This is a genomic window from Pseudomonas sp. BF-R-19 (genome assembly GCF_019956445.1).
GTDB classification, from domain to species: Bacteria; Pseudomonadota; Gammaproteobacteria; order Pseudomonadales; family Pseudomonadaceae; genus Aquipseudomonas; species Aquipseudomonas fluorescens_BH.
Genome location: NZ_JAHBDN010000040.1, coordinates 1 through 55,784, shown reverse-complemented (window position 1 = coordinate 55,784; position 55,784 = coordinate 1). Strand labels below are relative to the sequence as shown.

The following is a 55,784-nucleotide window of genomic DNA, read 5'->3' as shown; positions in this document are numbered from 1 at the left end:
CAGGTTTTGTGATCGACTCAGAACCGTGTGGGAGCGAGCGTGCTCGCGATGACCGCGCAGCGGTCCCTTAATCAGTTCACAGGAGCTAGACATGGAAAGCCCAACCCACAACCTTCCCTCCCTGTTCAAGCAACTCGGCCTGCCGGACGACGCCGAAAGCATCGATAAATTCATTGCCACCCATTCACCGCTCAAACCGGAGCTGCACCTTGCGGATGCATTTTTCTGGAACCCGAGTCAGGCGGAGCTTCTGCGTGAGGAGATACTCGATGACGCGGATTGGGCGGAAGTGGTGGATCAGCTGGATGTGCTGCTGAGGAAGGGGCGGGGGGTGTGAATCGTCATCGTCCGGGCGGCCACTGTCGGGAGGTATGGACCAGCGCGAGTATCCAGATGGCGTCCAGTCCCTGTTCGTAGACAATGCGGTAACTCTGATGTGGAATCAGCTCGCGAGTGCCTGAAATGATCCCGGCAGGGCCGCTTTGCGGGTATTGGGCAAGCCGGGATAGCGCATCGCTGAACCGGTTGTCCATGTCGATGGCTGCTTTCGGGTTAACGGCATGCAGGTAATCCCAAATGTCTGCACGGTCCTGTGCTGCTTCTTTCGTCCATATTATTTTCATTCCTGTAGCTCGGCCCGCCTGCGCCTGACAGCGAACTCTGCCTCGATTTCATCATTTGTCAGCCCGTCGCCGGCGCGCATCGAAGCGCGTGCGGTGTCCACTTTGCGCTGCAGGAACTCTTCGTATTCGCGAGCTTGCTGCTGGGTTTGAACGAACTGACGCATCATTTCCCGAACGATTTGTGAGGCAGGACGATGAGCGGCTTCTGCCTCTGCCATGAACTGTTCACGCAATTCAGACTCAAGTTTCATTGTAAAAACGGCTTGTTTCGACATGGCTGCCTTCTCAGTTGTAGTGCTGACAAAGTATATACATTTTCAGTACGGTAGCTGGTTCACCCCGTATGGCTTCGCGACGGATGGAAGCCAATGTGTTTCAAAACTTGACGGAAAATCCCCTCCAATGCAATATTGATAGTTAGCAAACTAACAGTGTGTATTTTCCCTCGTGCCGAATAACCTCGACGTTCTCCAGATGAACATCAGCAGTGCCATGGTGGTGGCCGCCAGGCATTGGCGCAAAATCTGCCAGACCACGCTGGCCAACTATGGAATCTCCGAAGCCTGCGCCGTTCCGCTGTTGATGATCGGGCGTCTGGGCGAGGGTGTGCGGCAGGTGACGGTGGCCCAGGCAGCCGGGATGGAGAGCCCGTCGCTGGTGCGCTTGCTCGATCAGTTGTGCCATGGCGGCTACGTCTGCCGCACCGAAGATGTACAGGACCGTCGTGCCAAATGCCTGAGCCTGACCGAAACCGGTCGGGAGCTGGTGCAGGCGGTCGAAGTGGAACTGGTGCGCTTGCGCCACGAAGTCCTTGAAGGCATCGACCAGAGTGATCTGGAGGCTACGCTGCGGGTACTGAGAGCTTTTGAAGCGGCCACGCCGCCATCGGTGGCCAACTCTTGAACGGATTTTTCTCTGGCATGCCCCCGGCGCGGGACTGGTTCTACGGAGTCCGAACCTTCGCCGCATCGATGATCGCGCTGTACATCGCCCTGCTCATGCAAATGCCGCGTCCGTACTGGGCGATGGCCACGGTGTACATCGTTTCCAGCCCGTTTCTCGGCCCTACCAGTTCCAAGGCGCTGTACCGGGCGGTCGGCACCTTTATCGGCGCTGCGGCGGCGGTTCTGTTCGTGCCGATGTTCGTGCAGAGCCCTTACGTGCTGGTGGTGGTTATTGCGCTGTGGACCGGGACGCTGCTGTTTCTGTCCCTGCATTTGCGCACGGCCAACAACTACGCCTTGATGCTCGCCGGATACACCTTGCCGTTGATTGCCCTGCCTGTGGTGAACAACCCGTTGGGGGTATGGGACGTGGCCGAGGCACGGACCGAAGAAATCTTTCTCGGCATCGCCGTGGCGGCGGTGGTCGGTGCCATGTTCTGGCCCCGGCGCCTGGCGCCGGTGTTCAATGATTCGGTGAGCAAGTGGTTTACCGATGCATCGACCTACAGCCTGCGCTTCCTGGGCCGCAACGTGCAGCCTGAAGAAGTCAGCGCGTTGCGCGCATCGATGGTCGCCACGTTCAACTCCCTGGAGTTGATGATCGGTCAGTTGCCCCACGAAGGCTCGCGTCCGCAGACAGTGCGCAATACCAAGGAATTGCGCGGACGGATGATTCACCTGTTGCCAGTGATCGATGCCCTCGACGACGCGCTTTACGCCCTGGAACGGCGCACCCCGGAGCTTGTGGACAAGTTTGCACCCTTGCTGGCCGCCACCACCGAATGGCTCGAGCACAAGGATGCCGATCTCGTCCGCTGGCAAGCCCTGAAGGATCAACTCGAGGCCCTGCAACCAGCTCCCGAAGCGCTGGACGACCGCAAGCAACTGCTGTTCTCCAACGCCATTTACCGTCTCGGCGAGTGGATCGATTTGTGGCAGGACTGCCGCAGCCTGCAATACGCCATCCAGTGCGAAAGCCAGGACAGCTGGCGCGCGGTGTATCGTCACTGGCGACTGGGACGACTATCGCCGTTCCTGGATCGCGGCCTGATGTTTTACTCCGCAGCATCGACCGTTACGGCAATCATTGTCGCCTCGGTATTGTGGATTCTGCTCGGCTGGACCGATGGTGGCAGCGCAGTGATCCTGGCGGCGGTGGCGTGCAGTTTCTTTGCCTCGATGGACGACCCGGCGCCGCAGATTTACCGGTTCTTTTTCTGGACAGCGATGTCGGTGGTGTTCGCCAGCCTTTATCTGTTTCTGGTGTTGCCCAACCTGCATGACTTTCCGATGCTGGTGCTGGCGTTTGCCGTGCCGTTCATTTGCGTCGGAACCCTGACGGTCAAGCCGCAGTTTTACCTGGGCATGTTGCTGACCCTGGTCAACACTTCGTCCTTCATCAGCATTCAGGGCGCTTACGACGCGGACTTCCTCAGTTTCGCCAACTCCAACCTGGCCGGTCCCATGGGGTTGCTGTTCGCGTTCATCTGGACCCTGATTGCCCGGCCGTTCGGTGCCGAGCTGGCGGCCAAGCGCCTGACCCGTTTCAGCTGGCGTGACATCGTCAGCCTCTCCGAGCCGGCCACGTTGTCTGAGCATCGGCTTCTGGGCATACGGATGCTCGATCGGCTGATGCAGCATCTGCCGCGCCTGGCCATGACCGGCCAGGACTCCGGCGTGGCGCTGCGGGAAGTGCGGGTGGCGCTGAATCTGTTGGACCTGCTCGCTTATACGCCGCGGGTCCTTGGTGTACCGCAGGTGCTACTGCGCCAGGTGGTGACCGAGGTGGGCGAGTACTTCAAGGCCTGTCTCAAGGCCGGTGAGCGCTTGCAGGCACCGAGCCCGTTGCTGATGACCCTCGACCGCACGCGTCGCGCCCTCAGCGGTGCCGGCGATGATGAAACCCGTCGGCACTTGCTGCACGCCCTGAGCGGCCTGCGCCTGGCACTGTTGCCCGGCGTCGAATTCGTCGGTTCCGCCGAGCCCGAAGAACCGCTTCCCCATGGCATTGATGGAGCGCCTTTATGATCGGTGACCTGGATCTGAGCGGGGTGTTCCTGCCCACGCTACTGGTGCTGATGGGCATTACGTATGTGTTGTACCTGTTGGTGCACGGGGTGCTGACGCGCCTGCACTTTTACCGTCTGGTCTGGCACCGGGCATTGTTCAACGTGGCTCTCTACGCCTTGCTGCTTGGCGCCGTGGACTCACTCAGTCGATACCTGATGACATGAAAAAACCGTTTCTAACCCTCGGTCGCGTGGTGTTGACCCTGCTGATCGTGTGCTTCGCCGTTGTCGTGGTCTGGCGCATGGTGATGTATTACATGTTCGCGCCCTGGACCCGCGATGGGCACATCCGTGCCGACATCGTGCAAATCGCGCCGGATGTCTCCGGGCTGATCCAGCAAGTGGAGGTGCGCGACAACCAGTTGGTCAAGCGCGGCCAGGTGCTGTTCAGCATCGATCCGGACCGCTTCAGGCTGGCCCTGCGCCAGGCGAAAGCGGCCGTCGCCGACCGCGAAGAAACCCTGGCCCAGGCCCAGCGCGAGGCCAGGCGGAACAAGGGTCTTGGCAACCTGGTGCCGGGTGAGCAACTGGAAGAAAGCCAGTCGAAAGTGGCCCGCGCCCAAGTGGCCTTGATGGAAGCCCAGGTGGCGGTGGACAGCGCGCAGCTCAACCTCGACCGCTCGGTGATCCGCAGCCCGGTGGACGGCTACGTCAACGACCGCGCGCCACGGGCCCAGGAGTTCGTCAGCGCCGGGCGTCCGGTGTTGTCGGTGGTCGACAGCAACTCGTTCCATATCGATGGCTATTTCGAAGAAACCAAACTGAACGGCATCCATATCGGGCAAAGCGTCGACATCCGGGTGATCGGCGACAATGCGCGCCTGCGCGGGCATGTGGAGAGCATCGTCGCCGGTATCGAAGACCGCGACCGCACCAGCGGCAACAACCTGCTGCCCAACGTCAATCCGGCGTTCAGCTGGGTGCGGCTGGCCCAGCGGATTCCGGTGCGCATCGCTTTCGATGACGTGCCGGAAGATTTCCGCATGATCGCCGGGCGCACCGCCACGGTATCGATCATCGACGATCAGAAGCGGGAGCCGGCGCAATGAGCAAGGCCTCGGGTTTGGCGGTCGCCGGGTTAGGCTTGCTGCTGTCGGCGTGTCAGATGGTCGGGCCGGATTATCATTTGCCTGAAGAGGCGGCTGTTCATCGTCCAGACTTGCAGGGCGATCTGGCGGTCGACGGTAAAACGGTGGTGTCCGCACCGGTGCCGGCCGATTGGTGGCGTTTGTACAAGGACCCGCGACTCGACCAGTTGGTACAACAGGCCATGGCTTCCAACACCGATTTGCGGGTGGCGGCGGCCAGTCTGTCGCGGTCTCGCGCTCAGGTCGAAGAGGCACAAGCGGCGGGCGGCTGGAGCGGCGGCGTGCAGATGGGCGCCCAGCGCTTGCAGGAGTCCGGCCAGGCCTTCCTGCTGCCGGAAAAAGTGCCGGTGGCCAACATCGGCGATATCGGCATCAGCGCGTCGTACCAGTTCGACCTGTTCGGCACCTTGCAACGCGGTATCGAAGCGGCCAAGGCCAATGCCGATGCGACGCAGGCAGCCGCCGATACTGCACGCATCACCGTGGTGGCCGATGTGGTTCGCGCCTACACCCAAGTGTGTGCGGCCAATGAGGAGCGGGAAATCGCCCAGCATTCCCTCGACCTGCAAGCCCAGAGCACCACGCTGATCCAGCGCCTGCGCGATGCCGGACGTGGTGACGAAACCCAGGTCACCCGTTCGCAAACCCAATTCAAATCCCTGCGCGCCGACATGCCGCGCTATGAAGCCGCGCGTCAGGCCGGGCTGTACCGCTTGTCGATGTTGCTGGCCAAACCGGTGGATCAACTGCCGGCCGGCACCGCCACCTGCGACGAGCTGCCAAAAATCGCGCAATTGATTCCGGTGGGCGATGGCGCCGCATTGCTCAAGCGTCGTCCTGATGTACGGCAGGCCGAGCGTCGGCTGGCGGCCGCGACGGCCGGTATTGGCGTCGCCACGGGCGAGCTGTACCCGAATATCAGCATCGGCGCGACCATCGGTACCGTCGGTATCCTCGACGATCTCGGCGATCCGTCCACCAACCGCTGGGGCTTCGGCCCGTCGCTGACCTGGAACGTGCCGACCAACGGCGCCCGGGCGCGCATCCGCGAAGCCGAAGCGGTGACCCAGGCGACCCTGGCGCATTTCGATGGGGTGGTACTCAACGCCATTCGCGAGACCCAGACTGGCCTGGCCCAGTACACGGCATTGCTGCAGCGCCGCGACGCACTGGCCGATGCCGAGCAATCGGCAAAACTGGCGGCCGACCAGACGCACCGCTTCTTCCAGGCCGGCCGCGCCTCGTTCCTGGCGGACCTGCAAGCCACCCGCACCTACATCGACGTCACGGCGCAACTGGCGGCCGCGAACACCCAGGTTGCCGCCAGTCAGATCGATTTGTTCCTCGCCTTGGGCGGCGGTTGGGAAAGCGGACGAACGCAAGCGTCGAACTCCGGCAAACCCTGAGGCCGTTGCTATGCTTTGAAGTGTTGGAGGGCGCCCTGTGCAAAGCGCCCTTTCTTCGCACAAGGCTCGCGCAGGTCAGGGGGAAACCAATAATGAAAAACCCTTACGCTCTCGGCTTCTGGTGCGCCATCGTGGCGTTGGTGCTGCTGTCGGCCACCTATTTCTACGGCATCATGCTGGCCCACCAGATCGACAAGGCTCTGGTGTTCCTCGACAGTGCCGCCGCGCTGATTGCCGTGATGTCCATTGCGGTGGTGGCTTGGGCCTCGGTCCAGAACCAACGCATCAAGAAAAGACAACTCGAACAAGGCAAGACCCTGGTCCTGATCTGGGACACCAAGGTGGCATTGCGTCGTGTCGAAACGGTGTTCGACCGCTATTTCTGGGGCAGTTACTGGCAACCGGGGCGCACCTTTCAGGAAGTCATGGGCGAATTGACCGGCACGCCGCTGGAAAAAAGCCTCGAGACCCTGAAAAAACAATGCCTGGCGCTGGACCGGCAAGTGGCTGACGACGGTCGGCACTGGCTCAGCAATGCCCGGGAACTGGCCGATGTCGCCACGGCCATGGCCCGCGAACGCTATCAACTGGACTTCTGCGACCCGCGCGAGGAAGTGACGGGCGGGGCGGTGATCAACCGCGACTTCGAAGTGCTGGTATACACCTGGACTGCGCGGCTCAAAAGTTTTGATCATCAACTGGATGAGATCGAGGTCCAGTATTCCTGATTCGATGTTGGCAAGGCTGACGCCTTCGCGAGCAAGCCCGCTCCCACAGGAATACGCATTCCAATGTGGGAGCGGGCTTGCTCGCGAAGGCGATTGTATAGGCGCAAAGAATCCCCAGCCCAGCGAACACCCCCCCAAGACACTCTTTCACCTTTAATCATTGAGCCGTTCGTCGCACCCGGTGCTAATCTGCAATTCACTTTCAGTACAGTCGAGCCGCAACCCTTCATGGGTTCAGGGAAGACGACCTCACTTTCTACAACGGACATGAACGGGGCATACATGAATAAATCAGCAGGCGTGCTACTGGGAATTGTTGTCGCAATCGGTGCCATCAGCGCAGGCGGAGCCTGGTTCACCGGCACCAAGATCGAAGGTGTGTTGAACACCTCGATTGCCGATACCAATAAGGAATTGCAGGCGGCGATGGTCGGTTCCAACGGGACAGCGTCGCTGGAACTGGTGTCGCTGGAGCGTCATGTATTCAGCAGCACCGCGCACTACCGCCTCAAGGGCGAAGGCGAAATGTTCGGCGAAGCGCCGGTCGAGTTGCTGTTTGTCGATCACATCGAACACGGCCCGTTGCCGTTCTCGCGCCTGATGTCGCTGAAGTGGCTGCCGGTCCTGGCGACCAGTCACTACGAACTGGAAAAGACCCCGTCCACCGAGAAGTGGTTTGCCGCCGCCAAGGACAAATCCCCGCTGACCGGCGTGGTCAACATCGGTTATGACAACTCTACCAATGGCACCCTCGAGTTGCAGCCGCTGGAAATGGCCCTGGATGACAAGTCGAGCTTGAAGTTCTCCGGCCTGAGCATGGACGTCGACGCCAGCGCCAAGGCGCAGAAGGTCAAGGCCAGCGGCTACATGGACAGCCTGAAGGTGACCACCGTGTCCGAGGATCAGGCACCGGTGCAGGTTGAATTGAACGGCCTGACCCTGGCCAGCAACCTGACAAAAAGTACCTACGGTTTCTACACCGGCGAAAACGTTCTTGAGCTGGCCAGCGGCAAATCGACTTTTGGCGTCACGCAGTCGGTGCTGGACTTCAAGAAATTCGAAATGAAAAACCTGACTGAAGAAAAGGGTAGCAACGTCTCCGGGCGTGCCGACTACAAGGTCGGCGACGTGTCCCTGAACGGCAAGACCATCGGTTCCGGGGCGCTGGCCATGAGCCTGAAGAACCTCGACATTCCGGCCACCCTGTCATTGATGCAGGTTTACCAGAGCAAACTGCAGCCGTATGAAAGGGCGGCGGCCGAAGCAGCGGCGGCCGGCCTGCCGGCGCCAGAGCTGAAACTGACCGAAGCCGAAGAAGCACTGCTCAAGTCCAGCCTGGAAAAACTGCTGGCGGCCGGTCCGCAGGTGGCCCTGGAAAACCTGTCGTTCAACACCGCCAACGGTGAGAGCCGCGCCAACATGGTGCTCGACCTGACCAAGCCACAGGCCATCGATCTGCCGACCGATCAGTTGGTCAGACAGCTGATCGCGCTGCTGGACTTCAAACTGCAAGTGTCCAAACCGATGCTGGTCGATGTGCTCACCGTGCAATCGCAAATCGACGGTCAGACCGACGCCAAGCTGATTGCCGACCAGGCCACCGCCACCGCGGACATGTTCAGCAGCATGGCGGTCGGCAGCCAACTGGCAAAACTGGACGGCAATAACATCGTCACCAACTTGCGTTACGCCAACAATCAGGTGGACTTCAACGGCCAGAAAATGACCGTCGAAGAGTTTGCCAGTTTTGTGATGAGCAAGTTCGCAGATGCTGGTGCCACCGAGTAACGGCGGCTGTTAACTCTGCAACGCCCGGCCTCTGCATCGCGCAGGCGTCGGGCGTTTTGCTGTCCGCCCCCTAGGGGACGTCACGGATCAGGCGCCATGCCTCTTCCCATGGCAGCGGTTGTTTCATCCGCTCGGCGAGCATCGCCATTGTCCGATCCATCTCGCAGGCTACCGCCGCCGACACCACACCGTTTTTGCCGAACAGGCCAATGAAAGGCGGATCGTAGGGGTCGCCCTTGAACTCGACTTCGTCCCAGGCCTCGGCGTGGCCGAGGTAGTCGTAGGTTTTACCGAAATGCCAGGTCCAGAAAAACGGCACGTCGAGGTAATGCTCGTCACCGCCCAGCATATTGGCCGCGGCGATCCGCGCCTGCTGTTGGGCCAGTCGCCAGTGTTCGATGCGCAGGTGTTGCTTGTTCAGCGGGAACGTTGCGATATCGCCAGCTGCCCAGAGGCCGTCGGCCACGCGCATTGCGCCATCGACACGCAGCGAGCGGTCCTGCTCCTTCGGCAAGCCGGTAAAGGCCGCAGTGGCTGGCGTGACGCCAATGCCGACCAGCACCAGATTGGCCGCCAGGCGTTGGCCGTTGTCCAGGCGCACGGCTTCGACCTTGTCCGTCCCTTCGATCTGTACCGCATTGCCCTGGGTATGAAACACGACGCCATTGGCTTCATGTCGTGCGCGAATGGCCTTGCCGACCGTGTCGCCGAACTGTTTGGCAAACGGCACTTCGTGGCGGGCCAGCACGGTCACGTGCAGGCCAAGCTGGCGCAGGGACGAGGCGGACTCCATGGCAATGAAACTGTCACCGATGATCACCACCCGCTGGCCGGCGCTGGCGCTGTCCAGAATCTGTTGCGCATGGGCTTTGGAGCGTAAGACGAACACTTGCGGCAGGTCGGCGCCCGGCAGCGTCAGCGGGTTGGGCACGCCGCCGGTGGCCAACAGCGCGGCGTCGTATGTCAGTGTTTGGCCGTCCGTCAGCCGCAGCGTCCGGTTTGACGCATCCAGGCTTGCCACTTCGCCCTGCAGGCGCTCGATCCGCTGCTCGCGGTAAAAGTCCTCGTCACGCAGCGGCGGGACTTCGTCCAGCGGCATCTCTCCGGCGATCACGTACTTGCTCAGCGCGGTGCGGTCGTATCCGGCATCGGCTTCGCAGTCGATCAACAGTAACCGGCCGCCGAAACCTTTCTCGCGCAAACACGCTGCCGCCGCCGTGCCTGCCGCGCCAGCGCCGACAATGATGAAGGTTCGTGGATCGTCGGCCGGTGGCGTGTGGGCACCCGGCATCGGCTGGTCGCCGACCCAGATGTCGCCGTCACGCACTTCAAGGGGATAGCGCTTGAGGCTGTCCAGGGCTGGCGGCTCACACAGCCCGCCATCCTCGATCCGAAACTGCGCCTTGTGCCACGGACAGGTCAGGCGCCCGTTGCATACCGCACCGTCAGCCAGCGGGGCTCCGGCGTGCGGGCATTCGGCCTGATAAGCGCGCAGTTGTTCGCCGGCCCGCAACAGCAGAATCTTGCTGTCCTGGACCTGCACTTCCAGACCCCGGTCTTCGGGCACATTGGCGACACGCGCAACGCGATGCAGAGTCATGATCGCTCTCCAGACAGACGTTTCACTTATGAGTCTGGTACTTATCGCGAGGTTCAGCCAATTGCCCCTGCCACGGCGTGAACGGTCCGGATATAGTTTGCACGCCGACGACGGCCCAACACGCACAAGGTGCTCCGGTATGCCCCGATTGACCTCAATGAACCCTTGGCTCGCGGCCTTGGCAGTCGCCCTTTGCGTGCAGTTCCCGGCACAGGCCCAGGAACGCTTCACCCTGAATATTCCCGGGGTCTCCGATGACCGTCTGTTCACGTCGGCCGCTGCGAGCGATTCCGCGGGTTGTGGCGGGCATAACATTTCCCCGGCATTGAACTGGAACGCCGGCCCGGAAGCGACCCAAAGCTACGCCATCGTCATGCACGACCCAGACGGCCAGAAAGGCCAGGGCGTCGATAACTGGGTGCATTACGGCATCAAGGCCGCTACCCACCAGATCCCGGCGGGCGCCGGGAGCAAACCCGGCCTCGAGGGTGTTGGCGGTACCAACAGCAAAAACACCACCGGCTACATCGGCCCCTGCCCACCTATTGGCGACAGCGCGCACCACTACATCATCCAGATCTACGCCCTGGACCTGGCCCCGGACGCCTTGCCCGCCGGCCTGACCCGTGCGCAACTGCTGGAAAAAATCAAAGGCCATGTCCTGAAAAACAGCAGCGTAGTGCGGCGCTATCACCGCTGAAGGCTGATCGCCCCAGCGGATTTGCCGAAAACTGAAGTTCGCGGCATTCCGGGGATTTGGCATCCACCCCCGAAAGCGCGCACTATCAGGCTATAGCCGATGCGTTGGAGGATGCCGTGGCAAAAAAAATCGACCGCATCGCCCAAATGCTCAACTGCCCACAAAAGGGCGAGGAACTGCGGCGAGCGATTACCGAGAGTCGCAAGGATTTTCTGCTGAACCAGCCGGAAGAGGATGTTGTTGAAGACGACGACCTTGAAGAGGAGTTTTTCGAGGACGACGAGGACGATGATGAGTACGACGAGTTCGACTGGACGACAGAATGAAAAAAACCGCTTCGGCGGTTTTTTTTTGTGGGCCAGGACAGCACCGGTCGGAGATTCGTTGACCCTCATGCAGGGAATGGAACACTATAAGGTACTTTTTTTCGTACCTTTGAGGCCGTCATGGAACAGCTACTTGCAAGCCGTTCGGTCAGCATCACCGAACTCAAGCGCAGCCCGAGCACTGTCATCGAGCAAGCGGGTTCCGAGCCTGTTGCCGTGCTCAACCACAATCGCCCTGCCGCCTATCTTTTACCGCACGCGGCCTATCAACAGCTGCTGGATCGGCTACACGCTGCCGAACTTCGTGAAGCCATTGCGGCCAGCCGCAACGATCCGCGTCCGGCCATTGCTGCCGATACCGTGTTTGCCGAGCTTGATGCGCTGATAGATGAGGTAGCAGCCGAGCAAAACCGCCCATGAGGCAATTGCTTTTCTCTGCATTGGCACGGGACGATCTGCTGCAAGTCGCTCGTTTTATCGCCCGAGACAACCCTGAACGGGCCCGGACGTTTGTGCGCGAGCTACGCATGCAGTGCACACGATTGATCGATCAACCGAACCTGGGTGTTTCAAGAGACGATTGCGCCAAGGGATTGCGAATGCTTGCCCATGGCAGATATCTGGTTTTCTACTGTTGGGTGGGCGACGAGATCAAGGTCGAACGCGTACTGCACAGTGCGAGAGACATCGCCCGGCTGTTTGAAAAAAACAGCATTGACAATTAGGCGCCAAGCCTTCAAACACCCACAAAAAAGCCCCAGACCCATAAGGCCTGAGGCTTTCTCGTTACAACGTATGGTGCACCAGGCGGGATTCGAACCCACGACCCCTGCCTTCGGAGGGCAGTACTCTATCCAGCTGAGCTACTGGTGCAGCGGGCGCCATGATACTCATATGCACTGCGGGCGTCCATGCTGCTGAATCGCCTGCGTTTTTTTAAAGCTGTAACGGGCGTTTGCTACGTTGATCAGAAAAAATAGGCAAAAGCGTCGTTTTCGTTCTTTTTTTCGAACAGGCTATTGTCCTTTACCCCCTTTGATCCTAGGATTCGTTTGAGATTTCAAACGCTCTTGTCTGGGTGCTGAACCGCACGATTTGAATCAGTGCGCTATTTATGTGCTTCAGCCCGGTGAATGATTTCCCTGACGGCAGCCTATCGAGGCGCCTTTCTACAATCATAATTTGCTCCGCATTCATTGCGGTGCTGTTAAGGAAAGCCGACATGCAGCTTAAAGACACCCAGTTGTTCCGCCAGCAAGCCTTCATCGATGGCGCGTGGGTTGATGCGGACAATGGTCAGACGATCAAGGTCAACAACCCGGCAACGGGCGAAATCCTGGGCACCGTGCCGAAAATGGGCGCTGCCGAAACCCGCCGTGCGATCGAAGCTGCTGACAAAGCGCTGCCGGCCTGGCGTGCACTGACCGCCAAAGAACGTGCGACCAAGCTGCGTCGCTGGTTCGAGCTGATCATCGAGAACCAGGAAGACCTGGCTCGCCTGATGACCCTGGAGCAAGGCAAGCCATTGGCCGAAGCCAAGGGCGAAATCGTCTACGCCGCTTCCTTCATCGAATGGTTCGCCGAAGAAGCCAAGCGCATCTACGGTGACGTGATTCCGGGCCACCAGCCAGACAAGCGCCTGATCGTGATCAAGCAGCCAATCGGCGTGACCGCTGCAATCACCCCGTGGAACTTCCCGGCTGCAATGATCACCCGTAAAGCCGGCCCGGCCCTGGCCGCCGGTTGCACCATGGTGCTCAAGCCTGCTTCGCAAACTCCTTTCTCCGCCTTCGCCCTGGCCGAACTGGCCCAGCGTGCCGGCATCCCGGCTGGCGTGTTCAGCGTGGTTTCCGGCAGCGCCGGCGACATCGGCAGCGAGCTGACCAGCAACCCGATCGTGCGCAAGCTGTCCTTCACCGGTTCGACTGAAATCGGTCGTCAACTGATGTCGGAATGCGCCAAGGACATCAAGAAAGTGTCCCTGGAACTGGGCGGCAACGCTCCGTTCATCGTGTTCGACGACGCGGACCTGGATAAGGCCGTCGAAGGCGCGATCATTTCCAAATACCGCAACAATGGTCAGACCTGCGTCTGCGCCAACCGCCTGTACATTCAGGATTCGGTCTACGACGCATTCGCCGAGAAGCTGAAAGTGGCTGTGGCCAAGCTCAAGATCGGTAACGGTCTGGAAGACGGCACCACCACTGGCCCGCTGATCGACGAAAAAGCCGTGGCCAAGGTGCAAGAGCACATTGCCGACGCCATTTCCAAAGGCGCCACCGTGTTGTCCGGCGGCAAGCCGATGGAAGGCAACTTCTTCGAGCCGACCATCCTGACCAACGTGCCGAACAACGCTGCCGTGGCCAAGGAAGAAACCTTCGGCCCACTGGCGCCACTGTTCCGCTTCAAAGACGAAGCCGATGTGATCGCGATGTCCAACGACACCGAGTTCGGTCTGGCCTCGTACTTCTATGCTCGTGACCTGGGTCGTGTGTTCCGTGTGGCTGAAGCCCTGGAATACGGCATGGTCGGCGTCAACACCGGGTTGATCTCCAACGAAGTCGCGCCGTTCGGCGGCATCAAGGCCTCGGGCCTGGGCCGTGAAGGCTCCAAGTACGGCATCGAAGATTACCTGGAAATCAAATACCTCTGCCTGGGCATCTAAGCTCGAAGGTATAAGCCGGGAAGGTATTGCTTGAAACGCAAAGGGCACGAGAGCGCTGTCCCTTTGCGTGCGTAAAACCGGAATTTTCTCTGTGGCCGGGAACACTGTGGCAGTCGATCATCGCATGCTGCCGCCGTTGCTCCCCGTCGCTTTATCCTTGAACCACGCCGCCCGATGAGCGGTGAATGAGGAATGTATGAGCAAGACTAACGCTTCTTTGATGGCCCGCCGTACCGCTGCTGTACCACGTGGTGTTGGCCAGATTCACCCGATCTTCGCCGATTCTGCGAAGAACGCGACCGTAACCGACGTTGAAGGTCGTGAGTTCATCGACTTCGCCGGCGGTATCGCTGTGCTGAACACCGGCCACGTGCACCCGAAAATCATCGCCGCCGTGACCGAGCAGCTGAACAAGCTGACCCACACCTGCTTCCAGGTTCTGGCCTACGAGCCGTACGTGGAAGTGTGCGAAAAAATCAACGCCAAGGTCCCAGGTGATTTCGACAAGAAAACCCTGCTGGTGACCACCGGCTCCGAAGCTGTGGAAAACTCCATCAAGATCGCCCGTGCCGCCACTGGCCGTGCCGGCGTGATCGCCTTCACCGGCGCCTACCACGGTCGCACCATGATGACCCTGGGCCTGACCGGTAAAGTCGTACCTTACTCGGCCGGCATGGGCCTGATGCCAGGCGGCATCTTCCGCGCGCTGTACCCGAACGAACTGCACGGCGTGAGCATCGACGATTCGATCGCTTCCATCGAACGCATCTTCAAGAACGACGCCGAGCCGAAAGACATCGCCGCGATCATCATCGAACCGGTTCAGGGCGAAGGCGGTTTCTACGTCGCGCCTAAAGAATTCATGAAGCGTCTGCGTGCCCTGTGCGACCAGCACGGCATCCTGCTGATCGCTGACGAAGTACAGACTGGCGCTGGCCGTACCGGTACGTTCTTCGCCATGGAACAGATGGGCGTTGCTGCCGACCTGACCACCTTCGCCAAATCCATCGCTGGCGGCTTCCCGCTGGCCGGTGTGTGCGGCAAGGCCGAATACATGGACGCCATCGCTCCAGGCGGCCTGGGCGGCACCTACGCCGGTAGCCCGATCGCTTGCGCCGCGGCCCTGGCCGTGATGGAAGTGTTCGAAGAAGAACACCTGCTGGATCGTTGCAAGGCTGTTGGCGAGCGTCTGGTAACCGGCCTGAAGGCCATCCAGGCCAAGTACCCGGTGATCGGTGAAGTCCGTGCCCTGGGCGCGATGATCGCGGTCGAGCTGTTCGAAAACGGCGACAGCCACAAGCCGAACGCCGCAGCCGTGGCGTCCGTTGTGGCCAAGGCTCGCGACAAGGGTCTGATCCTGCTGTCCTGCGGCACCTACGGCAACGTTCTGCGCGTCCTGGTACCGCTGACCTCGCCGGACGAGCAACTGGACAAAGGCCTGGCGATCATCGAAGAGTGCTTCTCCGAGCTCTGATCCCCAGTGTGACCTGATCCACAAAAAACCCGCTTCGGCGGGTTTTTTCATGCCCCTTGAAACGCATCCCGCGCATTAGCACTGTATCGAATGGCCAGCATTGGCTAAGGTTCCTGCATTGCCAGGGAGAGCTGTATGACAACTGTCATTTTACCCGCCGTTCCAAGAGTCCTGATCGCCGAGGCCGACCCCTGGTCCCGGGATTTGCTCAAGGAAGTGTTGTTGAACGTACGCTGCGATGCACGGCTGGATTTGTGCGCAGATGGCCAGCAAGCGCTGGAGCTATTGGCCGCCAACCCCTATGACCTGGTGATCGCCGACTGGGAGTTGCCGGGCGTCGATGGCCTGAATGTCCTGCGCAATGTCCGTCAGCGCAAACGCAACCCGCCGCTGCCCTTCATCCTCATGAGCAGTCGCAACGACAGTGCCAGCGTGCGCGAGGCCTTGCCGCTGGTACCGGCTGCCTACCTGACCAAACCCCTGAATATGCAAAGCCTGACCCATCGATTGCAGGGGTTACTGTTGAACGCTGGCGAAGAAGTCGCGTGCGAAGTGCCGTCGCTGGCACCGGGCATGACGTTGTCGGTGTTTCTGGAGCGTCGACGGGAATTGGCCGACGGCGCGCCGCTGATGACCGACGTGCAAGTGGCGGTCAAACGCAGCCTCAATCCCAATGGCCTCGACCTGACGGTGCTGGAAGGTGAAATCCGCACCGATCCGCAGGTCACGGCCGTGCTGATCGCCGCTGCCAACAGCGCGGCCCAGCACCACGGCGCCGCTGTGCAAACCCTGTCCCAGGCGCTGCATCGCCTGGGCACCGGGCAGAGCATGAACCTGATTCTCGGGCTGGCGCTCAAGCGCAGTGCCCGGCTCAGCGATCCGCAATTGGCCGACTATGCCGAGCGATACTGGGATCTGTCGCTGCACACCGCCGAATACGCGCGAACCCTGGCGCGCTTGCTCGATCTGGATCAGGAGCGCTGCTATTGCGCTGGCATGTTGCATCGTCTTGGCGATCTGGCGTTGCTGCGCTGTTTGCAGGAATGGAAACAGGCCGGTGGCGAACTGGACGAGCAGGAGGACGTGGGCGAAGCGCTGGTTGAATTTGGCGCGGCCTATGGTTCGGCCCTGCGCACGCGCTGGCGCCTGCCGCTGGAGTTACGGGAGCTGATTGCGGCGGCCTACCAGCTCGGTGGCGGGGTTTACTCCCGCGAAGCGCTGGTGATGAACATGGCGGCGCAAATGGCGCGCCTGACCGAGCATGAGGGCATTGAGGTGCTGGCGAAGAGCCGGACGGCGCGGTTGCTCAAGATCGGCTTGCCGGAGTTGATGCGTTTGCGCAGGAAGTAAAGCCACCACTCAACCCTGTGGGAGCGAGCTTGCTCGCGATAGCGGACTGTCTGCCAACATTGATGTTGAATGAGCCGCCGCCATCGCGAGCAAGCTCGCTCCCACAGGGTTCTATGGTGTTCCTGTCAGGCAGTAACAATCCGGTTCTTGCCCTCGCGCTTGGCCTGATACATCGCGGCATCCGCGCGGGAAAACAGGTTTTCCACGTTTTCGTCCGCGGCGCTCAGGCTGGTCAGGCCCTGGCTGACGGTGATGCCGAACGTCCGGCCTTCATGGGTAAAGCGCAATCGCTGAATCTGCTGTTGCAAGCGTTCAGCCACTTGCAGGGCCATCTGCGGCATACAGCCGGGAAACACCGCTGCGAACTCCTCACCGCCAATGCGCCCGAACAGGTCGCCACGGCGCAACGCTGCGCGGCCGCTATCGGCGATGCGTTGCAACACGTTGTCGCCTTCCTGGTGACCATAGGTGTCGTTGATGATTTTGAAGTTATCGATGTCCAGCATCAGGAACGACAGCGGCTCGCCCTGTTGTCGGGCGTGTTCGAACGCGCGGTGAGCGCATTCGAAGAAATGCCGGCGATTGCTGCTCTGGGTCAGCGCGTCGGTGGTGGCCAAGCGATGCAGCTCGCTTTCCATCTGCTTCTTGTCAGTGATGTCTTCGGCGATGCCGACGATAATCACCGGTTGCCCCGGTTCGGCCTGGCGGTCGATGTAGCATTTGTCGCTGAGCCAGCGCACTTGGCCATCGGCGGCAATGATTCGATACTCGCGGTCTTCGACGGCGCCTTTGTCCAGCACTTCGGCCAGGCTGCGTTCGGCGTAGTCCAGGTCGTCAGGGTAAATGCTGTCGCGCCATTGGTTGCAGTCGGCCAGCAGTAGATCGGCCGAACGGCCAAAGATCCGTTCGTAGGCGGGGCTGACGTAAAGCACCTGGCGGGTTTCCCAATCGAATGCCCACAGCACCGCGTTGACGCTCATCAGCAAGGTGTTGAGCAACTGTTCGCGTTTGCTCAGGCGTGCGACTTCACTTTGGGCGTGCATCAGCGCCATCAGGGTCTGCGCGGCCTCGGGCCAATGGGGCGGAGATGAGTCTTGCAGGTTTTTTTCGGCCATCGACAAAAATCTCAAAGGGCATGCCGCGCGCGATCGCGGCCAACATCAAGCCCGCCGGGGATGGCGAAGTGTCTTTGAGATAGGGCTTTTCAGATGAAGTTCCCGCCTTTTGTGGCGAGGGAGCTGGCTCCCGCCGGGCGGTACTGATGGCGCGATATTGCAGTCACGCCGCATAACCAATGTGGGAGCGAGCAAGCCCGCTCCCACAGGTTTTTTTCAGACAGCGGCAGGACGCAGGGAGTAGGTCTTCAGCTGACCGGCGAAGTCGCGCAGGGACTGAATCCCGCTGGCTTCGGCTTCGTGTACCCAGTCCTTGATGGCCGCGAGCATGTCGTGGCCATTTGAGCTGGTCTTGACCCAGATCTGCTGCAGGGCCAGGCGTTTCTCGTAAATTACCTTCAGCGCCTGACTGTGTTCGAGCATGTTCTGGATGCGTACGTGGTGTTTGTCGTCCAGCAGGCTGGTCTCCCGCGAAAGCAGGCGTTTGGCCCGGTGGAACTGGTGACGTACCGAGTGATCGACCTTTTCCAGCTCTTGCTTGACCAGCGGGCCGATCACCAATTTGCGGTACTGGGCCATGATCTGGAAGCGGTTGTTGAGGATCGCCATGGCGGTGTCCATGTCCAGGTTGCCCTTGCCTTCGACGCGATGGGCAATCGGCGCAACCCGCTGGACCTTGGCCAGGCGCAGGAAGCTGAAGACTTGAATCCACGCCCAGCCCAGGTCGAATTCCCACTTCTTCACCGACAGTTTTGCCGAGTTAGGGTAGGTGTGATGGTTGTTATGCAGTTCTTCGCCGCCAATCAGGATGCCCCACGGCACCAGGTTGGTCGCCGCATCGCGGCATTCGAAGTTGCGGTAGCCGATGGCATGGCCCAGGCCATTGACCACGCCGGCGGCCCACACCGGGATCCACATCATCTGGATGGCCCAGATGGTGATGCCGATGGTGCCGAACAGCAGCAGGTCGATAACGCCCATGATCGCGATGCCCAGCAGCGGGTAGCGGCTATAGAGGTTGCGCTCGATCCAGTCTTCGGGGCAGTTCTTGCCGTAGATGCGCAGCGTCTCGGGGTTTTCCGCTTCGGCGCGGTACAACTCGGCGCCTTTGCGCAGCACCGTTGACAAACCCTTGATGACCGGGCTGTGCGGATCATCGACGGTTTCGCATTTGGCGTGATGCTTGCGGTGGATGGCGGTCCACTCGCGGGTGTTCTGCGCCGTGGTCAGCCACAGCCAGAAACGGAAGAAATGTTTAAGGCCCCCATTCAGCTCCAGGGAGCGATGGGCCGAGTAACGATGCAGATAGACCGTGACGGCGATGATCGTGACGTGGGTCATCAGCAGGGTGACTGCTACCAGCGACCAGGGCGACAAGCCAAGAAAACCTTCGTACCACATAGGCTGTAGGGCCCTCGATAAAGAAAAAAACAGCCGTTGCATTATCACTAAGCCCACACAGAAAACCAGTCGCCCTTTCAGATAAGAGTGGCTGGATGTGTCTTTAAACCATCATTCCAACCTTTTTGTAGGGACATGGATCGCCGGATGTCTGCCACCTATCGCGATGCCTTGCGCGCAGCGCTGCTCTATCTGTTGCTTTCTGTGGTTTGGCTGCAGATCAGTGACCATTTATTAAACAGTTTCTTCGATAGCTCTGCCGAGCGACTGCGATGGCAACTGATCAACGGTTATGTTTGGGTGCTGTTCAGCGCCGGGTTGATCTTCATTGCCCGGGCGCGGCTGCTGCGGTGTCTGGGTATCGGCGCCAAGCTGCGTGAGCGCGACGCCGACCGCATGCGCTTGCGCCAGGCAGCAGCCGTGTTCGACTGCACCCGCGAAGGCGTGCTGGTCACCAGTCGGGAAGGCGTGATCGTCCATGTGAACCGGGCCTTTATGGAAATCACCGGTTACGGGGGTGAGGACGTGCTGGGGCAGCGGCCCAATCTGTTCAAGTCCGGGCGACATTCTCCTGAGTTCTATCAGGTGATGTTTGCCGCGCTCGCCAGTGTCGGGGAGTGGAGTGGGGAAATCTGGAACCGGCGCAAAAGCGGCGAGATTTACCCGCAATGGCAAACGATCCGCCTGATCCACGACGACTACGGCCAGCCGAGTCAATATGTGGCGGTGTTTTCCGACATCAGTGCAATCAAGAACTCCGAACACGAGCTGATGCACCTGGCGCACCACGATCCGCTGACCGACCTGCCGAACCGCCTGCTGTTCACCGATCGCGCCGAACAGGCCCTGGCCTCGGCACAGGTGCACAAACGTGGCTGCGCGCTGCTGATGATCGATCTCGATCACTTCAAGATGATCAACGACAGCCTCGGGCATACCATCGGTGATCAGTTGCTCAAGGCTGTGGCCGAGCGCCTGGGCGCCATGTTCGGTCCTGGCTTCACCCTGGCCAGGCTGGGCGGAGATGAATTCGCCGTGCTCGCCGAAAGCTGTCCGCAACTGGTTCAGGCCGCTGCGTTGGCTCAGCGGATCATCGACGGCCTCAAAGCACCATTCTCTATCGATGACCATCAGTTGTTCATCAACACCAGCATCGGCATCAGCCTGTTCCCCAGCGATGCCTTGAGCGTCGAGCAACTGCTGCGCAATGCCGACTCTGCACTGTTCAAGGCCAAGAGCACGGGGCGCAATGATTATGCCCTGTACACCGAAGAGCTGACGGCCCACGCCCAGCAACGGGTGGAGATCGCCTTCGAATTGCGCCGTGCCCTGGACCGGCAAGAGCTGCGGGTCCATTACCAGCCGGTTCACGACCTCAAGACCAGCCGCCTGATCGGCGTCGAGGCGCTGGTGCGTTGGCAGCACCCGCAGCGGGGGCTGGTGTCGCCAGCGGAATTCATTCCGGTCGCCGAACGAACCGGCCTGATTGCTGAAATCGATGCCTGGGTCATGGCGCAGGCGTGCCGGCAGATGTGCCAGTGGCAGCAGGGCGGGGTGGTGCTGTCGTTCGTCGCGGTCAACGTGTCTTCGCGTCTGTTCGCCCGTCGAGAGCTGTATCAGCAGGTGGCGCAGGTCCTGCGCGAAACCGGGCTGGAGCCGGCGTTTCTGGAGCTGGAAGTCACCGAAAGCGCGGTGATGGAGGACCCGGAAGTCGCACTGGAACAAATGCATCGCCTGCGCGAGCTGGGTGTGCGCCTGACCATCGACGACTTCGGTACGGGTTACTCATCGCTGTTGCGGCTCAAGCGCCTGCCGGTGCAAAAGTTGAAAATCGACCAGGGCTTCGTCGCCGGATTGCCGTGGGATGAGGACGATGCGGCGATTTCACGGGTGATCATCGCTCTGGCCCAGAGCATGGGCATGCAGGTGCATGCCGAGGGGATCGAGCAGGTTGAGCAGGCTGCTTTCCTACTCAAACAGGGGTGTGATCTGGGGCAGGGTTACTGGTTCGGGCGGCCAGTGCCGGCGTCGCAGCTGGATTGGAATCATGCGCCGGTGATCGCCTGATTTACAAAACCCCTGTGGGAGCGAGCCTGCTCGCGATAGCGGCATATCAGTCGATATTTCTGGCGACTGACACTCCCTCATCGCGAGCAGGCTCGCTCCCACAGGGTTTTTGGCGTGCTGGAAACACGGTGATTCACCTCAAACCCTTGTCCCTCCAGTTAATCTCTTATGGTTATATAAACATTCTTAAATAGTCTTTTTAAGAATATCTGAGTCTCTCTAGTATTGCTCTCAAGCCGCAAGCAGTGCCGACACTGCGAGGCAACCTCTCAGTTGAAGGAGCAGCAATATGAGCGCATCCCTGCGTAGCGTCGACGGTCAAGACGAAGCCACCATCCTGCGTGAAATCCAGAGTGCCCTGCGCGATCTGCGCTTTGGTGCCGTGGAAATCACCGTGCACAACGCCCAGGTGGTGCAGATCGAGCGCAAGGAAAAATTCCGTTTGCAGCAGCCGGGCAACAAGCCGGGCTGAGGCGAATCAGGCAACGCGATATCCCATAAGAAAAAGCCAACAAACCAAGAATTCCAGGAGCTTTCACCATGTCGTCGATTCGTCATTTCGCTTTGGCCGCCCTGGCCAGCGCCCTTTTTGCCGGTTCCGCCGTTGCCAAGGACTACGAACTGCTCAACGTGTCGTACGACCCGACCCGCGAGCTGTACCAGGACTACAACGCCGAGTTCATCAAGTTCTGGCAGAAGGAGCACGCGGGCGACACCGTGAAGGTCCAGCAATCCCACGGCGGTTCGGGCAAGCAAGGCCGGGCGGTGATCGATGGCCTGCGTGCCGACGTCGTGACCCTGGCCCTGGCCGGTGACATCGACGAAATCGCCAAGCTCGGCAAAACCCTGCCGGCCGATTGGCAAAAACGCTTGCCGGAAGCGAGCACGCCTTACACCTCGACCATCGTGTTCCTGGTGCGCAAGGGCAACCCTAAAGGCATCAAGGACTGGGGCGACCTCGTCAAGAATGACGTCTCGGTGATCACGCCGAACCCGAAAACCTCCGGCGGTGCACGCTGGAACTTCCTCGCGGCGTGGGCCTATGGCCTGAAAGCCAACGGCGGCGACGAAGCCAAGGCCAAGGAGTACGTACAAACCCTGTTCAAGCACGTGCCAGTGCTGGACACCGGCGCTCGCGGCTCGACCATTACCTTCGTCAACAATGGTCAGGGCGACGTATTGCTGGCCTGGGAAAACGAAGCCTTCCTGGCCCTGAAAGAAGAGGGCGGCGCCGACAAGTTCGACATCGTCGTGCCTTCGCTGTCGATTCTCGCCGAGCCACCGGTTGCGGTAGTCGACAAGAACGCCGAGAAAAAGGGCAACGCGCAGATCGCCGAGGCCTACCTCAAGCACCTGTACAGCCCGGCCGGCCAGGAAATCGCAGCGAAGAACTTCTATCGTCCACGTGACAAGGACGTGGCCGCCAAGTACGCCCAGCAGTTCCCGAAACTGGAACTGGTAAGCATCGACAAGGACTTCGGCGGCTGGAAAACCGCACAGCCGAAATTCTTCAATGACGGGGGCGTGTTCGACCAGATCTACCAGGCGCAATAACCTGGCTTAAGCTGCATGACATGTGGGAGCGGGCTTGCTCGCGAAGGCGGTGTGTCAGACGACATCAATGTTGACTGATGCTCCCTCTTCGCGAGCAAGCCCGCTCCCACAAGGATGGGTTTAGTTGATCGCTTTTTAACCAAGGACTTTTATGTCGCGTCGTATCTCCCCCGTCATACCCGGCTTCGGGCTGACGCTGGGCTACACCTTGGTGTACCTCAGCCTGATTGTGCTCATACCACTGGCGGCGATGTTCGTGCATGCCGCTCAACTCACCTGGGATCAGTTCTGGGCAATCATCTCGGCGCCACGGGTGCTGGCGGCGTTGAAGCTCAGCTTCGGCACCGCCCTGTGTGCCGCGATCATCAACGGCATCATCGGCACGCTGTTGGCCTGGGTATTAGTGCGCTATACCTTCCCTGGACGAAAAGTGATCGATGCAATGATCGACTTGCCGTTCGCATTGCCCACGGCGGTGGCTGGTATTGCACTGACAGCGTTGTACACCCCTACCGGTCTGGTGGGTCAGTTTGCAGCGGATCTGGGTTTCAAGATCGCCTACACCCCCCTGGGCATCACCCTTGCCCTCACTTTCGTGACACTTCCATTCGTAGTACGTACCGTACAGCCAGTATTGGCGGATATTCCCCGTGAAGTGGAAGAAGCGGCAGCGTGCCTGGGTGCAAAACCCTTGCAGGTTTTCCGTCATATCCTGTTGCCGGCACTGCTTCCGGCATGGCTGACCGGTTTCGCTTTGGCCTTTGCCCGCGGGGTCGGCGAGTACGGTTCGGTGATTTTCATCGCCGGCAACATGCCGATGAAAACCGAGATTCTGCCGCTGCTGATCATGGTCAAGCTCGACCAATACGATTACACCGGCGCTACCTCCATTGGTGTACTGATGCTGGTGGTTTCCTTCGTCCTGTTGCTGCTGATCAACTTGTTGCAGCGGCGCATCGAAACCCCATAAGGAGGCGCACCCATGTCCCAATCGTCTATTGCTGCCGCTTCCTCGAACGCTGCCCGCCGTGGCAGTGCGACTTCGCGGCGAATCCTGATCGGCCTTGGCTGGCTGATTTTTGCGCTGTTCCTGTTGCTGCCGCTGTTCATCGTGGTGTCCCAGGGCCTGAAGCTCGGCCTCGGGGCGTTTTTCACCGCGATCTTTGAGCCGGACGCGCTGTCGGCGCTGAAGCTCACGGTCATCGCCGTGCTGATTTCGGTGCCGCTGAACCTGGTGTTCGGCGTCAGCGCCGCCTGGTGCGTGAGCAAGTACTCGTTCCGCGGCAAGAGCATGCTGGTGACCCTGATCGACCTGCCGTTCTCGGTGTCGCCGGTGATCGCGGGTCTGGTCTATGTGCTGATGTTCGGCGCCCAGGGCTTGTTCGGGCCGTGGTTGCAGGATCACGACATCCAGATCGTCTTCGCCCTGCCGGGCATTGTGCTGGCGACGATTTTCGTCACCGTGCCGTTCGTGGCGCGGGAACTGATCCCGCTGATGCAGGAACAAGGCACCCAGGAAGAGGAAGCCGCGCGCCTGCTTGGGGCCAACGGCTGGCAGATGTTCTGGCACGTCACCGTGCCCAACATCAAATGGGGCCTGATCTACGGCGTGGTGTTGTGTACCGCGCGGGCCATGGGTGAATTCGGTGCGGTATCGGTGGTGTCCGGGCACATTCGCGGGGTGACCAACACCCTGCCGTTGCACGTCGAGATCCTCTACAACGAATACAACCACGTGGCCGCGTTCGCCGTGGCGAGCCTGTTGCTGATCCTGGCGCTCTTCATCCTGCTGCTCAAGCAGTGGAGCGAAAACCGTATTAACCGCCTGCGCGCCAGCGCCGCGGAGGAATAATTCATGTCGATCGAAGTGCGTAACGTCAGCAAGAACTTCCATGCCTTCAAGGCGCTGGACAACATCAGCCTGGACATCCAGAGCGGCGAACTCGTCGCGTTGCTCGGTCCGTCCGGTTGCGGCAAGACCACATTGCTGCGGATCATCGCCGGCCTGGAGACCCCGGACCGGGGCAACATCGTGTTCCACGGTGAAGACGTTTCCGGCCACGACGTGCGTGATCGCAACGTCGGTTTCGTGTTCCAGCACTACGCCTTGTTCCGCCACATGACGGTGTTCGACAACGTCGCGTTCGGCCTGCGCATGAAGCCGAAAAACCAGCGCCCGAGCGAAAGCCAGATCGCAACCAAGGTTCACGAACTGTTGAACATGGTGCAACTGGACTGGTTGTCGGATCGCTACCCGGAGCAACTCTCCGGCGGTCAGCGCCAGCGCATTGCCCTGGCCCGAGCGCTGGCGGTGGAGCCGAAAGTGCTGCTGCTCGACGAACCCTTCGGTGCCCTCGACGCCAAGGTCCGTAAAGAGCTGCGTCGCTGGCTGGCGCGTTTGCACGAAGACATCAACCTGACCTCGGTGTTCGTGACCCACGACCAGGAAGAAGCGATGGAAGTCGCCGACCGCATCGTGGTGATGAACAAGGGTGTGATCGAGCAGATCGGTTCACCGGGTGACGTTTACGAAAACCCGGCCAGCGATTTCGTCTATCACTTCCTCGGTGATTCGAACCGTCTGCATCTGGGCGAAGATAAGCACGTGTTGTTCCGCCCGCACGAGGTGTCGCTGTCGCGCCATGAGCTGGAAGATCACCACGCCGCTGAAGTGCGCGATATTCGTCCGCTGGGCGCGACGACGCGGGTGACGTTGAAGGTCGAAGGGCAGAGCGATCTGATTGAAGCCGAAGTGGTCAAGGATCACGACAGCCTGATCGGGTTGGCGAAGGGTGAGACGTTGTTCTTCAAGCCGAAGGTTTGGCAGAAGGTTGCCAACATCTAAAGCAAAAGCTTCGTCGGATCGCCGCCCGGAGCAAGCCCGCTCCCACAGGGTTCTGGGGTGTCCACAAGTCTTGTGTTCAACACCGATCCACTGTGGGAGCGAGCTTGCTCGCGATGGCGTCTTACGCCGCAGCGTTTTTCCGACGCAGACGCACCTCACCCGCCCGCGCCTCGATCTGCTCTTTGAGCTCATGCCGCATCCCCAGCATGAACGCCAGCTCGACCACCACGAACAGCGGCCCGACAATCAACCCGGTCACGTCATCGACAAATGCCGGTTTGCGCCCTTCGTAGTGATGGCCGACAAACTGGATCGCCCAGCCGATCACGAACATCGCCACGCCGCTGCCCAGCCAGACCAGCGTGCCTTGCTGCGCCAGCGCATGGCCTGCCCACACGGACAGCCCGAGCAACACGGTCATCAACACGCCCAGGCGCAGTTCCAGGCGCAGGTAAAACCATGCCGATGCCAGTGAGACGAGCACCGCCGGTGACATCCACACGCCGCCCAGCGACCACTCCGGCCGCGACAGCAACACCGCGACGGCCACCACGATCAGCGGAATGCCGATAAAGTGCGAGGCGATGTTGCGCGGGTCACGGTGGTAGGCGGCGTATTGACTGAGGTGGTCGACGAGGCTTTTCATTGTTGTTCTCCTGTGGGGTGATTGATCATGCCCCGGGGCCACTTCCCGCTCTGTCAGCCAGGCGACAATCTCTAGGAGTTTTCATGGATATGCAGGTCTGGCGTCCACGCCTGATGAGCGGTCAGTGGTTCAGCCATTTGCCTGTTTCCCTACAGGATAGTCTGCTGTCGACGGCCAGGCTGCGGCGCCTGTCGCCGGGCCAGCGGCTGTTCAAGCGTGGCGATCCGCCCTGTGGCCTGTACGCGGTGCTTGAAGGCGCGGTGCGCGTCGGTGCCGTGAGCGAGCAGGGCAAGGAAGCGTTGCTGAGCCTGGTGGAGCCGTCGCACTGGTTCGGCGAAATCTGCCTGTTCGATGGCCAGCCACGCACCCACGATGCCTACGGCGTGGGCCAGTGCACGCTGCTGCACATCCCCCAGAACACCTTGCTGGCGCTGCTCGACGAGCATCCGCAGCACTGGCGGCAACTGGCGTTGCTGATGAGCCAGAAATTGCGCATGACCTTCATCAACCTCGAACAACTGAGCCTGTTGCCGGCCCCGGCAAGGTTGGCGCATCGCTTGCTGATGATCGCCGAAGGCTATGGCGAGACCACCCCACCACGCCGCGTCCTGCAACTGCCCCAGGAGCAGCTTGCCGCCATGTTGTCGCTGTCGCGCCAGACCACCAACCAGATCCTCAAGGAGTTGCAGGGGCAGGGAGTCATCGGGCTGAGTTACGGTGAAATCGAAATCCTCGATGCCGAGCGATTGCGGGTTCTGGCGATGGTTTGATGATTGAAATGGGCGTCAGAAAATGTAGCTGGACTTCAGTCAGTATCTGCACTAAATACAATGCATAATCGTCAAATAGATAAAATATGCACTGTATACGATGCATGGTGATGAAATGGAAAACCTTGGCAAGCTGATCCGAACCTTACGCAAGGAAAGAAAACTTTCCCAGCAAGCATTGGCACAGCAGTACGGAATGAGCCGGGCGACGATCTCTGGCATCGAAAACAACACCCTCTCCGAAATTGGTCTGCGCAAGGTCGAGGCGATTCTCAACGGCTTCGGTTATGAGCTGACTGCCGTGCCGCGACAGTCGAAGCGGCCGACGCTGGACACCCTGAAAAAGGTGGATTTCCATGGATGAGCCGCAGGAAAAGGATCGACTGGCTATCAGCGTTTCCAACAGTGCGGTGGGAGTCCTTGGCCGTGGTCAGTCTCCTGTTGATACCGTGTTTGCCTATGTCGAAAACGCGTCAGAACAAAACGCCGTCTCGTTGACCATGCCGGTGCGGCTGGAGAGTTACGCGTGGGAATCGGGCATCCCACCGGTTTTTGAAATGAATCTGCCTGAGGGAGCCCTGCGCGATGAATTGACTCGTCGCTTCAGCAAGGCCGTCCGAGGGTTTGACGATTTTTCTATGCTTGCCATCGTCGGCCCGCACCAGCTCGGAAGAGTCGGCATTTCAAAGGCCCGGGGTCCGGGCGACCAGCCACCTGAAACCAGCCTGGCGGACCTTCTTGTACATGATGGCGCGCAAGGTCTGTTCGAAGACCTCTTGCAGACCTATGGCCAGTATTCGGGGGTTTCCGGTGTGCAGCCGAAGGTACTGGTGCGTGATAGCGCGTCAACCATCGATCGGCTGTCCCATCGGGGCGCCACGCATCTGGTCAAAGCCTTTCGTCCAGAGCAATACCCGGAACTCGCTGCCAATGAATACTTCTGCATGCGGGCGGCGTTGCATTCGGGTCTTGAGGTGCCGAAGTTTGAACTCAGTGAGCACGGCAAGTTTTTGATCGTTGAACGCTTCGACCTGAATGAAAAAGGTTACCTGGGGTTCGAGGACTTCTGCGTGCTCAATGCCTGGCCATCGAAAGCCAAATACGATGGTTCGTACGAAGGTGCGGCCAAGCAGATCAAGGCCTTTGTTTCTCCGCCTTTGCTCAATCAGGCACTTGAGTCGTTTTTCAAAATCGTCGCGCTTTCATCGGGTCTGAAAAATGGTGACGCGCACCTCAAGAATTTTGGCGTTCTGTACGAAGACTGTGGTATCGATGCGCCAATCAGCCTGGCACCTGCCTACGACATCATCACCACGTCGGTCTACATCAAGACCGATAACATGGCGTTGCTACTGGGCGGATCGAAGGCGTGGCCCAAGTACAAAATGCTGATGCGGTTTGGCCGCTCCGCCTGCAATTTGACCGAGGGACGCTGCAACGAATTGCTGCAACAAGTCATCCATGGGATGGCAGTGGCGATGGGCGAGATGGGCCAACACATAAAGGCAAACAGTGCCTTTGCCGAGGTTGGAGAGGCGATGCTGGAGCAGTGGAACGAGGGGATGGCACGCAGCCTGGTCAAAGGCTGATCAGCGCAACCCATCCCGAAACTGCCCCGGCGTCATCCCCGTCCAGCGCTTGAACGCGCGACTGAAACTGCTGGTGTCGGCAAACCCGAGCAGATAACTGATCTCGCTCAATGAACATTGCGGGTCACGCAAGTGCAGCAGCGCCAGATTTTCACGGCTTTCGTTTAGCAGCGTGTCGAACCGGTAGCCTTCATCGGCCAGGTGCCGTTGCAGGCTGCGCAAGCTCAGGTGCAGGGCCTTGGCGATGTGTTCGGCGCTGGGTTCGCCTTCGGGCAGTTGTTCTTCAATGGCGTCGCGGACCTTGCGCTCCCACGTCAGCGGTTTGAGTTGCGCCAGGGTGCGCTTGAGCACGGTTTCATTGTGTTCGGCCAGCTCCGGATTGGCATCGTCCAAGTGGCTGTCGAAGTCGACGAGGGCGAACTCCAGTCGATCCTCGTCGGCGCCGAAGTGTACGGGCGAGCGAAAGACTTTATGCCATTGATGCGCGTCTGCCGGCTCCGGGCGGCGCAGGTAGGTCGCCAGCGGCGCGTAGTCGCGACCCAGGCGATTGCGGCAGGTGCGCACGTAAATCGCCATGAACGCATCGATGGCTTCAAAGGCCGGGGCCGGGTTGCCGGACGGGATTTTCAGGCGGAAATGGTAGCGATCCTCGGCGCGGGTCAGTTCCAGTTCCAGGGCATCGCTGACCACCTGGTGATAACGCACGATGCGCTCGAACACTTCCCGCAGGCTGCCGCTGGCCACCAACGCATAACCCAGCGCATGGAAGGTGGTCGGGCTGACGAAACGCGAAACCCGCAAACCGATCGCCGGGTCGCCGCTGGCCTGCACAGCCAGATTCCACAGGTGCGTGGTGCCCGACAGCGGATAGCGCGCGTTCGGGTCGTCCATCAGTTGCGGGTCGAGCCCTGCCTGCTGGCACAGGGCGGTGCTGTCGATGCCCAGGGCATCGAGTTGCTTGCGCAGGGCGCGGGTCCAGCTGGCGAGGGAGGTCGGTTCAGTCATGCTGATTGGCGCTTCCGGTCAACAGGTTGGCGTTCTCGGCTACCGCGTTGCGAGGCTTCGCAAGGCAGGATGCAACCATCAATAACCAGAGGATGGAAGCATGGACGGTACTTCTGCAAGTCCCCAGCGACTGAATGCAGCCCAACGATCAGCACATATTCGCCAAGTGGTGCTGGCCAGAGGCGTCGAGCTGCGCGAGCAATACCCGATTCTCAAGCATCAGGACGCCCTCGGCGCAGGCATACTGACCTTCGCCCTGGCCGGCATGGTCGGTTCGGCGGCGCTCTATATGACCGGGCACATGGCGTGGTGGGCGTGCCTGTTGCTCAACGCATTTTTCGCCTCGTTGACCCATGAGCTGGAACACGACCTGATCCACAGCATGTACTTTCGCAAGCAGAAGGTGCCGCACAACCTGATGATGGGGTTGGTGTGGCTGGCGCGGCCGAGCACTATCAATCCCTGGGTTCGTCGCCATCTGCACCTCAATCACCACAAGGTGTCGGGCTCTGAAACCGATATGGAAGAACGCGCCATCACCAACGGCGAGCCATGGGGCATTGCGCGATTCTTGATGATCGGCGACAACATGATGTCGTCGTTCATCCGCATGCTGCGGGCCAAGACCTGGGCGCAAAAGATCAGCATCGTCCAGCGCACCCTGAAGGTCTATGCACCGCTGGCGCTGGTGCATTGGGGCGCGTGGTACGTATTTCTCGGTTTCCACGCAGCGAACGGCCTAGCGCATCTGATGGGCGCACCGATCGAGTGGTCGGCGACCACGTTGTCGGTGATGCAGGTGATCGACATTGCGGCGGTGGTGATCATCGGCCCGAATGTGTTGCGCACGTTCTGCCTGCACTTCATCAGCTCGAACATGCACTACTACGGTGACGTGGAGCCGGGCAACGTGATGCAGCAGTGCCAGGTGCTGAACGCGTGGTGGCTGTGGCCGTTGCAGGCGTTCTGCTTCAACTTCGGCAGCAGCCACGGGATCCATCACTTTGTGGTGAAGGAACCGTTCTACATCCGCCAGTTGACCGTGCCGGTGGGGCACAAGGTGATGCGCGAGATGGGTGTGCGGTTCAATGATTTCGGTACGTTTGCGCGGGCCAACCGGTTTGAGCTCGCGGAAGAAGTGGCTGCGCAAAAGGTGCGTATAGTCGGGGCTTGATTGGGTGTGTTTGATGGACCCATCGCGAGCTAGCTCGCTCCCACAGGGTTTGTCGGTGTGAATGCGATCTTTGCATCACATCGGCCCCTGTGGGAGCGAGCTTGCTCGCGATAGCGGTGGTTCAGGTTGAATCAATCCGGCTGAAACGGCGACTCACTCAATATCACCCCAGTCTCATCCACATACCGCTGCCAATGTTCGATCAATGCACCAAGCTTCTGCGGTTGGCTCGACGCCAGGTCATGAATTTCCCCCGGATCACTGCCCAGGTCATACAGCTGCCAGGTCGCCGGCCCCACCGGTCCCGGGATGTACACCGCCTTCCATTGCCCCTGCCGAATCGCCCGTCGTCCGAACAGCTCCCACCCGGTGACGGTGTGCTCGTCATGTACTTGCGCCGTCTCGCCCGACAAAAACCCAAGCCACGACTTCCCGCGAACTTCTGCCACGGGTTTGCCGTGCCATTGCTTGCCCGGATGGCGCACGCCGGCAAGATCCAGAATGGTCGGCGTGATGTCCATCACCGTGCCAAACCCATGGCTGATCTGGCCCTTGAGCGGCAGCTGCGGGTAGTGCACCAGCGCCGGAACACGGATCCCGCCTTCGGTGGTGAAGGCCTTGAACAACCTCGATGGTGCGGTCGCCACTTGCGCCCAGTTCGGCCCGTACCAGACGTAGGAGTTGGCGCGGCCAATGTTGTCCAGGCTGTTGTCGTAATGCTGGTTGAGATAGCTCAGCAACTGCGGGCCGAATTTCGGAAAGGCTTCCAGTAGCGCTCCTTCGGCACCGTTATCCGACATGAACAGGATGAAGGTGTTGTCCAGTTGCCCTTGCTGGCGCAAGTAATCGACAACGCGCCCGATGTTCCAGTCCATGCGCTCGACCATCGCCGCGTAGACCTCCATGGCCCGCGCGGAAATTTGCCGCTGCTCGTCGCTCAGAGCAGCCCATTGTGCAGTCAACTGGATCAGTGGATGGGGCTCGACATCGGCCTCGATCAGCCCCAGTTTTTTGAGTTTTTCCAGGCGCTCAAGGCGCAGCACTTCAGGGCCGGCGTCATAGCGCCCGCGGTATTTTTCCACCACCTCGGCCGGCGCCTGCAACGGCCAGTGCGGCGCGGAAAACGGCAGGTAGGCGAAGAACGGACGGGTCTGGTCGCGCTCTTTGAGGTATTGCAGCAGCTTGTCGCCAAAGGCATCGGAGGAATAAAAATCCTTGGGCAGTTCATCGATGAATTGGTCGTCTTCGATGTACAGCGCCGGGGTGGATTTCAGCAGCCGTGGCGTCGTTTCATCGTAGGTCGGCTCGAAGCCGTAATGATTGGCGGCGCCGGGCAGCAGCGAAAACGAACGCTCGAAACCCCGGGCGTGAGGCGCCAGTTCAGCGGTCAGGCCCAGGTGCCATTTGCCGCTCATCAAGGTCTGGTAACCGGCCTCGCGCAGCAGTTCGGGCAGGGCGACCACGCGGTCGTTCAAATGCCCTTCGTAACCCGGTTTACCGATCAGGTCCGGGGTCAATGCTTCGGCCATGGTGCCGATGCCGGCGATGTGGTGATCGGTGCCGGTGAGCAGCATCGAACGGGTCGGCGAGCAGGTCGGCGCGGTGTGGAAATCGGTCAGGCGCAGGCCATTGTTGGCCAATGCATCGAGGTTCGGCGTGTTGATTTCGCCACCGAAGGCACCGAGGTCGGAAAAGCCCAGGTCATCGGCCAGGATCACTAGAAAGTTGGGACGTTGCGGCATCAAGCATTTCCTTTTTCAGTAGGCAATGAAGGACAACGGCAGATCGCGGACCTGCACCGGCACGGGGGGCTGGTAGTGATCGTCGCTGGTGAGTTCGTGAAGCAGTTCCTCGCGTAGCTGGTGGAAGTCGAAACTGCTGCGCTGGCGCGGATGGGGCAGGGCAATGTCGACTACTTGCTTGATCCGCCCCGGACGCGGCTCCATCACCACCACGCGATCGGCGAGGAAGATCGCTTCCTCGACATCGTGGGTGACCAGCACGGTGGTGATTTTTGCCCGGGCGCGGATCGCCAGCAGTTCGTCCTGCATCTGCTGGCGAGTCAGCGCATCGAGGGCGCCGAAGGGCTCGTCCAGCAGCAGAATCCGTGGGCTGGCCACCAGGCCACGAGCGATGGCCACGCGCTGCGCCATGCCGCCAGAGAGCTGGTGCGGATAGGCGCGGGCAAAGTCGCCCAGGCCCACCAGTTCGATGAAATCATGAATGTGCTTGTGCTTTTGCGCAGCGCTGAGTGGCTCGTTGACCAGGCCCAGGCCGATGTTGTCGGCCACGCTCAGCCACGGGAACAAGCGGTGTTCCTGAAAGACGATGCCGCGCTCGCCGCCGATGCCGGTGACGGCTTTTCCGTCCACACTGATCTGCCCGCGAAACTGCGTATCGAGGCCCACCAGCAGCCGCAGCAAAGTGGATTTGCCACAACCGCTGGAGCCGACGATGGCGACGAACTCGCCCTCGGCGATGTCCAGGTTGAATTCGCGAATGGCCTCAAGTGTGAAGCCGTCGACGTCGAAGGTTTTGCCCACGTGATTGAAGCTGACAATCGGTGCGTTCATGCGTGTCTCCAGCGAGTGGCGCGGATTTCCAGGCGTTGGCCAATGAGGTTGAGCAGGGCACCGGTCAGGCCCACCAGCAGCATGCCGGCCATGATCAGGTCCATGCGCAGCAGTTGCTGGGCGCCGATCATCTGGCTGCCGATGCCGCCGTTGGACGGCATGAAATATTCGGCGCCGATGGTGCCGAGCCAGGCGTAGATCAGGCTCAGCCGAAGCCCTGCAAATATTCCCGGCGCGGCGCCCGGTAGTACCAGTCGACCCAGGCGCTGGCGCAGGTTCAGGCGCAACACTTGCGCAGTCTCGTTCAGTTGCGGCGACAGGTGGGCGACGCTGCGCTGGGTGGCGATAAACAGCGGGAAAAAGGCGGCCAGGGCAACGAACACCCACTTGGCCAATTCCCCAAGACCGAACCACGCGGTGAGTAGTGGCACCCAGGCGAATATGGCGATCTGGCGGATGGCAGCGAGGGTGGGGCCGAGCACGCGTTCACTGGTGCGCGACAACCCCAGCAACAGACCCAAGGCAAACCCGAGCCCGCCACCGAGCAGCAATCCGCCAAGGGTTCGGCCCAGGCTCAGGGCCATGCCCGCAAGCAGTGTGCCGTCGAGCAAACCATCCCGGGTGGTCTGCAGGACGGCCAGCGGGCTGACCAGAATGTTCGCGTCAATCCACTGCTGATCCGAGGTCAGCTGCCACAACGCCAGAAGCGCCAGTGGCAGCAGCCACGGTTGCAAGCGCTGCCAACCTTGATAGCGCGGCCCGCGACGGATTTCGGCGGTGGCCGGGTGCGGCCAGTGCACCAGTGTCCTGTCCAGCAGACCGATGCCGCGGTCCATCGCCACGCCGATCAGGCCGATCACCACGATGCACACGAACACGATGTCGAGCATGAACAGCTGCCGCGCCCAGACCATCAGGTATCCGATGCCTTCGCTGGAAGCGAGCAATTCGACAGCGAGCAGTGAAGTCCAGCCGGCGGCCAGCGCGAGACGTACACCGGCCATGAATGCCGGCAGCGCGGCAGGCATCACCAGGCGTCGGATCAACAAGTGCCTGGGCAGGCGCAATACGGCGGCGGCTTCGCGCAGCTTGGGTTGTGCATCGCGCACACCGACCAGCGTATGCAGGGTCACCGGCACCACGATGGCCTTGATCAGCACCACCAGTTTCAGCACTTCGCCAATGCCGAAAAACACCATGAACAACGGAATCCAGGCCAGGGTAGGGACCTGCGCCAGCCCGGCGAAGGTTGGAAATACCAGACGCTCCAGTCGACGACTGAAACCCAGCGCCGCACCCAAAGCTGCACCAGCGCTGATCCCGGCCAGCAGCCCCCAGAACAAGCGTTGCAAGCTGATCCACAAATGGCCCCACAACTCGCCTTGGGACAGTTCCAGTGCGCTGCTCCAGACCAGGGTCGGCGCCGGCAGGATCTGCTCGCTCATCCAGTGATTGCGGCTGGCGAGCCACCAGAGCGTGAACAGAGTGACCGGCAGCAACCAAGGCAACAGCTGACGATTCAGACTGGGCCAGAGGCGCTGGTTTTCCAGTGGTGGCGCGGCCAGCGGCAGGCTGAGAAGAGAAACACGGGCCATGGATGACCTCCGTTGTCGGGTTGCAATAAAGACCTGCTTTTTTGTGGGAGCGAGCTTGCTCGCGATGGCGGTGTGTCAGGCAGCGATGTGTCGATTGATCGATCGCCATCGCGAGCAAGCTCGCTCCCACAGGGTTCAAGGCGTATGCAAAATTGATCTATAAAAATAAAAATCAATGCTATTGGGAGATAAGCAAGGCCATTTAAGGCCTCCAGTTCAGCCGCATCCAATGCATTCGAAGAATATTTTCGATGCCGTTCCTGCATACCTGGCCAAGAGGCCCGGAAGCGTTGATATAGATCTAAATGATCTAAAAATGTGAATTTATAGTATTTAAGTGTTGGTTCCACTTCGGCCTACTTTCGGTTCCTCACGCCCGTTGCCCAAGGAGCCGCACCCATGAACCTTCCCTTCAAACGTGTCATCAGTCTGTTCGTCGCACCGGCCCTGGCGGGCCTTCTGGCTTTCACGGCCAACGCTGGTGAGCTCAAGGAAATCCGCATCGCCGTGCCGGACCTGAGTGCCGGGACCCAGCACAGTGGTGGCGGTGTCGTGGATGTGCTGCGCGATCAACAGATCTTCGAAAAGGCTTTCGCCGATCAAGGCATCAAGATTCAGTGGAGCTTTTTCAAGGGCGCAGGCCCGGTGATCAACGAGGCGTTCGCCAATGGTCAGGTTGACCTGGCCTACCTCGGCGATCTGGCGGCCATCATCGGCAAGTCCAATGGCCTGGATACGCGACTGCTCAGCGCCTCTGCGCGGGGGGTGAAGCATTACCTCGGCGTGGTGCCGGGTTCGGGGATCAAGACCCTGCAGGACCTCAAGGGCAAACGCGTGGCCATCTTCCGTGGCACCGCCAGCCAGTTGTCCTTCGATGCGGCGCTGGCCAGCCAGGGGTTGAGCGAAAAGGATGTGAAAGTCATCAACCTCGACTTCAACGCGGCGGTCGCGGCGCTGGCGGCGAAGCAGATCGATGCCTCGTGGGGCGGTTCCGGGCTCACGGCGTTGCAAGCCAAGGGGCTGGCCGAGTTGCCGCTCAATACCAAGGACCTGGGCGGTGCGGGCAGTGTGCAGGCGGTGCTGATAGGGACCGGGAAGTTTGTCGATGCGCATCCGGAGGCGGTGGCGAAACTGCTCCAGGCCCAACAGCAGGCCGTGGCGTGGTTGACCCAGGACAGCAACAAGGACGCCTACATTCAGCTGGTGTCTGGGTTGGCGAGTTATCCGGCGGTGATCCTCACGCAGGATCTGAAGGATCAGAAGCTGAGCGATGTTTTCCCCTCGACGCTTGACCCGGTGTTCCTTGGCAAGTTGCAGGATGCGGTGGACCTGGCTTCGCAGCAGAAGTTGATTCGCAAGTCGTTCAAGGTCAGTGATTGGGTGGCGCCGGAGTTGGCGGCTGCCAAGCTCTGAATCTTCAGTGAGCTCACTGGCCCCATCGCGAGCAAGCTCGCTCCCACACTGACCGTGTGAACACCGGAGATCCCCTGTGGGAGCGGGCTTGCTCGCGAAGAGGCCCTAAACCGCGACGCTGATCTGCTGCCTGTCCACCGCCACCAACGTCTCGATCATCGCCCGCGCCGCCGGCGACAACCGGAACCCGGTGCGACTGACGATCCCACACCGTGCATTCATGCTCTCGATGTTCTGCGGCAGATTGCGCCAGTGCAGCAGCGCCAGCGAACCCTGGGCAATGTCTTCAACAAACGCTTCTTCAGTCCCCACGCCAATCGCATTCGATTGCAGCACCACTTTCACCAGCGCCGGAAAATGCTCGGTCTCGATGCTCGGTGAAAAATCCACCCGTCCACTGAGGTTCGCCAGCAGTTTGCGAATGCCCGGCGGGATCATCGTGGTTGCCAGCGGGTAGTCGAACATGTCGTTGGTCGACAGGCTCTCCTTGGCCAGCAGCGGGTGCCCCGGCCGGCAGAAAAACACTCCGCGCTTGGGTGTCAGGGCCTGGGTCTGGAAGTTCGGGTCGGACTCGAAATGGCGGATGTCGGCGATGAAGAATTCGATCTCCTCACGGCTCAGGGCGCGGCTGAGTTTTTCCCAGTTATCCACCTCGAAACAGGTGCGCACTTTCGGGTGTGCATTGATGAAATGCGCCACCGCATCCGGCACTAGTTTCACCGCCGGTGCCGGGCCGCAACCGAAGCGCAGTTCACCGGCATCGAGCTTGGTCATCTGCGTCACTTCGGCATTCAAGAGGGCCGCGCCCTGCACCAGGCTGCGGGCATGTTGCAGCACCACCAGGCCTTCGGGGGTGGGGCGCAAATCCTTGTTGCCACGGTCCACCAGGACGCAGCCGAACTCGTGTTCGAGCCCCTGAATGCTGCGACTGAAGGCAGGCTGGGTAATGCCCATGGCCTCGGCCGCGCGCACGAAACTGCGGTGTTCGTCGAGGGCGATGAAGTAACGCAACTGGCGAAGATCCATATGCTTTTCCGGCATCCTAAAAATAGCTCGAAGGCATTTGCGACGAGGGTTGACTGAGGTTTTAAATGCAACCTCTTATTCCGTCAACGAAGCATGTAGATATCTATTAGATCCAAATTGAATATAGATAGAGCAGTGTTTCGTGGCCGGTTCAACCGCAAGCAGTCTGATGAGGGTCTACCCATGAGCAATGCCGCTTTCGCAGTACAACCCGCTGTTCACGCGCTTGAAATCCATCCGGTGGCCGGTCGCATCGGTGCCGAAATCCGTGGTGTACAGCTTTCGGGCGAACTGGATGCCGCCACTGTTGAAGCTATTCAACAGGCACTGCTGCAATACAAAGTGATCTTCTTCCGCGAGCAGACCCAGCTCGACGATCAGCGTCAGGAGGCGTTCGCCCACCTGCTCGGTGAACCTGTTGCACACCCGACCGTACCGGTGCGCGAAGGCACGCGTTTTCTGCTGGAACTGGACGGCGCCGAGGGCCAGCGAGCCAGCTCCTGGCACACCGACGTGACCTTCGTCGAGGCCTACCCCAAAGCCTCGATCCTGCGCTCGGTGGTGGCCCCGGCTTTCGGCGGCGACACCCTGTGGGCCAACACCGCCACCGCCTACGACGGGTTGTCGGCGGAGCTGCGTGAGCTGGCCGACAAACTTGTCGCCGTGCACAGCAACGAATACGACTACGCCGGCACCCGGCCTGACGTCTCGGCCGAGAAGCTGGAGCGCTATCGCAAGATCTTCACCTCGACCGTGTACGAGACCGAGCACCCGGTGGTCCGCGTGCACCCGCTCAGCGGTGAGAAGAGCCTGTTGCTGGGGCATTTCGTTAAACGCATCAAGGGCTATTCCCAGGCCGATTCGGCACACCTGTTCGGTCTGTTGCAGAGCCATGTGATCCGCCAGGAAAACATCGTGCGCTGGCGCTGGAAGGCCGGTGATGTGGCGATCTGGGACAACCGCTCCACCCAGCATTACGCGGTGGATGACTACGGGACCCAGGACCGCATCGTGCGGCGGGTGACGCTCAAGGGTGAAGTGCCGGTGGGTGTGAACGGGCAGGTCAGCCAGACGGTGAAAGGGCCGGATATCGACGGCGTCTGAGCCGACGCCTTCGCGAGCAAGCCCGCTCCCACAGGGAATGTGTGAACGACACACATCCTGTGGGAGCGGGCTTGCCCGCGATGGCGGCCTATCGAGCAATAAAGAATTAATTTCTGATCGGGAACCTCGCCTTATGAGTCCGTTGCACGTCGCTTCAACCTCTTCACCCCAACGGCTCAAACGCCTGCCACTGGCCTTGTTGCTGGCAGGCAGCGCCAGTTGGACCCAAGGCTATGCGGCCGACAGCACCACCCCTGAAACCACCTCAGCAAAAACCGCCACGGCCGACAGCGCGCAACTGGAAACCGTGACGGTCACCACTCGCCGCCGCGAAGAAAGTTCGCAGGATGTGCCGACGCCCATGAGCGTGGTCAGCGGCCAGACCCTGGAAATCCAGCGGGTCTATCGCATCCAGGATCTGCAGCAGCTGGTGCCTAGCGTCAACGTCGCCTACATGCATGCGCGTCAGTCCAGCGTGTCGATCCGTGGCCTGGGCAACAACCCTGCCAGCGATGGCCTGGAAGGCAGTGTCGGCCTGTACATCGACAACGTTTACCTGGGCCGCCCCGGCATGGCCGTGTTCGACCTGATGGACATCGAGCAGCTCGAAGTGCTGCGCGGTCCACAAGGCACCCTGTTCGGCAAGAACACCACCGCCGGCGTGATCAACATCAGCACCCGCGCGCCGACCTTTACCCCGGAACGCAGCATCGAATCTTCGGTGGGCGAGGACGGATACTTCCAGACCAAGGGCACGATTTCCGGTCCGCTGAATGACGAACTGGCCGGACGCTTTTCTGCGTATCGCACCCGCAGCGACGGCGACATCAAGAACGAATTCGATGGCCACGATTTGAACGGTGGCTCGCGCGAAGGCTTCCGTGGGCAGTTGCTGTTCAAGCCCAACGAGTCGTTTAACTTGCGCTGGATCGGCGACTACAACGAGGAAGATTCCAGTGCCGGCACCCGTGTGTTGTTCAACACCGGGCCGACCATCAATGGCACCAACCTTTACCAGCGCCGGGCCAATGCGGCGGGCGCGACACTGGTTGACGGCACGCACCGCAAGGTCAACCTGAACAACGACCAGCACGTCACCGTGCATCAGGGCGGCACGTCGGTCGAGGCCAACTGGACGTTGCCGAGCGACTTCACCCTGACCTCTATCAGCTCCTATCGCTGGTGGAATTTCACCCCGCGCAATGATGACGGCCTGAACGTCTCCACCTTCTTCAATGCCGGTGTTTCGGTGGAGGATAAGCAGTACTCCCAGGAGTTTCGCCTGGCGTCGCCTACCGGTGGATTCTTCGATTACGTGCTCGGCGCCTACTACTTCGGCTCCGACCTGGACAACAAATCCTTCGCCTATTACGGCCCGCAAGCGGACATCTGGAACGGTACGCCCACCGGTGCGCTGAATAACATCGACAGTGTCGGCAACGGGCATATCGAAACCAACAGCTTCGCGCTGTTCGCCCAAGGCACCTGGCACCTGACCGAGCGTCTGGATTTCACCGCCGGCCTGCGCGGCACCTATGAAGAGAAAAGCGCCTGGGTCACCCGTGATGCACCGGTGGGTGGTGCCGCGGTTACCGGTGCGGCAGCTGCGGCACGACGAGCTCGCGCCGGCGTCTTCGACTCCGGCGATCTGAATCAGTACAGCTCCAGTCCCTCGGGTTTGTTGAACCTCAGTTACCGCCTCACCGACGACCTGCTCACTTACGCCACGTTGTCCCATGGCGAAAAATCCGGCGGGGTCAACCTGGCGGTGGGCACTGCACCGGTTGCCGGCGCCGACTCGCTGTTGATCGGCACCGAGCGCGCCAACAACGCCGAGCTCGGTTTCAAGAGCACCCTGTGGGACCGTCGCCTGCAACTTAACGCCAACCTGTTCTGGACCCAGGTCAACGGCTACCAGACCAACGCCTACGACGACGTCAACCGCGTGCAATACCTGACCAACGCCGGTTCCGTGCGCTCCCGTGGCGTGGAGTTCGAAAGCACCCTGATCCCGCTGCGTGGCCTGACGCTGAACATCAACGGCTCGTACAACGACGTCAGCTACCTCTCCTACAAGGATGCGCCGTGCCCACCGGAAGTCAGCCTGGCGCCAGGTGCTCCGGCGTCCTGCGACCTCAGCGGCCATCAAGTAGTCGGTGCTTCGAAATGGATCGGCAACGCCAACGGCGAATACAAATGGAACCTGAGCAACGGCTTCGAAGAGTACGTCACCGCCAGCTATGCGTTCCGCTCCAAAGCGGTGGGCACGGTGGAAGATTCCGACTTCGGGCAGATCCCGAGTTATGCGGTGGTCAACCTGTCCACCGGCCTTCGCGGCGACTTCAACCAGGGGCAGTGGGACGTTTCGCTGTGGCTGAAAAACGCCTTCGACAAAACCTACTACACGACGCTTTGGACAGCCGCCAATGGTGGTTATGAAGGCCTGCTCGGCACACCGCGGACGCTGGGCGTGACCGGTCGATATGACTTCTGAGCAACCCGGGACCTTCTGCGACTATCCAGGGATGGCCGCAGGAGGCAGTTGCCTCAGTTGCCGGTGATCAGGACGCAGGTTTGCGCTTTGCAGCCCTTGCCGCTGCTCAGTGAAACGAACCTGATGGCCGCTTCGGGCGTGGAAGTGGAAAGGGTGAGGGTTGCGTCTTTGAAATCCTGGGTCTGAAAGCGTTCATCCGGCAATACGACGCCTTTCCATTTTCCCTGGAAGACGTTGATCGGGTAGCTGGTCTTGTTTCTGATCTCGAGCTCAATCGCTCCCGTGTCCTTGGGGGTGGCCGCAAAAATCGAGAGTGGCGCCAGTAACAGCGCCATGCAGATCAATGGCCGGGTAGTGAATGTCATGGGTACTCATCCTGAGTTGATTGATTGGTGTGGGTACATCGCTTGTCGTTCTAAAACGGGCGGTGGCGCTTTAGCAATGTTGCGGTTGTAAGGGGGCATGTGCGTTTGCCGAAAGCGGCCAAAAAGCATGCCTGCCGAGAATATTTTCCATGCCTTGTAAGCATGTGGTTGCAGGCCCCTGGCCAGACGCCTTGCGGAATCAGGCGTGCAGCCATTCGAGCATTTCTGTTATTCGTTTTGGTTCTATTTTTAACTTTAAAAATTACTTTCGGGGATAAGCGTGCCGGCCAATGATTCACCCAGCGACCTGTCGTGTGGGGGATGTTGAGCACGATGTTTCGCTAATCCGCAAAGAGACCGCATGGAGTTAAGCAATGGGCAATGTCCAGATCGCCGCCGGTGCACATGAGGTGCTGTGGCGCCAGGCACCCGGTGGTGAGTTGGTCGACCTCGGCCGACCGCACCGGGTGCCCTTGGGCCAGTTGCGTTTGCAGCGCGCGCCCAAGGGCGTTCTTCGCCGGCGGGAAACGATCGTGCTGGGCGTGCTGGCGTTGCTGGTGCATGGCGCGGTGATCTATTGGCTCAATCAGCAACCGACCACCGTGCTGCCCATCGTGCCACCGCAGATTCCGCCGATGACCATCGAGTTCTCGCGTCCGGCGCCACCGGTGGTCGAGCCGCCGCCACTGCAACCTGTCCGGCCTGTGGTGGAGCCGCCTGTGCCCGTGGAAGACGAACTGGCGGTGAAACCACCTCCACCGAAGCCGGTTCCCAAGCCCAGGCCGGTGGCCAAACCGATACCGAAACCGGCGCCAAAAGCCGTTGAGCAACCACCTGCGCCGCCACAACCGGCAGCGCCTGTCGCGGCCCCGGCACCACCTGCACCGCCGGCGCCCGCGCCTGTGACACCGGCCTCCGCTACGGCCGGCTACTTGAAAAACCCGGCGCCGCAATACCCGTCGCTGGCCCAGCGTCGCGGCTGGGAAGGCACGGTGTTGTTGCGCGTGCAGGTGCTGGCCAGCGGCAAGCCCGGCGAGATCCAGCTGCAGAAAAGCAGCGGTCGCGATGCACTCGACGAAGCCGCGCTGAACGCGGTGAAACGCTGGAGTTTCGTGCCGGCCAAGCAAGGTGATGTCGCCCGGGACGGCTGGGTCAGCGTGCCCATCGATTTCAAGATTCATTAAACCGAAACCAATTTCGCGCGAAACGTTTACACGAGGAATACACCATGACGTTACTGGCCTCTCCACTTGAATCCATCGAAAGCGCGGTGATCTGGCTGCTGGTGGCTTTTTCCGTCGCGACCTGGGGGCTGGCATTGCTCAAGGGCGTGCAGTTCGGTCGCCTCAAGGCACAGGATCGAAAGTTTCATCAACAGTTCTGGGCCGCTTCGAGCCTCGACTCCGCGGCCGAACTGAGCGAAACCAAACCCGGAGCGGCAGCCCGGGTTGCACAGGCCGGTTATGCGGCAATCCAGGTGGGCGAGACGCCGCAGGCGGCGGACTTGAGCCAGGCGATCAATCATCAGGATCGTCTGGAGCGTGCCTTGCGTCAGCAGATCGTACGCGAGCGCCGGTCGCTGGAAACCGGGTTGGCGGTGCTCGCGAGCATTGGCAGCACCTCGCCGTTCATTGGTTTGTTCGGCACGGTGTGGGGAATCATGGAAGCGCTGAAAGGCATCAGCGCGGCGGGATCGGCAAGCCTTGAAACGGTCGCCGGGCCGATTGGCGCGGCACTGGTCGCCACCGGCGTAGGGATCGCTGTCGCCGTGCCGGCGGTGCTGGTTTACAACTATTTTTTGCGTCGTTTGAAACTGACGGCGGCGGACCTGGATGACTTCGCCCACGACTTCTACAGCCTGGCGCAGAAGAGTTCGTTCCGTGTGCTGATTCACCCGACGGCGCACAAGGCGGTAGCCCAGGGCAATGCGCAGAAAGTGAAGGAGGCGTCCTGATATGGCCTTCTCCACGCAAGACACCGATGAGGTGCTCAGCGAGATCAATGTAACGCCGCTGGTGGATGTGATGCTGGTGTTGCTGGTGGTGTTCATCGTCACCGCGCCACTGCTGACCAACGCCATTCCGATCAACCTGCCCAAGACCGAAGCGGTGGCGCCGGTGGAGCAGAAAGACCCGTTGGTGGTGAGCATCGACGGTGCCGGCAAACTGTTCATCAACAAGGACGAGATACAGCCGGACTTGCTGGAGTTCAACCTCAAGTCGGCGAAGGCCAAGGACCCCGAAGTGCGCGTGCAGTTGCAGGCGGACGATGGGGTGAATTACGGCGAAGTGGCGCGGGCCATGGCGTCGATTGAACGGGCAGGGATTACCAGGTTGTCGGTGATTACTGCGCGTTAACAGATTTTCGTTTTCCGGGGCCGTCTCCTTGGCAGGGTGCGGCCCTTTTTTTGTCTCGATTTCAGCAACACCACTAATCCCCTGTGGGAGCGGGCTTGCTCGCGAATGCGGCGTATCAGTCGACATAAATATTGCCTGACCGGACGCTTTCGCGAGCAAGCCCGCTCCCACAGTTGATGGTGGTTTATATTCTATACAGTTCTTAATAAATAGCTTCTTATTCCTTAACGAATATAAATCCTCTCCCTATACTCGACCGGGAACAGACACGCAGCAGGAGAGCTCCCCCATGCGCAACGAATCAATTCGCTACCTGATTGTGCCGGGCTGGCAAGGATCGCCAGAAGATCATTGGCAAAGCCACTGGCAGAACAGCCTGCCGAACAGCGCACGGGTGGAACAGGCCGACTGGCTGACGCCGCGCCGTGAAGACTGGGTCGCGGCGCTGGCCGAGGCGATTGCCGCCGACAGCACGCCGGTGATTCTCATTGCCCACAGCCTGGGTTGCATCACCGTCGCCCATTGGGCGGCGAGCGCCCCCGTGCAGTTTCTGCGTCAAGTGCGCGGTGCCTTGCTCGTCGCGCCGGCAGACGTCGAACGCCCGGCCTGCGCGCCGGCCTTGCGCAACTTCGCGCCGATTCCGACGGATCTGCTGCCATTCCCGAGCCAGATCGTCAGCTCCGACAACGACAGCGCCGTCAGTGCTCCGCGAGCCCTGGAACTGGCGCGCCACTGGGGCGCCGAAGCGGGGATTCTGGCGGGGGCAGGGCATATCAACGTGAAGTCCGGTCACCAGCGTTGGGAGCAGGGTTTTGCCTATCTCTATCGCCTGCAAAACCGCATGGAACACCACGCCCTGCGCCGCGCTTGAACACTTTTTTATTTAACGCCCCCGTCTCCCGGCGGTTTTGGGCGGGAGTCTGCCATGAGCTTTGAAACCTTCGGTCAGCCGCTGCTGACCTTTCCCGATGCCGAAAAAAGTCCCCTGAGCATTCGCGCCAAGGCACTGGTGTTTGTCGATCCACGGTCACGGCAATTACGTGAAGACCTTGAGCAACTGGCCACGCGCTCAGTGTCCGTGCTGATTCGTGGCGAAACCGGTACCGGCAAGGAATTGCTGGCCCGCCATATCCACCGCGCCAGTGATTGCGGCGGGTTGTTCGTGTCGGTCAACTGCGGGGCCATCAGCCCGACCTACGCCGACGCCGAGTTGTTCGGCTATGCCGCCGGCAGTTACAGCGGCTCGGCGAGCAGTCGTGCCGGGTGGTTCGGTTCGGCCAACGGCGGCACGCTGTACCTGGACGAAATCGGCGACCTGCCGCTGCCGATCCAGACCAAACTGCTCGCAGCGCTGGAAAACCACGAAGTCACCCGCGTCGGTGCCCAGCAGCCAAGCCCGGTGGATGTGCGGCTGGTGGCGGCCACCAGCATCGATCTGGCCCAGGCGGTCGCCGCCGGAAAATTCCATGAACGGCTCTATCACTACCTCAGCGAAGGCCAGCTCGAACTGCCGGCACTGCGCGAGCGCACGGGTGACATCCTGTCGCTGGCCGAATACTTCCTCGGGATCTACAGCCAGCGCCTCGACCTGCCGGTGCCGCTGATCAGCGAAGCGGCACAGCTTGCGCTGGAACATCACAGTTGGCCGGGCAATACCAGGGAGTTGGAGAACGTCATTCACTTTGCATTGCTGGTGAGTACGGGCGACGAGATTTTGCCGGAACATTTGAATTTGCCTGATGAAGGTCTGGGACCGATCGAACGGCAGCTCAAGCAGATTCTTGGCAACGGTTCCGATGCGGAAAAAGACGCCTTGAAACAACTGCTCGCAAGCGCTGGATTTCTGTAGGAGCGAGCTTGCTCGCGAGAAACCCACCGACGCCGCGGGCATCAGGTTTACGCGTTTTCGTTCACGACCATCGCGAGCAAGCTCGCTCCTACAGCTGTATGAACAAAATGGAATATGAAGCTGAATAAACGTTATTGTTCGGGAATAAAAAATCCCGGTATTGTCCGCTTCACGCCAGCGATAGCACTTCACTGGCACCCTCATGTTCAAGCCGTCGCCACAAGCGACTGTGATTTTCGATAAGGACACTGCATGAAAAAGGTTCTGTTGTTCACCGCACTGGCGGCTGCCCTGACCACGGGCCTGGCCCAGGCGGGCGAGAAACTGGTGGTTGCCGCGACCCCGGTGCCACACGCCGAGATTCTCGAGCTGATCAAGCCAACCCTCGCCAAAGAAGGCGTGGACCTGGAAATCAAGGTTTTCACCGACTACGTTCAACCGAACGTGCAGGTCGACCAGAAGCGTCTGGACGCCAACTACTTCCAGACCCTGCCGTACCTGAAGAGCTTCAACGAAGGCAAAGGCACTCACCTGGAAACCGTGATCGGTGTTCACGTTGAACCCTTCGGTGGCTACTCGAAGAAAGTCAAAACCCTGGCTGAGCTCAAAGACGGCGCGACCATCGCCATCCCGAACGAAGGCAGCAACAGCGGCCGTGCCCTGATCCTGTTGCAGAAGGCTGGCCTGATCGAGTTGAAAGACCCGAAAAACGCCGTCTCGACCCCGAAAGACATCGCCAAGAACCCGCACAACTTCAAGTTCAAGGAACTCGAATCGGCCATGTTGCCGCGTGTGCTGGATCAGGTTGACCTGGACATGATCAACACCAACTACGCACTGGAAGCGGGCCTGAACCCGGCGAAAGACGCGCTGATCATTGAAGGTGCCGATTCACCTTACGTGAACTACCTGGTGGCCCGCCCGGACAACAAGGACAGCGTTGCCATCCAGAAACTGGCCAAGGCCCTGACCAGCCCGGAAGTGAAAGCCTTCATCGAGAAGAAGTACAGCGGCGCGGTACTGCCGGCGTTCTGATTCGCGAAGCAAACCCCTTCAAGGTTTCAAACGCCGACGGCTGATTTAGCGTCGGCGTTTTTTTATGTGTGTCGGTTTACCGGTGGCGAGGACGCTTTTGTGGCGATCCGACAAGCCCCCGCCACAAAGTGCCGTTTAACCTTGGGATTGCTTAGGCCGGTCCGGCCTTCAACGCCCTGCGCAACGCCATCAATAATTTCAGAATGTCCTGCGGATCCAGCCGTTGCGGCGTTTGTTCGTCTGCCATGTTCTCGTCCTTGTGAGATTTTGCCCGGGAGTCTGGCCAAAAGTGGTTCGTCCTTGGCGCTGTGTTTCGAAAAAAAGATCCTTCCTACGGAGCAAGGAAAAATAGACGTCTTCCATTGCCCCGGCAAATCAGGCGCCGCTCAATCCGGCCAATACCATGCCGGCTCATCCAGCATGCGTTGGCCCACGATCCCGGTCTGGCCAAGATTTTTCTCCAGCACGATGCAGTTGCAGTCGGGGTCCTGCTGCAAGGCCGAAATCAAGCGCCGGGCATGTGACACCACCCACACCTGGCACTGCTCGGAAGCGCGGATGATCAAGCGCGCCAACGCCGGCAGCAGATCCGGATGCAGGCTGGTTTCCGGCTCGTTCAGCACCATCAGCGTCGGCGGCCGTGGCGTCAGCAGCGCCGCGACCAGCAGCAGGTAACGCAACGTTCCGTCTGACAGTTCGGCGGCCGACAGCGGCCGCAACAAACCTTCCTGAAAGAACTCGATGGCGAAACGTCCACCCGGCAGTGGTTCGATGTTCAGTCGTGCGCCGGGGAAGGCGTCGCTGATCGCCGCCCGCAAAGCCTCGGGATCACCGATTTCGATGATCGTCTGCAAGGCCGCCGCCAGATCGCGTCCGTCGTGGTGCAGCACTGGCGTGCGGGTGCCCAGTTGCGGCTGACGCGCCGGGGCGTCGGCATCGCTGCGAAAGTGATCGTAGAAGCGCCAGCGGCGGATGAACTCGCGCATCTCCAGTACTTCCGGTGAACTGCGCAGGCTGCCGACCTGATCGAACAGGCTGTCGAATGTCGGCGTGTGTTGCGCCAATACATCCCACTTGCGATCGGCGCGGGCACGGATCATCGGGCCGTCACGATCGACCAGCAGACTGGCCGGGCGATAGAACACCCCGGCCCACAGGCATTCGCGTTTGATTTGCGGGTCGAGACTGAAATAAGACGGTATCGGCGTGCTGCGTCCGGGCAGCATGAAATGACCATTGGAATCGGGCAGGCCGAGGCTGATCGAGTAGCCGAAATCCTCTCCCGCAAACCCCAGGCGCAGGCGTTTGACGCCCTGGCGCACGGTGGGCTCGATGGCGACTTCGCCGGTGCGCATGCGCCGGGAGATGGTTTCCGGGCCGGCCCAGAAGGTCGAATCCAGCCCACCTTCACGGGCCAGCGCGTTGACCACGCCGCCGTGGGCGGTTTCCGCCAGCAGGCGCAGCGCACGGTACAGGTTGGATTTGCCGCTGCCGTTGGGGCCGGTGATCAGATTCAGCCGGCCCAGCGGGATCACCAGTTTGTTGATCGAACGGTAGTTGGCCACCGCGAGAGTCTTGAGCATTTGGGTTCCTGAGGCGGGATCGACCGGGGCTCATTGTCAGGCATGCACAGGCGTCTATGGCAAGTGTTTCAGGGCTTAAAAGGTGCGAACTTTTTCTTCATAAGACGCTCGTGCAAGGTTCCAATCCTGTTCTAAGCTCTCTGTCGTGTTGTACATGAAAAAGGCCAAGGAGTTTGCATGGTGGTTCCCGGATTGAAAGTAGTAATGGCCTTGAGTGTCGTCACCCTGCTGACGGCTTGCGACGAGAAAAAACCCGTGCAGGAATATCTGCCACGGGTGTTCGTGCAAGTCGTCAAGCCGGCGGATTACGCGGCTTCGGTTACCCTCACCGGTGATATCCAGGCACGAATACAGACGGAGCTGTCTTTTCGTGTGGGTGGCAAGATCATCCAGCGTTCGGTTGACGTCGGTGATCGAGTGACAGCCAGGCAAGTGCTGGCCCGGCTCGACCCGAAGGATTTGCAGACCAATGTCGATTCGGCCCAGGCGCAAGTCGTCGCCGAACAGGCGCGGGTGACGCAGAGTGCGGCGGCGTTCGTGCGTCAGCAAAAATTGCTGCCCAAGGGCTACACCAGTCAGAGCGAATACGACTCGGCCCAGGCAGCCTTGCACAGTAGTCAGAGTGCCTTGAGCGCTGCCCAGGCGCAGTTGGCCAACGCCAAGGATCAGTTGAGCTATACGGCGCTGATCGCCGATGCGCCGGGGATCATTACCGAGCGCCAGGCCGAAGTCGGCCAAGTAGTGCAGGCGACCATGCCGGTCTTCAGCCTGGCCCGTGACGGCGACCGGGATGCGGTGTTCAACGTCTATGAATCACTGCTGGCCGAGAAGCCGAAAGATCAAACCATCGTCCTCAGTCTGCTCGACAACCCAGCGATCAAGACTACCGGCACCGTGCGCGAAGTCACCCCCGCGGTGTCGGCGCAATCCGGCACCGTGCAGGTCAAGGTCGGCCTCGACAAACTGCCCGATGGCATGCAACTGGGCTCGGTGGTGAGTGCCACGGCCAGGGGATCGGGCAAGTCGGTCATCGAGTTGCCGTGGTCGGCGTTGACCAAAAACATCAGTGTCCCCGCTGTCTGGATTGTCGACGACAAGGGCAAGGCCCAATTGCATTCGGTCACGGTCAGCCGCTACCTGACCGGCAAGGTCATCATCAGCGACGGCTTGAAGGACGGGGACAAAGTCATCATCGCGGGCGGACAACTCTTGCACCCGGACATGGAAGTCGAGATTGCCGAAAACACTTACAAGGATCTGACGTGGGGAGCCAAGCCATGAAGCCTTTATGGGCGTTGTCCATCGGGCTGGTGCTGAGCGCCTGTTCTGAAAGCGAACCGCCGCCGGCGCCGGTACGGCCGGTGCTGTCGATCAAGGTCAAGACCTTGAACGAAGAGGACCTGGGCCGCTTCGCCGGCAGCATCCAGGCGCGTTATGAAACCGATACCGGCTTCCGTGTGGGCGGGCGAATCGCCAGCCGTAACGTCGATGTCGGCACCGAGGTGGAGAAGGGTACGCTGCTCGCCACCCTCGATCCTTCCGACCAGCAAAACCAATTGCGCTCGGCCCAGGGCGATCTGTCGAAAATCCAGGCGCAACTGATCAACGCCAAGGCCACGGCCCAGCGTCAGCAAGCCTTGTTTGACCGCGGGGTCGGCGCGCAAGCGCAACTCGACGAGGCCAACACGGACCTGAAAACCACCCAGGCCTCACTCGATCAGGCCCGGGCGGCCGTCAACCAGAGCAAGGACCAACTGGGCTACACCGAGCTGCGCGCCGACCATAAAGCCGTGGTCACCCAGTGGAGCGCCGAGGCCGGGCAAGTGGTGTCGGCCGGTCAGCAAGTGGTGACACTGGCGCAACCGGACATCAAGGAAGCGGTGATCGATCTGCCGGATACCCTGGTCGATCAACTACCCAGCGATGTGGTGTTCCTGGTCGCTGCGCAACTTGATCCAAGCATCAACAGCACCGCCATCATTCGCGAAATCGAACCTAAGGCTCAAAGCGCCACACGCACCCGTCGCGCCCGCCTGACCCTGGCCGAAACGCCGCCCGGCTTTCGCTTGGGTACGGCAATCAGCGTCACCCTGAGCTCGGCGATCAAGCCGCGTATCGAGTTGCCGGTCACCGCGCTGCAGGAGGTCGATGGCAAGCCACGCATCTGGGTGATTGATGCACAGAGTAAAACCGTCTCTCCCCGTGACATCCAGGTGATCAGCCGTACCAACAGCACCGTGGTGCTGGCCGGCGGCGTGAAGAACGGCGAGCGGGTGGTCAGTGCCGGTGTGAACAGCCTCAAACCGGGGCAACAAGTGAAAATCGACGAGGACAGTCAATGAAAGGGCCTTTCAACCTCTCGGAATGGGCCCTCAAGCATCAGTCGTTCATCTGGTATCTGATGTTCGTCGCATTGCTGATGGGTGTGTTCTCGTACTTCAACCTGGGGCGCGAAGAAGACCCTTCGTTCACCATCAAAACCATGGTGATCCAGAGCAAATGGCCGGGGGCAACCCAAGAGGAAACCCTCAAGCAGATCACCGACCGGATCGAGAAAAAGCTCGAAGAACTCGACTCCCTCGACTATGTGAAAAGCTACACGCGCCCCGGTGAATCCACGGTGTACGTGTACCTGCGCGACACCACCAGTGCCAAGGACATCCCGGAAATCTGGTACCAGGTGCGCAAGAAGATCAACGACATCAAGTACCAGTTCCCGCAAGGCATACAGGGGCCGTCGTTCAACGACGAGTTCGGTGACGTCTTCGGCTCGATCTACGCCTTCACCGCCGACGGCCTGACCCTGCGTCAGTTGCGCGACTACGTGGAACAGGCGCGCATGGAAATTCGCGGCGTGCCGGGGCTGGGCAAGATCGAGATGGTCGGCCAGCAGGACGAAGTGCTGTACCTGAACTTCTCCACACGCAAACTCGCAGCGCTGGGCATCGATGAGCGTCAGGTGGTGCAGAGCCTGCAAAGCCAGAACGCCGTGACCCCGGCGGGTGTCATCGAGGCCGGGCCGGAGCGGATTTCGGTGCGCACTTCAGGGAAGTTCGCTTCGGAGAAAGACCTGGCCGAGGTCAACCTCAAGCTCAACGACCGCTACTATCGTCTGGCCGACATCGCCGAAATCAGTCGCGGCTATGTCGATCCGGCCTCGCCGGAATTCCGCTACAACGGCAAACAGGCCATCGGTCTGGCGATTGCCATGCAGACGGGTGGCAACGTCCAGGCGTTCGGCAAGGCCCTGCACGCCCGTATCGACCAGTTGACCGCCGACCTGCCGGTGGGTGTCGGCATTTACAACGTGTCCGACCAGGCCGTGGTGGTGGAAGAGGCCGTCGGCGGCTTTACCAGTGCCTTGTTCGAGGCGGTGGTGATCGTGCTGCTGGTCAGCTTCGTCAGCCTTGGCGTGCGCGCCGGGCTGGTGGTGGCGTGCTCGATCCCGTTGGTGCTGGCGATGGTGTTCGTGTTCATGGAATACAGCGGCATCACCATGCAGCGGATTTCCCTCGGTGCTCTGATCATCGCCCTCGGCCTGTTGGTGGACGATGCGATGATCACCGTGGAGATGATGGTCACGCGCCTGGAAATGGGCGAGACCAAGGAGCAGGCGGCGACGTTCGCCTACACCTCCACGGCGTTCCCGATGCTCACCGGTACGCTGGTGACGGTGGCGGGCTTCGTGCCGATCGGCTTGAACGCCAGCTCCGCCGGTGAGTACACCTACACCCTGTTTGCGGTGATTGCCTGCGCGATGCTGGTGTCATGGGTGGTGGCGGTACTGTTTGCGCCGGTGATCGGCGTGCACATTCTCAGTGCCAAGGTGAAACCCCACGAAGGCGAACCCGGGCGTATCGGCAAGGCGTTCAACGGCGGGCTGTTGTGGTGCATGCGCAATCGCTGGTGGGCCATTGGCATCACCGTGCTGTGCTTTGTACTGGCGGTGTTCAGCATGCGTTACGTGCAGAACCAGTTCTTCCCGTCTTCGGATCGCCCGGAAATCCTGGTCGACCTGAACCTGCCGCAAAACGCCTCGCTCGACGAAACCCGCCGGGCCGTCGATCGCCTCGAAGCTACGCTCAAGGACGATCCGGACATCGTGCGCTGGAGCACCTACGTCGGTCAGGGCGCGATCCGTTTCTATCTGCCACTGGACCAACAACTGCAAAACCCCTTCTACGCGCAGTTGGTGATCGTCAGCAAAGGCCATACCCGTGAAGCCATGATGCAGAAGCTTCGCGAGCGCTTGCGCAACGACTTCGTCGGCATCGGCAGTTATGTCCAGGCACTGGAAATGGGCCCGCCGGTAGGGCGTCCGATCCAGTACCGGGTCAGCGGCAAAGACATCGACCAGGTGCGCCGACATGCCATCGACCTGGCCACTGAGCTGGACAAGAACCCGCACATTGGCGAGATCATCTACGACTGGAACGAGCCGGGCAAAGTCCTGCGCATCGACATCGCCCAGGACAAGGCGCGGCAACTGGGGCTGTCTTCCGAGGATGTGGCCAACCTGATGAACGGCATCGTCAGCGGCCAGACGGTGACCCAGGTCGATGACGACATTTACCTGATCAACGTGGTCGGGCGCGCGGTGGATTCCGAACGCGGTACGCCGGAAACCCTGCAGAACCTGCAAATCGTCACGCCTAGCGGCACGTCGATTCCGCTGCTGGCGTTCGCCACGGTGCGCTACGAACTGGAACAACCGCTGGTGTGGCGTCGCGATCGCCTGCCGACCATCACCATCAAGGCGGCGATTCGTGACGAGATCCAGCCGACGGACCTGGTGAAAATCCTCAAGCCGTCCATCGACGCTTTCGCCGCCAAACTGCCGGCGGGCTACAAGGTCGCCACCGGTGGTACGGTGGAGGAAAGCGGCAAGGCCCAGGGCCCGATTGCCAAGGTTGTGCCGCTGATGCTGTTCATGATGGCGACCTTCCTGATGATCCAGCTGCACAGCGTGCAGAAGCTGTTCCTGGTGGCCAGCGTTGCGCCGCTGGGGCTGATCGGCGTGGTGATCGCGCTGGTGCCGACGGGCACGCCGATGGGCTTCGTGGCGATCCTCGGGATTCTGGCGCTGATCGGTATCATCATCCGTAACTCGGTGATCCTGGTGACCCAGATCGAAGAGTACGAGCAGAAGGGCTACGCGCCGTGGGATGCGGTGGTGCAAGCCACCGAACACCGACGTCGGCCGATCCTGCTGACCGCTGCGGCGGCGAGCATGGGGATGATCCCGATTGCCCGGGAAGTGTTCTGGGGGCCGATGGCCTACGCAATGATCGGCGGGATCGTCATCGCCACCTTGCTGACGCTGCTGTTTTTGCCGGCGCTGTATGTGGCCTGGTACAAGATTCGCGAGCCGAAGAAAGAGGCGCAGTAAGGGCGAGCGCTTTTCGCTCATCGCGAGCAAGCGCGCTCCCACATAGGATCTGGTTGGCTGCAAATTTTGTAGTCAACCCAAAACCCCTGTGGGAGCGAGCTTGCTCGCGATGGCGTCCGAATTGACTACACAGCCTTACGCCAAACACTCGCCAACCAAGGCTGCTGCTCTCGCGGCAGCCCGGCCGGCCGGTAGTAATGCTCCAGCTCCACAAACCCCGCCTCGATCAACAATTGCTGCCAGGTCGCCAGGTCGTGATACGACCCATAACGCGGCCCATTCCAGCCTTCCTGATTCTCGCCACGGGGATTGGAACTGAACAACACGCCACCTGGTTTCAGCGCTCCCCACAACTGCTTCAACACCCGCGGTAATTCCTGACGCGGAACATGAAACAGCACCGCGTTGGCAAAAATCCCGTCGAAACGCTGGGCCGGCAGATCAAGCTTCAAGAAGTCCTGCTGCCACACTTCGCAGCCGCTGTCTGCACGGGCCATCTGCGCGAACTTTTCCGAACCGTCGAGACCGACCGCCTTGTGGCCCATATGGGTGAAGGTTTGCAAATCCCGACCCGGCCCGCAGCCAAAATCGAGAATCTCGAAAGGCACCTCACCATGAATATGTCGCAACAGGGCATCGATGTTCTGGCTGACATCGTGATCGCGCGTGCCTTCGCGAAAGTCTTCAGCGACCGCGTTGTAATGGCCGAGGGTCGTGAAGGTGATCTGTTCGAGGTCGTCGGGTGTTTGCTTCATGTTTGGCTGCGCAGGCAAGTGGTGGAATTCGTCGAATATACGCCATCAAGCTTGGGGCTGCTGCGCAGCCCATCGCGAGCAAGCTCGCTCCCACAGTTGACCGCGTACACCTGTGGGAGCGAGCTTGCTCGCGATGGCGGAGGCACTGACAACCGATGATTAAAGTCTGACTTAGCCCTTCTTCATCCCCAAACACTCAATGGAGTGATCCACCATCGCCTTGGCAATCTCCAGCAAATGCCAGATCGAATACACCATCGCCCGGTCGGCACCCTTGAGTTGGTCGCCACATTGATACGCCGTCACCGAAGCACAGCGCAGCAGATCGGCGACATAGAGTTGGGTGTCTTCAAAACTCACGTCTTTACTGACGTTGTAGAAGCGCATTTCATCGGTTGGTGTGGGTTGCTTGCCGGTGAGGTAGAAATCGATTGCACGGTAGAGCGCTGATCGATCCCTGAGAGGGTCTTCAGTGCCGGTTTCGTTGGAGGGGTTTTCGGGTGGTGGATCGGGTACTGATTTCGTCATTGGTAAAACTCCTAGTGCTAATGGGAGCCAACCGATATCGCGACTAAACGATCAAGGGTGGCGGCTGCGCACAGGTTAGTCGACCGGTCACTAGGCTACCCGGCGCACCCGAAGGTGCCCTGCGCACAGCCACCATAACGTTCAGGCAGTAGAACCTGAAATGAGGTGACGCTGTACGCCTAGTAAAATCCGGGCGACTAAACCCGATCACTGATAAGCAGTGACGGACCGAGACTAGTCACGGAATTCGGCAGGCGCAAGCGAGCGAAATGATCTAGGAAATGTCCTGCAAAAGAAAGGGAACGGGCCTGCAAAACCGCTGATTTTCCTGTACGAAAACTTCCCTCTGGAAGCCCGTGATCATCTGCGGCGAAGGAGCTTTTGTGGCGAGGGGGCTTGTCGGGCGGCGTTCCGACGATGGCGATTTCACAGGCGCCGACCTGTAACTTCTTACAGTTTCGGCCCGGTCAAAAAAGGCCCAGTCTGTCCTCAGTCAGAGCGAAGGACCGTCATTGCCGTGAACGCTTATCACCACACCGCGACACCAACGTTGTCGGTCATCGATCCACGCGCCCTGACGGTTCGCAGCATCGGCTATTGCCGCCATCCCGACAGCCCGGAGATTGATCCGCGCATTACCCGGCAACGCTTCGACGCGGTAGGTCGCTTGGTCGAGTCGTGGGACCCACGGTTGTGGGGCACGGCGCCGAAGCCGAACCTGGCCACGGTCTACGGCTTGAGTGGGCAACCGTTGCTGACGGACAGCGTCGATGCCGGTTGGCAGTTGAGTG

General features: G+C 60.4%; 53 protein-coding genes and 1 tRNA gene. 38 read left to right on the top strand and 16 right to left on the bottom strand.

The window, feature by feature from the left end; genetic code table 11:
• Nucleotides 1-91: 91 nt before the first annotated feature.
• Nucleotides 92-337: a DUF2789 domain-containing protein gene (locus tag KGB28_RS08880; RefSeq protein ID WP_150673736.1), complete on the top strand. Its 246-nt coding sequence runs from the start codon at nt 92-94 to the stop codon at nt 335-337.
• A gap of 4 nt (nt 338-341) precedes the next feature.
• Here KGB28_RS08880 and KGB28_RS08875 read toward each other — a convergent pair whose 3' ends face one another.
• Nucleotides 342-623, bottom strand: coding sequence for a type II toxin-antitoxin system RelE/ParE family toxin (locus tag KGB28_RS08875; RefSeq protein ID WP_223444267.1), 282 nt, complete (start codon nt 621-623; stop codon nt 342-344).
• Complete coding sequence (locus tag KGB28_RS08870) at nt 620-898, bottom strand: antitoxin of toxin-antitoxin stability system (RefSeq protein ID WP_223444266.1); 279 nt, start codon at nt 896-898, stop codon at nt 620-622. Before KGB28_RS08870 ends, KGB28_RS08875 begins: the two co-directional genes overlap by 4 nt.
• A gap of 199 nt (nt 899-1,097) precedes the next feature.
• Here KGB28_RS08870 and KGB28_RS08865 point away from each other — a divergent pair, with 199 nt between their 5' ends.
• The 7 genes from KGB28_RS08865 to KGB28_RS08835 all read left to right on the top strand — a co-directional run bounded on the left by KGB28_RS08865 (nt 1,098) and on the right by KGB28_RS08835 (nt 8,646).
• Nucleotides 1,098-1,526 (top strand): MarR family winged helix-turn-helix transcriptional regulator, encoded by a 429-nt coding sequence (locus tag KGB28_RS08865; protein WP_223444265.1) that lies wholly within the window; start codon nt 1,098-1,100, stop codon nt 1,524-1,526.
• Complete coding sequence (locus tag KGB28_RS08860; RefSeq protein WP_223444263.1) at nt 1,523-3,595, top strand: FUSC family protein; 2,073 nt, start codon at nt 1,523-1,525, stop codon at nt 3,593-3,595. The genes KGB28_RS08865 and KGB28_RS08860 overlap by 4 nt, the downstream gene beginning before the upstream one ends.
• Nucleotides 3,592-3,801, top strand: coding sequence for a DUF1656 domain-containing protein (locus tag KGB28_RS08855; RefSeq protein WP_007987399.1), 210 nt, complete (start codon nt 3,592-3,594; stop codon nt 3,799-3,801). Before KGB28_RS08860 ends, KGB28_RS08855 begins: the two co-directional genes overlap by 4 nt.
• Nucleotides 3,798-4,685 carry an HlyD family secretion protein gene (locus KGB28_RS08850; RefSeq protein WP_223444262.1) on the top strand — a complete coding sequence of 296 codons (888 nt, stop codon included), beginning with the start codon at nt 3,798-3,800 and terminating at the stop codon, nt 4,683-4,685. The genes KGB28_RS08855 and KGB28_RS08850 overlap by 4 nt, the downstream gene beginning before the upstream one ends.
• The gene (locus KGB28_RS08845) at nt 4,682-6,130 is read left to right on the top strand and encodes an efflux transporter outer membrane subunit (protein WP_223444261.1); all 1,449 of its coding nucleotides are present in this window, start codon (nt 4,682-4,684) and stop codon (nt 6,128-6,130) included. Before KGB28_RS08850 ends, KGB28_RS08845 begins: the two co-directional genes overlap by 4 nt.
• 92 nt (nt 6,131-6,222) lie before the next feature.
• Nucleotides 6,223-6,858 carry an NADH:ubiquinone oxidoreductase subunit N gene (locus KGB28_RS08840; protein WP_150726399.1) on the top strand — a complete coding sequence of 212 codons (636 nt, stop codon included), beginning with the start codon at nt 6,223-6,225 and terminating at the stop codon, nt 6,856-6,858.
• Between the two features lie 282 nt (nt 6,859-7,140).
• Nucleotides 7,141-8,646, top strand: coding sequence for a YdgA family protein (locus KGB28_RS08835; protein WP_223444258.1), 1,506 nt, complete (start codon nt 7,141-7,143; stop codon nt 8,644-8,646).
• 70 nt (nt 8,647-8,716) lie between these two features.
• On the opposite strand, the gene KGB28_RS08830 is transcribed toward KGB28_RS08835, so the two are convergent.
• Complete coding sequence (locus KGB28_RS08830) at nt 8,717-10,246, bottom strand: FAD-dependent oxidoreductase (RefSeq protein WP_223444257.1); 1,530 nt, start codon at nt 10,244-10,246, stop codon at nt 8,717-8,719.
• 139 nt (nt 10,247-10,385) lie between these two features.
• On the opposite strand from KGB28_RS08830, the gene KGB28_RS08825 reads away from it, so the two are divergent.
• The 4 genes from KGB28_RS08825 to KGB28_RS08810 all read left to right on the top strand — a co-directional run bounded on the left by KGB28_RS08825 (nt 10,386) and on the right by KGB28_RS08810 (nt 11,997).
• Nucleotides 10,386-10,946, top strand: coding sequence for a YbhB/YbcL family Raf kinase inhibitor-like protein (locus tag KGB28_RS08825; protein ID WP_223444255.1), 561 nt, complete (start codon nt 10,386-10,388; stop codon nt 10,944-10,946).
• Nucleotides 10,947-11,002: 56 nt separating this feature from the next.
• A complete protein-coding gene (locus tag KGB28_RS08820; RefSeq protein WP_223444253.1) occupies nt 11,003-11,272 on the top strand; it encodes a hypothetical protein in 270 nt (89 codons plus the stop codon).
• A 120-nt stretch (nt 11,273-11,392) separates the two neighbouring features.
• On the top strand, nt 11,393-11,692 hold the full coding sequence (locus KGB28_RS08815) for a type II toxin-antitoxin system Phd/YefM family antitoxin (RefSeq protein ID WP_108219755.1): 300 nt from the start codon (nt 11,393-11,395) through the stop codon (nt 11,690-11,692).
• A complete protein-coding gene (locus tag KGB28_RS08810) occupies nt 11,689-11,997 on the top strand; it encodes a type II toxin-antitoxin system RelE/ParE family toxin (protein WP_223444251.1) in 309 nt (102 codons plus the stop codon). The genes KGB28_RS08815 and KGB28_RS08810 overlap by 4 nt, the downstream gene beginning before the upstream one ends.
• Nucleotides 11,998-12,068: 71 nt before the next feature.
• Here the strand turns inward: KGB28_RS08810 and KGB28_RS08805 are convergent.
• A tRNA-Arg gene (locus tag KGB28_RS08805) sits at nt 12,069-12,145 on the bottom strand.
• Nucleotides 12,146-12,494: 349 nt separating this feature from the next.
• Here KGB28_RS08805 and gabD point away from each other — a divergent pair.
• The 3 genes from gabD to KGB28_RS08790 all read left to right on the top strand — a co-directional run bounded on the left by gabD (nt 12,495) and on the right by KGB28_RS08790 (nt 16,761).
• Nucleotides 12,495-13,937 (top strand): NADP-dependent succinate-semialdehyde dehydrogenase, encoded by a 1,443-nt coding sequence (gene gabD, locus KGB28_RS08800; RefSeq protein ID WP_223444249.1) that lies wholly within the window; start codon nt 12,495-12,497, stop codon nt 13,935-13,937.
• Between the two features lie 196 nt (nt 13,938-14,133).
• On the top strand, nt 14,134-15,411 hold the full coding sequence (gene gabT / locus KGB28_RS08795) for a 4-aminobutyrate--2-oxoglutarate transaminase (protein ID WP_223444247.1): 1,278 nt from the start codon (nt 14,134-14,136) through the stop codon (nt 15,409-15,411).
• 135 nt (nt 15,412-15,546) lie between these two features.
• On the top strand, nt 15,547-16,761 hold the full coding sequence (locus KGB28_RS08790) for a response regulator (protein ID WP_223444245.1): 1,215 nt from the start codon (nt 15,547-15,549) through the stop codon (nt 16,759-16,761).
• A 125-nt stretch (nt 16,762-16,886) separates the two neighbouring features.
• Here KGB28_RS08790 and KGB28_RS08785 read toward each other — a convergent pair whose 3' ends face one another.
• Both KGB28_RS08785 and desA read right to left on the bottom strand, forming a co-directional pair.
• Nucleotides 16,887-17,876: a GGDEF domain-containing protein gene (locus KGB28_RS08785; protein WP_223444243.1), complete on the bottom strand. Its 990-nt coding sequence runs from the start codon at nt 17,874-17,876 to the stop codon at nt 16,887-16,889.
• 216 nt (nt 17,877-18,092) lie between these two features.
• The gene (gene desA / locus KGB28_RS08780; protein WP_150726410.1) at nt 18,093-19,277 is read right to left on the bottom strand and encodes a delta-9 fatty acid desaturase DesA; all 1,185 of its coding nucleotides are present in this window, start codon (nt 19,275-19,277) and stop codon (nt 18,093-18,095) included.
• Between the two features lie 147 nt (nt 19,278-19,424).
• Between desA and dibA the strand changes: the two genes are divergently transcribed.
• The 6 genes from dibA to KGB28_RS08750 all read left to right on the top strand — a co-directional run bounded on the left by dibA (nt 19,425) and on the right by KGB28_RS08750 (nt 25,743).
• Nucleotides 19,425-21,344 carry a phosphodiesterase DibA gene (dibA, locus tag KGB28_RS08775; protein ID WP_223444242.1) on the top strand — a complete coding sequence of 640 codons (1,920 nt, stop codon included), beginning with the start codon at nt 19,425-19,427 and terminating at the stop codon, nt 21,342-21,344.
• Nucleotides 21,345-21,633: 289 nt separating this feature from the next.
• Nucleotides 21,634-21,816, top strand: a complete 183-nt coding sequence (gene oscA, locus KGB28_RS08770; RefSeq protein WP_007975618.1) for a sulfur starvation response protein OscA — start codon at nt 21,634-21,636, stop codon at nt 21,814-21,816.
• 68 nt (nt 21,817-21,884) lie between these two features.
• Complete coding sequence (locus KGB28_RS08765; protein ID WP_223444240.1) at nt 21,885-22,898, top strand: sulfate ABC transporter substrate-binding protein; 1,014 nt, start codon at nt 21,885-21,887, stop codon at nt 22,896-22,898.
• 151 nt (nt 22,899-23,049) lie between these two features.
• Nucleotides 23,050-23,868 (top strand): sulfate ABC transporter permease subunit CysT, encoded by an 819-nt coding sequence (gene cysT / locus KGB28_RS08760; protein ID WP_007972956.1) that lies wholly within the window; start codon nt 23,050-23,052, stop codon nt 23,866-23,868.
• 12 nt (nt 23,869-23,880) lie between these two features.
• Nucleotides 23,881-24,750, top strand: coding sequence for a sulfate ABC transporter permease subunit CysW (gene cysW / locus KGB28_RS08755; protein ID WP_007972954.1), 870 nt, complete (start codon nt 23,881-23,883; stop codon nt 24,748-24,750).
• A gap of 3 nt (nt 24,751-24,753) precedes the next feature.
• Complete coding sequence (locus tag KGB28_RS08750; protein ID WP_223444238.1) at nt 24,754-25,743, top strand: sulfate/molybdate ABC transporter ATP-binding protein; 990 nt, start codon at nt 24,754-24,756, stop codon at nt 25,741-25,743.
• A gap of 121 nt (nt 25,744-25,864) precedes the next feature.
• On the opposite strand, the gene KGB28_RS08745 is transcribed toward KGB28_RS08750, so the two are convergent.
• Nucleotides 25,865-26,389 carry a DUF962 domain-containing protein gene (locus KGB28_RS08745; RefSeq protein WP_223444236.1) on the bottom strand — a complete coding sequence of 175 codons (525 nt, stop codon included), beginning with the start codon at nt 26,387-26,389 and terminating at the stop codon, nt 25,865-25,867.
• An 83-nt stretch (nt 26,390-26,472) separates the two neighbouring features.
• Here KGB28_RS08745 and KGB28_RS08740 point away from each other — a divergent pair, with 83 nt between their 5' ends.
• The 3 genes from KGB28_RS08740 (at nt 26,473) to KGB28_RS08730 (ending at nt 28,748) form a co-directional block, all read left to right on the top strand.
• Complete coding sequence (locus tag KGB28_RS08740; RefSeq protein ID WP_223444235.1) at nt 26,473-27,159, top strand: Crp/Fnr family transcriptional regulator; 687 nt, start codon at nt 26,473-26,475, stop codon at nt 27,157-27,159.
• A 115-nt stretch (nt 27,160-27,274) separates the two neighbouring features.
• On the top strand, nt 27,275-27,523 hold the full coding sequence (locus tag KGB28_RS08735; RefSeq protein ID WP_104450798.1) for a helix-turn-helix domain-containing protein: 249 nt from the start codon (nt 27,275-27,277) through the stop codon (nt 27,521-27,523).
• Nucleotides 27,516-28,748 carry a type II toxin-antitoxin system HipA family toxin gene (locus KGB28_RS08730; RefSeq protein ID WP_223444233.1) on the top strand — a complete coding sequence of 411 codons (1,233 nt, stop codon included), beginning with the start codon at nt 27,516-27,518 and terminating at the stop codon, nt 28,746-28,748. The genes KGB28_RS08735 and KGB28_RS08730 overlap by 8 nt, the downstream gene beginning before the upstream one ends.
• Here the strand turns inward: KGB28_RS08730 and KGB28_RS08725 are convergent, their stop codons facing one another.
• Nucleotides 28,749-29,753: an AraC family transcriptional regulator gene (locus tag KGB28_RS08725; protein ID WP_223444230.1), complete on the bottom strand. Its 1,005-nt coding sequence runs from the start codon at nt 29,751-29,753 to the stop codon at nt 28,749-28,751.
• Nucleotides 29,754-29,853: 100 nt separating this feature from the next.
• Between KGB28_RS08725 and KGB28_RS08720 the strand changes: the two genes are divergently transcribed.
• Nucleotides 29,854-30,927, top strand: a complete 1,074-nt coding sequence (locus KGB28_RS08720; protein WP_223444229.1) for a fatty acid desaturase — start codon at nt 29,854-29,856, stop codon at nt 30,925-30,927.
• 131 nt (nt 30,928-31,058) lie between these two features.
• Here the strand turns inward: KGB28_RS08720 and KGB28_RS08715 are convergent, their stop codons facing one another.
• The 3 genes from KGB28_RS08715 to KGB28_RS08705 are packed head-to-tail and all read right to left on the bottom strand — an operon-like array spanning nt 31,059 to nt 35,095.
• Nucleotides 31,059-32,669 (bottom strand): arylsulfatase, encoded by a 1,611-nt coding sequence (locus KGB28_RS08715; RefSeq protein ID WP_223444228.1) that lies wholly within the window; start codon nt 32,667-32,669, stop codon nt 31,059-31,061.
• Nucleotides 32,670-32,684: 15 nt separating this feature from the next.
• The gene (locus KGB28_RS08710; RefSeq protein WP_223444227.1) at nt 32,685-33,500 is read right to left on the bottom strand and encodes an ABC transporter ATP-binding protein; all 816 of its coding nucleotides are present in this window, start codon (nt 33,498-33,500) and stop codon (nt 32,685-32,687) included.
• Nucleotides 33,497-35,095 (bottom strand): ABC transporter permease, encoded by a 1,599-nt coding sequence (locus KGB28_RS08705; protein ID WP_223444226.1) that lies wholly within the window; start codon nt 35,093-35,095, stop codon nt 33,497-33,499. Before KGB28_RS08705 ends, KGB28_RS08710 begins: the two co-directional genes overlap by 4 nt.
• Before the next feature lie 399 nt (nt 35,096-35,494).
• On the opposite strand from KGB28_RS08705, the gene KGB28_RS08700 reads away from it, so the two are divergent.
• Nucleotides 35,495-36,508, top strand: a complete 1,014-nt coding sequence (locus KGB28_RS08700) for an ABC transporter substrate-binding protein (protein ID WP_223444225.1) — start codon at nt 35,495-35,497, stop codon at nt 36,506-36,508.
• Between the two features lie 105 nt (nt 36,509-36,613).
• On the opposite strand, the gene KGB28_RS08695 is transcribed toward KGB28_RS08700, so the two are convergent.
• Nucleotides 36,614-37,534 (bottom strand): LysR family transcriptional regulator, encoded by a 921-nt coding sequence (locus KGB28_RS08695; protein WP_223444216.1) that lies wholly within the window; start codon nt 37,532-37,534, stop codon nt 36,614-36,616.
• A 183-nt stretch (nt 37,535-37,717) separates the two neighbouring features.
• Between KGB28_RS08695 and KGB28_RS08690 the strand changes: the two genes are divergently transcribed.
• Both KGB28_RS08690 and KGB28_RS08685 read left to right on the top strand, forming a co-directional pair.
• Nucleotides 37,718-38,638, top strand: a complete 921-nt coding sequence (locus tag KGB28_RS08690; protein ID WP_223444214.1) for a TauD/TfdA dioxygenase family protein — start codon at nt 37,718-37,720, stop codon at nt 38,636-38,638.
• A 133-nt stretch (nt 38,639-38,771) separates the two neighbouring features.
• A complete protein-coding gene (locus KGB28_RS08685; RefSeq protein WP_223444212.1) occupies nt 38,772-41,132 on the top strand; it encodes a TonB-dependent receptor in 2,361 nt (786 codons plus the stop codon).
• Between the two features lie 53 nt (nt 41,133-41,185).
• Here KGB28_RS08685 and KGB28_RS08680 read toward each other — a convergent pair whose 3' ends face one another.
• Nucleotides 41,186-41,497, bottom strand: coding sequence for a hypothetical protein (locus KGB28_RS08680; protein ID WP_223444210.1), 312 nt, complete (start codon nt 41,495-41,497; stop codon nt 41,186-41,188).
• Between the two features lie 374 nt (nt 41,498-41,871).
• On the opposite strand from KGB28_RS08680, the gene KGB28_RS08675 reads away from it, so the two are divergent.
• The 6 genes from KGB28_RS08675 (at nt 41,872) to KGB28_RS08650 (ending at nt 46,738) form a co-directional block, all read left to right on the top strand.
• The gene (locus KGB28_RS08675) at nt 41,872-42,681 is read left to right on the top strand and encodes an energy transducer TonB (protein ID WP_223444208.1); all 810 of its coding nucleotides are present in this window, start codon (nt 41,872-41,874) and stop codon (nt 42,679-42,681) included.
• Between the two features lie 44 nt (nt 42,682-42,725).
• Nucleotides 42,726-43,451: a MotA/TolQ/ExbB proton channel family protein gene (locus tag KGB28_RS08670; protein WP_223444206.1), complete on the top strand. Its 726-nt coding sequence runs from the start codon at nt 42,726-42,728 to the stop codon at nt 43,449-43,451.
• A gap of 1 nt (nt 43,452) precedes the next feature.
• A complete protein-coding gene (locus tag KGB28_RS08665; protein ID WP_008045412.1) occupies nt 43,453-43,854 on the top strand; it encodes an ExbD/TolR family protein in 402 nt (133 codons plus the stop codon).
• A 289-nt stretch (nt 43,855-44,143) separates the two neighbouring features.
• Nucleotides 44,144-44,725: an alpha/beta hydrolase gene (locus KGB28_RS08660; protein ID WP_223444204.1), complete on the top strand. Its 582-nt coding sequence runs from the start codon at nt 44,144-44,146 to the stop codon at nt 44,723-44,725.
• Nucleotides 44,726-44,779: 54 nt separating this feature from the next.
• On the top strand, nt 44,780-45,703 hold the full coding sequence (locus KGB28_RS08655; protein WP_223444203.1) for a sigma 54-interacting transcriptional regulator: 924 nt from the start codon (nt 44,780-44,782) through the stop codon (nt 45,701-45,703).
• 252 nt (nt 45,704-45,955) lie between these two features.
• Nucleotides 45,956-46,738, top strand: coding sequence for a MetQ/NlpA family ABC transporter substrate-binding protein (locus tag KGB28_RS08650; protein WP_008045406.1), 783 nt, complete (start codon nt 45,956-45,958; stop codon nt 46,736-46,738).
• A gap of 386 nt (nt 46,739-47,124) precedes the next feature.
• Here KGB28_RS08650 and KGB28_RS08645 read toward each other — a convergent pair whose 3' ends face one another.
• Nucleotides 47,125-48,321, bottom strand: coding sequence for an AAA family ATPase (locus KGB28_RS08645; protein WP_223444201.1), 1,197 nt, complete (start codon nt 48,319-48,321; stop codon nt 47,125-47,127).
• A 177-nt stretch (nt 48,322-48,498) separates the two neighbouring features.
• Here KGB28_RS08645 and KGB28_RS08640 point away from each other — a divergent pair, with 177 nt between their 5' ends.
• The 3 genes from KGB28_RS08640 to KGB28_RS08630 are packed head-to-tail and all read left to right on the top strand — an operon-like array spanning nt 48,499 to nt 53,710.
• Complete coding sequence (locus KGB28_RS08640; protein WP_223444199.1) at nt 48,499-49,602, top strand: efflux RND transporter periplasmic adaptor subunit; 1,104 nt, start codon at nt 48,499-48,501, stop codon at nt 49,600-49,602.
• The gene (locus KGB28_RS08635) at nt 49,599-50,663 is read left to right on the top strand and encodes an efflux RND transporter periplasmic adaptor subunit (protein WP_223444197.1); all 1,065 of its coding nucleotides are present in this window, start codon (nt 49,599-49,601) and stop codon (nt 50,661-50,663) included. The genes KGB28_RS08640 and KGB28_RS08635 overlap by 4 nt, the downstream gene beginning before the upstream one ends.
• On the top strand, nt 50,660-53,710 hold the full coding sequence (locus tag KGB28_RS08630) for an efflux RND transporter permease subunit (protein WP_223444194.1): 3,051 nt from the start codon (nt 50,660-50,662) through the stop codon (nt 53,708-53,710). Before KGB28_RS08635 ends, KGB28_RS08630 begins: the two co-directional genes overlap by 4 nt.
• A 125-nt stretch (nt 53,711-53,835) precedes the next feature.
• On the opposite strand, the gene KGB28_RS08625 is transcribed toward KGB28_RS08630, so the two are convergent.
• The gene (locus KGB28_RS08625; RefSeq protein ID WP_223444192.1) at nt 53,836-54,465 is read right to left on the bottom strand and encodes a class I SAM-dependent methyltransferase; all 630 of its coding nucleotides are present in this window, start codon (nt 54,463-54,465) and stop codon (nt 53,836-53,838) included.
• Between the two features lie 171 nt (nt 54,466-54,636).
• Nucleotides 54,637-54,993, bottom strand: coding sequence for a DUF6124 family protein (locus KGB28_RS08620; protein ID WP_223444190.1), 357 nt, complete (start codon nt 54,991-54,993; stop codon nt 54,637-54,639).
• 517 nt (nt 54,994-55,510) lie between these two features.
• On the opposite strand from KGB28_RS08620, the gene KGB28_RS08615 reads away from it, so the two are divergent.
• Nucleotides 55,511-55,784 (top strand): hypothetical protein (locus tag KGB28_RS08615; RefSeq protein WP_223444188.1); only part of this gene is annotated, 274 nt, incomplete at its 3' end.

Excerpts from the sequence above, each read along its gene's own strand:
- KGB28_RS08880 (WP_150673736.1), top strand. The coding sequence starts at position 92 with ATGGAAAGCCCAACCCACAACCTTCCCTCCCTGTTCAAGCAACTCGGC.
- KGB28_RS08875 (WP_223444267.1), bottom strand. The coding sequence starts at position 623 with ATGAAAATAATATGGACGAAAGAAGCAGCACAGGACCGTGCAGACATT.
- KGB28_RS08870 (WP_223444266.1), bottom strand. The coding sequence starts at position 898 with ATGTCGAAACAAGCCGTTTTTACAATGAAACTTGAGTCTGAATTGCGT.
- KGB28_RS08865 (WP_223444265.1), top strand. The coding sequence starts at position 1,098 with ATGAACATCAGCAGTGCCATGGTGGTGGCCGCCAGGCATTGGCGCAAA.
- KGB28_RS08855 (WP_007987399.1), top strand. The coding sequence starts at position 3,592 with ATGATCGGTGACCTGGATCTGAGCGGGGTGTTCCTGCCCACGCTACTG.
- KGB28_RS08850 (WP_223444262.1), top strand. The coding sequence starts at position 3,798 with ATGAAAAAACCGTTTCTAACCCTCGGTCGCGTGGTGTTGACCCTGCTG.
- KGB28_RS08845 (WP_223444261.1), top strand. The coding sequence starts at position 4,682 with ATGAGCAAGGCCTCGGGTTTGGCGGTCGCCGGGTTAGGCTTGCTGCTG.
- KGB28_RS08840 (WP_150726399.1), top strand. The coding sequence starts at position 6,223 with ATGAAAAACCCTTACGCTCTCGGCTTCTGGTGCGCCATCGTGGCGTTG.
- KGB28_RS08835 (WP_223444258.1), top strand. The coding sequence starts at position 7,141 with ATGAATAAATCAGCAGGCGTGCTACTGGGAATTGTTGTCGCAATCGGT.
- KGB28_RS08830 (WP_223444257.1), bottom strand. The coding sequence starts at position 10,246 with ATGACTCTGCATCGCGTTGCGCGTGTCGCCAATGTGCCCGAAGACCGG.
- KGB28_RS08825 (WP_223444255.1), top strand. The coding sequence starts at position 10,386 with ATGCCCCGATTGACCTCAATGAACCCTTGGCTCGCGGCCTTGGCAGTC.
- KGB28_RS08815 (WP_108219755.1), top strand. The coding sequence starts at position 11,393 with ATGGAACAGCTACTTGCAAGCCGTTCGGTCAGCATCACCGAACTCAAG.
- KGB28_RS08810 (WP_223444251.1), top strand. The coding sequence starts at position 11,689 with ATGAGGCAATTGCTTTTCTCTGCATTGGCACGGGACGATCTGCTGCAA.
- gabD (WP_223444249.1), top strand. The coding sequence starts at position 12,495 with ATGCAGCTTAAAGACACCCAGTTGTTCCGCCAGCAAGCCTTCATCGAT.
- gabT (WP_223444247.1), top strand. The coding sequence starts at position 14,134 with ATGAGCAAGACTAACGCTTCTTTGATGGCCCGCCGTACCGCTGCTGTA.
- KGB28_RS08790 (WP_223444245.1), top strand. The coding sequence starts at position 15,547 with ATGACAACTGTCATTTTACCCGCCGTTCCAAGAGTCCTGATCGCCGAG.
- KGB28_RS08785 (WP_223444243.1), bottom strand. The coding sequence starts at position 17,876 with ATGGCCGAAAAAAACCTGCAAGACTCATCTCCGCCCCATTGGCCCGAG.
- desA (WP_150726410.1), bottom strand. The coding sequence starts at position 19,277 with ATGTGGTACGAAGGTTTTCTTGGCTTGTCGCCCTGGTCGCTGGTAGCA.
- dibA (WP_223444242.1), top strand. The coding sequence starts at position 19,425 with ATGTCTGCCACCTATCGCGATGCCTTGCGCGCAGCGCTGCTCTATCTG.
- oscA (WP_007975618.1), top strand. The coding sequence starts at position 21,634 with ATGAGCGCATCCCTGCGTAGCGTCGACGGTCAAGACGAAGCCACCATC.
- KGB28_RS08765 (WP_223444240.1), top strand. The coding sequence starts at position 21,885 with ATGTCGTCGATTCGTCATTTCGCTTTGGCCGCCCTGGCCAGCGCCCTT.
- cysT (WP_007972956.1), top strand. The coding sequence starts at position 23,050 with ATGTCGCGTCGTATCTCCCCCGTCATACCCGGCTTCGGGCTGACGCTG.
- cysW (WP_007972954.1), top strand. The coding sequence starts at position 23,881 with ATGTCCCAATCGTCTATTGCTGCCGCTTCCTCGAACGCTGCCCGCCGT.
- KGB28_RS08750 (WP_223444238.1), top strand. The coding sequence starts at position 24,754 with ATGTCGATCGAAGTGCGTAACGTCAGCAAGAACTTCCATGCCTTCAAG.
- KGB28_RS08745 (WP_223444236.1), bottom strand. The coding sequence starts at position 26,389 with ATGAAAAGCCTCGTCGACCACCTCAGTCAATACGCCGCCTACCACCGT.
- KGB28_RS08740 (WP_223444235.1), top strand. The coding sequence starts at position 26,473 with ATGGATATGCAGGTCTGGCGTCCACGCCTGATGAGCGGTCAGTGGTTC.
- KGB28_RS08735 (WP_104450798.1), top strand. The coding sequence starts at position 27,275 with ATGGAAAACCTTGGCAAGCTGATCCGAACCTTACGCAAGGAAAGAAAA.
- KGB28_RS08730 (WP_223444233.1), top strand. The coding sequence starts at position 27,516 with ATGGATGAGCCGCAGGAAAAGGATCGACTGGCTATCAGCGTTTCCAAC.
- KGB28_RS08725 (WP_223444230.1), bottom strand. The coding sequence starts at position 29,753 with ATGACTGAACCGACCTCCCTCGCCAGCTGGACCCGCGCCCTGCGCAAG.
- KGB28_RS08720 (WP_223444229.1), top strand. The coding sequence starts at position 29,854 with ATGGACGGTACTTCTGCAAGTCCCCAGCGACTGAATGCAGCCCAACGA.
- KGB28_RS08715 (WP_223444228.1), bottom strand. The coding sequence starts at position 32,669 with ATGCCGCAACGTCCCAACTTTCTAGTGATCCTGGCCGATGACCTGGGC.
- KGB28_RS08710 (WP_223444227.1), bottom strand. The coding sequence starts at position 33,500 with ATGAACGCACCGATTGTCAGCTTCAATCACGTGGGCAAAACCTTCGAC.
- KGB28_RS08705 (WP_223444226.1), bottom strand. The coding sequence starts at position 35,095 with ATGGCCCGTGTTTCTCTTCTCAGCCTGCCGCTGGCCGCGCCACCACTG.
- KGB28_RS08700 (WP_223444225.1), top strand. The coding sequence starts at position 35,495 with ATGAACCTTCCCTTCAAACGTGTCATCAGTCTGTTCGTCGCACCGGCC.
- KGB28_RS08695 (WP_223444216.1), bottom strand. The coding sequence starts at position 37,534 with ATGGATCTTCGCCAGTTGCGTTACTTCATCGCCCTCGACGAACACCGC.
- KGB28_RS08690 (WP_223444214.1), top strand. The coding sequence starts at position 37,718 with ATGAGCAATGCCGCTTTCGCAGTACAACCCGCTGTTCACGCGCTTGAA.
- KGB28_RS08685 (WP_223444212.1), top strand. The coding sequence starts at position 38,772 with ATGAGTCCGTTGCACGTCGCTTCAACCTCTTCACCCCAACGGCTCAAA.
- KGB28_RS08680 (WP_223444210.1), bottom strand. The coding sequence starts at position 41,497 with ATGACATTCACTACCCGGCCATTGATCTGCATGGCGCTGTTACTGGCG.
- KGB28_RS08675 (WP_223444208.1), top strand. The coding sequence starts at position 41,872 with ATGGGCAATGTCCAGATCGCCGCCGGTGCACATGAGGTGCTGTGGCGC.
- KGB28_RS08670 (WP_223444206.1), top strand. The coding sequence starts at position 42,726 with ATGACGTTACTGGCCTCTCCACTTGAATCCATCGAAAGCGCGGTGATC.
- KGB28_RS08665 (WP_008045412.1), top strand. The coding sequence starts at position 43,453 with ATGGCCTTCTCCACGCAAGACACCGATGAGGTGCTCAGCGAGATCAAT.
- KGB28_RS08660 (WP_223444204.1), top strand. The coding sequence starts at position 44,144 with ATGCGCAACGAATCAATTCGCTACCTGATTGTGCCGGGCTGGCAAGGA.
- KGB28_RS08655 (WP_223444203.1), top strand. The coding sequence starts at position 44,780 with ATGAGCTTTGAAACCTTCGGTCAGCCGCTGCTGACCTTTCCCGATGCC.
- KGB28_RS08650 (WP_008045406.1), top strand. The coding sequence starts at position 45,956 with ATGAAAAAGGTTCTGTTGTTCACCGCACTGGCGGCTGCCCTGACCACG.
- KGB28_RS08645 (WP_223444201.1), bottom strand. The coding sequence starts at position 48,321 with ATGCTCAAGACTCTCGCGGTGGCCAACTACCGTTCGATCAACAAACTG.
- KGB28_RS08640 (WP_223444199.1), top strand. The coding sequence starts at position 48,499 with ATGGTGGTTCCCGGATTGAAAGTAGTAATGGCCTTGAGTGTCGTCACC.
- KGB28_RS08635 (WP_223444197.1), top strand. The coding sequence starts at position 49,599 with ATGAAGCCTTTATGGGCGTTGTCCATCGGGCTGGTGCTGAGCGCCTGT.
- KGB28_RS08630 (WP_223444194.1), top strand. The coding sequence starts at position 50,660 with ATGAAAGGGCCTTTCAACCTCTCGGAATGGGCCCTCAAGCATCAGTCG.
- KGB28_RS08625 (WP_223444192.1), bottom strand. The coding sequence starts at position 54,465 with ATGAAGCAAACACCCGACGACCTCGAACAGATCACCTTCACGACCCTC.
- KGB28_RS08620 (WP_223444190.1), bottom strand. The coding sequence starts at position 54,993 with ATGACGAAATCAGTACCCGATCCACCACCCGAAAACCCCTCCAACGAA.